General features: G+C 71.9%; 52 protein-coding genes, 1 tRNA gene and 2 pseudogenes. 36 read left to right on the forward strand and 19 right to left on the reverse strand.

The features are described 5' to 3' along the window. The 10 genes from J4709_RS49940 to J4709_RS49985 all read left to right on the forward strand — a co-directional run. Nucleotides 1-255 (forward strand): hypothetical protein (locus tag J4709_RS49940; protein WP_208252553.1); only part of this gene is annotated, 255 nt, incomplete at its 5' end. Then, nucleotides 252-1,625: a coiled-coil domain-containing protein gene (locus J4709_RS49945; RefSeq protein WP_208252554.1), complete on the forward strand. Its 1,374-nt coding sequence runs from the start codon at nucleotides 252-254 to the stop codon at nucleotides 1,623-1,625. The genes J4709_RS49940 and J4709_RS49945, both read left to right, overlap by 4 nt. Continuing rightward, entirely contained in the window at nucleotides 1,615-4,203 is a 2,589-nt protein-coding gene (locus J4709_RS49950; protein ID WP_208252555.1) for an AAA family ATPase, read from the forward strand. Before J4709_RS49945 ends, J4709_RS49950 begins: the two co-directional genes overlap by 11 nt. Beyond that, nucleotides 4,190-5,992: a hypothetical protein gene (locus J4709_RS49955; protein WP_208252556.1), complete on the forward strand. Its 1,803-nt coding sequence runs from the start codon at nucleotides 4,190-4,192 to the stop codon at nucleotides 5,990-5,992. Before J4709_RS49950 ends, J4709_RS49955 begins: the two co-directional genes overlap by 14 nt. A gap of 85 nt (nucleotides 5,993-6,077) precedes the next feature. Continuing rightward, nucleotides 6,078-7,214 carry a hypothetical protein gene (locus tag J4709_RS49960; protein ID WP_208252557.1) on the forward strand — a complete coding sequence of 379 codons (1,137 nt, stop codon included), beginning with the start codon at nucleotides 6,078-6,080 and terminating at the stop codon, nucleotides 7,212-7,214. Next, a complete protein-coding gene (locus J4709_RS49965; protein WP_208252558.1) occupies nucleotides 7,211-9,799 on the forward strand; it encodes a hypothetical protein in 2,589 nt (862 codons plus the stop codon). Before J4709_RS49960 ends, J4709_RS49965 begins: the two co-directional genes overlap by 4 nt. Beyond that, entirely contained in the window at nucleotides 9,796-10,920 is a 1,125-nt protein-coding gene (locus J4709_RS49970) for a hypothetical protein (RefSeq protein WP_208252559.1), read from the forward strand. The genes J4709_RS49965 and J4709_RS49970 overlap by 4 nt, the downstream gene beginning before the upstream one ends. After that, complete coding sequence (locus J4709_RS49975) at nucleotides 10,917-11,813, forward strand: hypothetical protein (protein WP_208252560.1); 897 nt, start codon at nucleotides 10,917-10,919, stop codon at nucleotides 11,811-11,813. Before J4709_RS49970 ends, J4709_RS49975 begins: the two co-directional genes overlap by 4 nt. A 41-nt stretch (nucleotides 11,814-11,854) precedes the next feature. Further along, nucleotides 11,855-12,739: an aminoglycoside phosphotransferase family protein gene (locus J4709_RS49980; protein WP_208252561.1), complete on the forward strand. Its 885-nt coding sequence runs from the start codon at nucleotides 11,855-11,857 to the stop codon at nucleotides 12,737-12,739. Nucleotides 12,740-12,773: 34 nt separating this feature from the next. Beyond that, nucleotides 12,774-13,886 (forward strand): alkene reductase, encoded by a 1,113-nt coding sequence (locus J4709_RS49985; RefSeq protein WP_208252562.1) that lies wholly within the window; start codon nucleotides 12,774-12,776, stop codon nucleotides 13,884-13,886. A gap of 22 nt (nucleotides 13,887-13,908) precedes the next feature. Here the strand turns inward: J4709_RS49985 and J4709_RS49990 are convergent, their stop codons facing one another. Beyond that, nucleotides 13,909-14,724, reverse strand: coding sequence for an SAM-dependent methyltransferase (locus J4709_RS49990; protein WP_208252563.1), 816 nt, complete (start codon nucleotides 14,722-14,724; stop codon nucleotides 13,909-13,911). Between the two features lie 196 nt (nucleotides 14,725-14,920). Between J4709_RS49990 and J4709_RS49995 the strand changes: the two genes are divergently transcribed. The 4 genes and pseudogenes from J4709_RS49995 (at nucleotide 14,921) to J4709_RS50005 (ending at nucleotide 19,369) form a co-directional block, all read left to right on the forward strand. Continuing rightward, nucleotides 14,921-16,018, forward strand: coding sequence for a cytochrome P450 (locus tag J4709_RS49995; RefSeq protein ID WP_307802151.1), 1,098 nt, complete (start codon nucleotides 14,921-14,923; stop codon nucleotides 16,016-16,018). A 1,176-nt stretch (nucleotides 16,019-17,194) separates the two neighbouring features. Next, nucleotides 17,195-17,344 (forward strand): annotated as a pseudogene (locus tag J4709_RS56330) (nuclease-related domain-containing protein); the annotation flags it as partial. Nucleotides 17,345-17,492: 148 nt separating this feature from the next. After that, complete coding sequence (locus J4709_RS54365; protein WP_232385289.1) at nucleotides 17,493-17,684, forward strand: hypothetical protein; 192 nt, start codon at nucleotides 17,493-17,495, stop codon at nucleotides 17,682-17,684. 395 nt (nucleotides 17,685-18,079) lie between these two features. Next, nucleotides 18,080-19,369, forward strand: coding sequence for an HNH endonuclease signature motif containing protein (locus J4709_RS50005; protein ID WP_208252566.1), 1,290 nt, complete (start codon nucleotides 18,080-18,082; stop codon nucleotides 19,367-19,369). A gap of 435 nt (nucleotides 19,370-19,804) precedes the next feature. Here the strand turns inward: J4709_RS50005 and J4709_RS50010 are convergent, their stop codons facing one another. From J4709_RS50010 to J4709_RS50025, 4 genes are all read right to left on the reverse strand, one after another. After that, nucleotides 19,805-20,509 carry a DUF8817 family protein gene (locus J4709_RS50010; protein WP_232385298.1) on the reverse strand — a complete coding sequence of 235 codons (705 nt, stop codon included), beginning with the start codon at nucleotides 20,507-20,509 and terminating at the stop codon, nucleotides 19,805-19,807. 297 nt (nucleotides 20,510-20,806) lie between these two features. Continuing rightward, on the reverse strand, nucleotides 20,807-21,382 hold the full coding sequence (locus tag J4709_RS50015; protein WP_208252568.1) for a dihydrofolate reductase family protein: 576 nt from the start codon (nucleotides 21,380-21,382) through the stop codon (nucleotides 20,807-20,809). 110 nt (nucleotides 21,383-21,492) lie between these two features. Then, the gene (locus tag J4709_RS50020; RefSeq protein WP_208252569.1) at nucleotides 21,493-22,236 is read right to left on the reverse strand and encodes a class I SAM-dependent methyltransferase; all 744 of its coding nucleotides are present in this window, start codon (nucleotides 22,234-22,236) and stop codon (nucleotides 21,493-21,495) included. A gap of 1,027 nt (nucleotides 22,237-23,263) precedes the next feature. Continuing rightward, nucleotides 23,264-23,824, reverse strand: coding sequence for a GrpB family protein (locus J4709_RS50025; RefSeq protein ID WP_208252570.1), 561 nt, complete (start codon nucleotides 23,822-23,824; stop codon nucleotides 23,264-23,266). Between the two features lie 1,445 nt (nucleotides 23,825-25,269). On the opposite strand from J4709_RS50025, the gene J4709_RS54370 reads away from it, so the two are divergent. Then, the gene (locus tag J4709_RS54370; protein ID WP_232385290.1) at nucleotides 25,270-25,407 is read left to right on the forward strand and encodes a hypothetical protein; all 138 of its coding nucleotides are present in this window, start codon (nucleotides 25,270-25,272) and stop codon (nucleotides 25,405-25,407) included. An 82-nt stretch (nucleotides 25,408-25,489) separates the two neighbouring features. Here the strand turns inward: J4709_RS54370 and J4709_RS50035 are convergent, their stop codons facing one another. Next, nucleotides 25,490-25,897, reverse strand: a complete 408-nt coding sequence (locus tag J4709_RS50035) for a hypothetical protein (RefSeq protein WP_208252571.1) — start codon at nucleotides 25,895-25,897, stop codon at nucleotides 25,490-25,492. A gap of 460 nt (nucleotides 25,898-26,357) precedes the next feature. Between J4709_RS50035 and J4709_RS55305 the strand changes: the two genes are divergently transcribed. From J4709_RS55305 to J4709_RS50045, 3 genes are all read left to right on the forward strand, one after another. Then, entirely contained in the window at nucleotides 26,358-26,480 is a 123-nt protein-coding gene (locus J4709_RS55305) for a hypothetical protein (RefSeq protein ID WP_269757690.1), read from the forward strand. Beyond that, nucleotides 26,477-27,016: a hypothetical protein gene (locus J4709_RS50040; protein ID WP_208252572.1), complete on the forward strand. Its 540-nt coding sequence runs from the start codon at nucleotides 26,477-26,479 to the stop codon at nucleotides 27,014-27,016. The genes J4709_RS55305 and J4709_RS50040 overlap by 4 nt, the downstream gene beginning before the upstream one ends. Before the next feature lie 80 nt (nucleotides 27,017-27,096). Further along, the gene (locus J4709_RS50045) at nucleotides 27,097-27,444 is read left to right on the forward strand and encodes a VOC family protein (protein WP_208252573.1); all 348 of its coding nucleotides are present in this window, start codon (nucleotides 27,097-27,099) and stop codon (nucleotides 27,442-27,444) included. Nucleotides 27,445-27,449: 5 nt separating this feature from the next. Here J4709_RS50045 and J4709_RS50050 read toward each other — a convergent pair whose 3' ends face one another. After that, a complete protein-coding gene (locus tag J4709_RS50050) occupies nucleotides 27,450-28,001 on the reverse strand; it encodes a CGNR zinc finger domain-containing protein (RefSeq protein ID WP_208252574.1) in 552 nt (183 codons plus the stop codon). Between the two features lie 85 nt (nucleotides 28,002-28,086). On the opposite strand from J4709_RS50050, the gene J4709_RS50055 reads away from it, so the two are divergent. Then, complete coding sequence (locus J4709_RS50055) at nucleotides 28,087-28,956, forward strand: alpha/beta fold hydrolase (protein WP_232385291.1); 870 nt, start codon at nucleotides 28,087-28,089, stop codon at nucleotides 28,954-28,956. Nucleotides 28,957-28,964: 8 nt separating this feature from the next. Here J4709_RS50055 and J4709_RS50060 read toward each other — a convergent pair whose 3' ends face one another. Then, nucleotides 28,965-29,795: an oxygenase MpaB family protein gene (locus J4709_RS50060; RefSeq protein ID WP_208252575.1), complete on the reverse strand. Its 831-nt coding sequence runs from the start codon at nucleotides 29,793-29,795 to the stop codon at nucleotides 28,965-28,967. Between the two features lie 103 nt (nucleotides 29,796-29,898). Beyond that, on the reverse strand, nucleotides 29,899-30,630 hold the full coding sequence (locus J4709_RS50065) for an isocitrate lyase/PEP mutase family protein (protein WP_208252576.1): 732 nt from the start codon (nucleotides 30,628-30,630) through the stop codon (nucleotides 29,899-29,901). A 173-nt stretch (nucleotides 30,631-30,803) separates the two neighbouring features. On the opposite strand from J4709_RS50065, the gene J4709_RS50070 reads away from it, so the two are divergent. Together J4709_RS50070 and J4709_RS50075 are read left to right on the forward strand one after the other, a co-directional pair. Then, complete coding sequence (locus J4709_RS50070) at nucleotides 30,804-31,832, forward strand: alpha/beta hydrolase-fold protein (protein WP_208252577.1); 1,029 nt, start codon at nucleotides 30,804-30,806, stop codon at nucleotides 31,830-31,832. Nucleotides 31,833-32,316: 484 nt separating this feature from the next. Then, nucleotides 32,317-32,535, forward strand: coding sequence for a DUF2277 domain-containing protein (locus tag J4709_RS50075; RefSeq protein ID WP_208252578.1), 219 nt, complete (start codon nucleotides 32,317-32,319; stop codon nucleotides 32,533-32,535). Between the two features lie 15 nt (nucleotides 32,536-32,550). On the opposite strand, the gene J4709_RS50080 is transcribed toward J4709_RS50075, so the two are convergent. Both J4709_RS50080 and J4709_RS50085 read right to left on the reverse strand, forming a co-directional pair. Further along, entirely contained in the window at nucleotides 32,551-33,159 is a 609-nt protein-coding gene (locus tag J4709_RS50080; RefSeq protein WP_208252579.1) for a hypothetical protein, read from the reverse strand. Nucleotides 33,160-33,261: 102 nt separating this feature from the next. Beyond that, on the reverse strand, nucleotides 33,262-34,281 hold the full coding sequence (locus tag J4709_RS50085; RefSeq protein ID WP_208252582.1) for an aspartate-semialdehyde dehydrogenase: 1,020 nt from the start codon (nucleotides 34,279-34,281) through the stop codon (nucleotides 33,262-33,264). 288 nt (nucleotides 34,282-34,569) lie between these two features. Between J4709_RS50085 and J4709_RS50090 the strand changes: the two genes are divergently transcribed. Next, nucleotides 34,570-34,887, forward strand: coding sequence for a PspC domain-containing protein (locus J4709_RS50090; RefSeq protein ID WP_208252583.1), 318 nt, complete (start codon nucleotides 34,570-34,572; stop codon nucleotides 34,885-34,887). A 56-nt stretch (nucleotides 34,888-34,943) separates the two neighbouring features. Here J4709_RS50090 and J4709_RS50095 read toward each other — a convergent pair whose 3' ends face one another. Both J4709_RS50095 and J4709_RS50100 read right to left on the reverse strand, forming a co-directional pair. Beyond that, complete coding sequence (locus tag J4709_RS50095) at nucleotides 34,944-36,278, reverse strand: MFS transporter (RefSeq protein ID WP_208252584.1); 1,335 nt, start codon at nucleotides 36,276-36,278, stop codon at nucleotides 34,944-34,946. A gap of 112 nt (nucleotides 36,279-36,390) precedes the next feature. Further along, on the reverse strand, nucleotides 36,391-36,732 hold the full coding sequence (locus J4709_RS50100; RefSeq protein ID WP_208252585.1) for a metallopeptidase family protein: 342 nt from the start codon (nucleotides 36,730-36,732) through the stop codon (nucleotides 36,391-36,393). A gap of 31 nt (nucleotides 36,733-36,763) precedes the next feature. Here J4709_RS50100 and J4709_RS50105 point away from each other — a divergent pair, with 31 nt between their 5' ends. Beyond that, a complete protein-coding gene (locus J4709_RS50105; protein ID WP_232385292.1) occupies nucleotides 36,764-38,443 on the forward strand; it encodes a metallophosphoesterase family protein in 1,680 nt (559 codons plus the stop codon). Between the two features lie 73 nt (nucleotides 38,444-38,516). Next, a tRNA-Glu gene (locus J4709_RS50110) sits at nucleotides 38,517-38,589 on the forward strand. Nucleotides 38,590-39,140: 551 nt separating this feature from the next. Here the strand turns inward: J4709_RS50110 and J4709_RS56335 are convergent. Then, a pseudogene (locus J4709_RS56335) lies at nucleotides 39,141-39,623 on the reverse strand (recombinase family protein); the annotation flags it as partial. Here J4709_RS56335 and J4709_RS54375 point away from each other — a divergent pair. After that, on the forward strand, nucleotides 39,546-40,349 hold the full coding sequence (locus J4709_RS54375; RefSeq protein WP_232385293.1) for a hypothetical protein: 804 nt from the start codon (nucleotides 39,546-39,548) through the stop codon (nucleotides 40,347-40,349). The pseudogene J4709_RS56335 and the gene J4709_RS54375 overlap by 78 nt on opposite strands. On the opposite strand, the gene J4709_RS50125 is transcribed toward J4709_RS54375, so the two are convergent. Genes J4709_RS50125 through J4709_RS50135 form a run of 3 tightly spaced genes read right to left on the reverse strand, consistent with a single transcriptional unit; the run spans nucleotide 40,337 to nucleotide 42,461 of the window. After that, entirely contained in the window at nucleotides 40,337-40,549 is a 213-nt protein-coding gene (locus J4709_RS50125; RefSeq protein WP_208252588.1) for a hypothetical protein, read from the reverse strand. The two genes, J4709_RS54375 and J4709_RS50125, sit on opposite strands and share 13 nt — an antisense overlap. Nucleotides 40,550-40,563: 14 nt before the next feature. Further along, a complete protein-coding gene (locus tag J4709_RS50130; RefSeq protein ID WP_208252589.1) occupies nucleotides 40,564-41,550 on the reverse strand; it encodes a TRM11 family SAM-dependent methyltransferase in 987 nt (328 codons plus the stop codon). Continuing rightward, nucleotides 41,547-42,461 carry a hypothetical protein gene (locus tag J4709_RS50135; RefSeq protein ID WP_208252590.1) on the reverse strand — a complete coding sequence of 305 codons (915 nt, stop codon included), beginning with the start codon at nucleotides 42,459-42,461 and terminating at the stop codon, nucleotides 41,547-41,549. Before J4709_RS50135 ends, J4709_RS50130 begins: the two co-directional genes overlap by 4 nt. Before the next feature lie 211 nt (nucleotides 42,462-42,672). Between J4709_RS50135 and J4709_RS50140 the strand changes: the two genes are divergently transcribed. The 11 genes from J4709_RS50140 to J4709_RS50190 all read left to right on the forward strand — a co-directional run bounded on the left by J4709_RS50140 (nucleotide 42,673) and on the right by J4709_RS50190 (nucleotide 55,297). Further along, a complete protein-coding gene (locus J4709_RS50140) occupies nucleotides 42,673-43,314 on the forward strand; it encodes an SMI1/KNR4 family protein (protein ID WP_208252592.1) in 642 nt (213 codons plus the stop codon). A 407-nt stretch (nucleotides 43,315-43,721) separates the two neighbouring features. Beyond that, nucleotides 43,722-44,573, forward strand: coding sequence for an RNA polymerase sigma factor (locus J4709_RS50145; RefSeq protein ID WP_208252593.1), 852 nt, complete (start codon nucleotides 43,722-43,724; stop codon nucleotides 44,571-44,573). Nucleotides 44,574-44,820: 247 nt separating this feature from the next. Beyond that, complete coding sequence (locus J4709_RS50150; RefSeq protein ID WP_208252594.1) at nucleotides 44,821-45,216, forward strand: pilin; 396 nt, start codon at nucleotides 44,821-44,823, stop codon at nucleotides 45,214-45,216. A 32-nt stretch (nucleotides 45,217-45,248) separates the two neighbouring features. Then, on the forward strand, nucleotides 45,249-46,919 hold the full coding sequence (locus tag J4709_RS50155; protein ID WP_208252595.1) for a TrbL/VirB6 family protein: 1,671 nt from the start codon (nucleotides 45,249-45,251) through the stop codon (nucleotides 46,917-46,919). Next, complete coding sequence (locus tag J4709_RS50160; RefSeq protein WP_208252596.1) at nucleotides 46,916-47,893, forward strand: PrgI family protein; 978 nt, start codon at nucleotides 46,916-46,918, stop codon at nucleotides 47,891-47,893. The genes J4709_RS50155 and J4709_RS50160 overlap by 4 nt, the downstream gene beginning before the upstream one ends. Beyond that, complete coding sequence (locus J4709_RS50165; RefSeq protein WP_208252597.1) at nucleotides 47,890-48,309, forward strand: hypothetical protein; 420 nt, start codon at nucleotides 47,890-47,892, stop codon at nucleotides 48,307-48,309. The genes J4709_RS50160 and J4709_RS50165 overlap by 4 nt, the downstream gene beginning before the upstream one ends. Further along, nucleotides 48,306-50,135 (forward strand): VirB4 family type IV secretion system protein, encoded by a 1,830-nt coding sequence (locus J4709_RS50170; RefSeq protein WP_232385295.1) that lies wholly within the window; start codon nucleotides 48,306-48,308, stop codon nucleotides 50,133-50,135. The genes J4709_RS50165 and J4709_RS50170 overlap by 4 nt, the downstream gene beginning before the upstream one ends. Nucleotides 50,136-50,137: 2 nt before the next feature. Continuing rightward, nucleotides 50,138-52,591: a type IV secretory system conjugative DNA transfer family protein gene (locus J4709_RS50175; RefSeq protein WP_232385302.1), complete on the forward strand. Its 2,454-nt coding sequence runs from the start codon at nucleotides 50,138-50,140 to the stop codon at nucleotides 52,589-52,591. A 95-nt stretch (nucleotides 52,592-52,686) separates the two neighbouring features. Then, nucleotides 52,687-53,511: a replication-relaxation family protein gene (locus J4709_RS50180; protein WP_208252599.1), complete on the forward strand. Its 825-nt coding sequence runs from the start codon at nucleotides 52,687-52,689 to the stop codon at nucleotides 53,509-53,511. Beyond that, complete coding sequence (locus tag J4709_RS50185; protein ID WP_232385296.1) at nucleotides 53,502-54,503, forward strand: NlpC/P60 family protein; 1,002 nt, start codon at nucleotides 53,502-53,504, stop codon at nucleotides 54,501-54,503. The genes J4709_RS50180 and J4709_RS50185 overlap by 10 nt, the downstream gene beginning before the upstream one ends. A gap of 299 nt (nucleotides 54,504-54,802) precedes the next feature. Beyond that, nucleotides 54,803-55,297, forward strand: a complete 495-nt coding sequence (locus J4709_RS50190) for a hypothetical protein (RefSeq protein WP_208252601.1) — start codon at nucleotides 54,803-54,805, stop codon at nucleotides 55,295-55,297. 299 nt (nucleotides 55,298-55,596) lie between these two features. On the opposite strand, the gene J4709_RS50195 is transcribed toward J4709_RS50190, so the two are convergent. Together J4709_RS50195 and J4709_RS50200 are read right to left on the reverse strand one after the other, a co-directional pair. Continuing rightward, the gene (locus J4709_RS50195; RefSeq protein WP_208252603.1) at nucleotides 55,597-55,797 is read right to left on the reverse strand and encodes a DUF397 domain-containing protein; all 201 of its coding nucleotides are present in this window, start codon (nucleotides 55,795-55,797) and stop codon (nucleotides 55,597-55,599) included. Further along, entirely contained in the window at nucleotides 55,794-56,687 is an 894-nt protein-coding gene (locus J4709_RS50200) for a helix-turn-helix domain-containing protein (RefSeq protein ID WP_208252604.1), read from the reverse strand. The genes J4709_RS50195 and J4709_RS50200 overlap by 4 nt, the downstream gene beginning before the upstream one ends. Between the last annotated feature and the right edge of the window lie 11 nt (nucleotides 56,688-56,698).

Consider the following 56,698-nt stretch of genomic DNA (forward strand, 5'->3'; position numbering starts at 1 on the left):
GACGACGACCGGGGGCTGCGCGGCAGCGCCAACCAGCGGATCCACCAGCTGACGGGGCGGCTCGCGGGCGCGGCGGGCGAACTGGCCGGCGGCCCGCGCCGCGCGGAGGTGCGGGTCCGCGGCGGGCAGGCGCTGCTGGTCGGCGTGCCGCCCCGGGCCCTGGCCGCGGGCTTCGGCCGCGGCGGACGCGGCGGCGGCACCGGCACCGGCACCGGCACGGCAGGCGAGGGCACGAGCGGCGAGGAGCCCCGATGAGCGGCGCGAAGGTGATCTCGGTGGACGCGGCGGCGTGGCGGGACGCGCAGGCGTCGGCGCGCGACCTGGCGAAGGTGCGGCGGGACATGCCGCGCCTGCTGCGGCAGGTGGAGCGGGCCGCGCGCGAGGACGTGGAGCGGGCGCGGCGCGAGGCGTCGGCCCGGCAGGACGGGACGGACCGCGCGCTCGCCGGGCTGAGCGAGCAGGCGAAGCGGCTGGAGGACGAGACCGGCCGGCGGCTGCGCGAGCACGGGAAGCGCCTGGCGGAGGGCCGTAAGGAGCTGGCGGAGCAGGGCGAGCGGCTCGCGGCCGAGATCGCCCGCGAGCGCGCGGAACGGCGCGCCGGGCTCGCGTCGGTGGACGCCCGGGTCGGCGAGCTGCGCGGCGAGAGCGACGCGGCGGCGGCCGCGGCGCGGCGGCTGTTCGAGGACGCGCGGACGATGCACGACGCGATCCGCGGCACGCTGCCGCACGACCGGTTCGCGCCGGGACGGCTGGACCGGCTGGCGTCCCGGCTCGACGTCGCGCGGGCCAACCTGGAGGCGCATGCCGCCGGGTACTCGCTGAGCCAGGTGCAGGACCTCTACCTCGACCTGAGCGAGCTGCGCGCCGACGTGGAGCGGCTCGCGCTGGAGTGGGAGGCGCTGCGGGCGGAGGCGCTCGCCGCGCTGCGGACCGTCGCGGCGACGATCGACGAGAACGCGGAGCGTCCGGTCGCGGAGGCCGATCCGGGCACCGTCCTGGACGTCGACCACTGGACGGACGGCGCGCTCGGCGCGCTGCGCGACGAGGTGGCGCGGCAGGTGGACCTGGTCGCCGGCCCGGCCTGCCCGCTGGACGCGGCGGAGCTGCGCGCGCTGATCGCCGAGGCGGCGCCGGAGTACGAGGGGCGGCTGGACGCGCTGGTCGAGCGGGCCGCGGAGCGGATCGTCGCGTCGCAGCTGCGGGTGAACGTCGCCGAGCAGGTGGTGGCGGTGCTGGAGGGGCAGGGGTTCGCCTGGTCCGGCAACACCTACGCGGCCGGGGACGAGCGGCGCGCGTTCTTCAGCCGGCTGCGGCACCGCGCGGACGGCGGCGAGGTCGTGGTGGAGGTGGCGCCGGACGGCGGCGACGGCGCCGGATTCACGCTGCGGATCCTGTCGTACGAGGACGATCCGGACGAGCCGGCGCGGCGGGAGCGGTCGGCGGCGGTGAGCCGGGCGCTGCGCGCGGAGGGCCTGGACGCGGGCGAGCCGGCGGAGGAGGGCGGCGAGCCCGATCCGGCGCTGCGCGACTTCGCGGCGCTGTCCCGTCCGGCGGCCCGCGGGCAGGACGGCCGGAACCCGCTGGTGCAGCCGAGCACGCGCGCCCGAGGGGCCGATGAGCGCTGACCGGCCCGGCCGTGCACCGGCCGCCCCCGCACCGGCCGCCTCCGAACCGATCGGCCTCGAACCGACCGACCTTGAACCAGCCGACCTTGAACCAGCCGACATGGTGCCCGAGCGGCTGCGGGCGCTGCGCGACGCGGCGCGCGAGGGCGAGTCGGTGCTGCCGCTGTACGGGCCGGGCGTCAAGGACGCGTTCGTGGACGGCCTGTACCGGCAGCACGATCTCGGCAGCGCGCTGTGGGAGGCGCTGCACGACGCCGGTTACGAGCGGATCGTGTTCTTCTCGCTGGACGCGACGCTGACCGTCCGGGACGCGGCGTCGCGGCGCCTGCCCGCCGACCCGGACGCGGAGGGCGAGCCTGAGGGCGACGCGTCGGTGATGCGGCCCGGGTTCAGCGGCCCGCTCGGCCGGCGCAGGCTGCGGCGGCCGCCCGCCGCCGCGGCGCGGGCGGAGAGCCGCGCGATGTCCGGGGCGTTCGCGGTGCGGATGCTGCGCAGCCTGATGCGCGACGAGTCGACGCCGACGGCCGTGGTGGTCGAGCAGCTGGAGGTGCTGGAGCGCTGGCAGGAGGCGCGGGCGCCGTTCGCGGCGGCGCTGGAGCGGTGGCTGGAGTTCCGTCCGGGGAGCCGCAACATCTGCGTGCTGGTGTTCGGCGGGGCGTCGCTCGCGGAGGTCCGTGCGTTCGCCGAAGGCAGCCGTGACCTGCCGGGACTCGTGCAGGTGGTGCAGGCGGAGGAGCGGCGTCCGGCGCGTCCGGGGCTGCTGCGGCCGCCCGGCGAGGCGGAGCTGGCCCGCCTCGTCCACCGGCTGAGGATCGAGCGGAACCTGCGGATCGAGGACTGGACCAGGCTTGAGGGCACGGTCCGCGCGATGGCGGCGCAGGACGTCCCGCTGGAGACGTGGGAGCGGCGGCTCGGCCGGCGGATGGCGGCGGAGGGGACGCCGCTCGGGCAGGAGCGGCTGCACCGGTACGGCTGGATCGCGGCGACGGTCGCGGACGGCGACGTGATGCGGCGACTGGACGAGCTGGTCGGCCTGGAGCCGGTGAAGCGGCACCTGGAGGGCCTGCGGTACCGGCCACCGGCGGGCGCGGAACCGGTGTCGCACCACCTGGTCTTCACCGGCAACCCGGGGACGGGCAAGACGACGGTCGCGCGGATCGTCGGCGACCTGTACCGGGAGCTGGGGATCCTGCGGCACGGCCGGGTCCGGTCGGTGCGGGCGGGCGACCTCGTGGCGGGGTTCGTCGGGCAGACGGCGATCAGGACCCGCGAGGTGATCGACGGGGCGCTCGGCGGGGTGCTGTTCATCGACGAGGCGTACGAGCTGAGCGACCAGGCGGACGGGTTCGGCCGGCAGGCGATCACCGAGCTGCTCGCCCGGATGGAGGACGACCGCGCCGAGCTGGTGGTGATCGTCGCCGGCTACCCGGAGGAGATGCAGGAGTTCCTCGACGCCAACCCGGGGCTGCGCAGCCGGTTCCCGCCGGAGAACGTGATCGCGTTCCCCGACTACGGGCCGCCGGAGCTGGCGGAGATCGCGGCGCGGCAGCTCGGGCCGATGGGCATGGCGTGGGGCGAGGGGTTCGAGACGGCGCTCGGCGAGGCGGTCGCGGAGCTGCACCGCACGCGCGCCCGCGGGTTCGGCAACGCGCGCGCCGTCCGGGACGTCACGCAGGAGACGGCGGCGCGGTGGGCGCGGCGCGTCAAGGACGCCCGCGACCTGCCGCTGGAGCCGCGCGACCTGCCGGAACGGCTGCGCCGCGACGCGCGCCCCGGCCCGGCGGACACCGCGGCGCTGCTCGGCGAGCTGGACGCGATGATCGGGCTCGCGCCGGTGAAGCGGAGCGCGGACGTGCTGGTGAAGCGGCTGCGGCTGCGGCGGCTGCGCGGGCACGGCGAGGTCGTCGCGCCGAACCTGCTGTTCGTCGGCCCGCCCGGCACCGGGAAGACGACCGTCGCGCGGCACTTCGGCCGGATCTTCAAGGAGCTGGGGCTGCTGGAGCGCGGCCACGTCGTGGAGACGGGACGGTCGCGGCTCGTCGCGTCCTACGTCGGGCAGACCGCGCCGCTGACCCGGCGGGCCGTGGAGCGCGCGCTCGGCGGGGTGCTGTTCATCGACGAGGCGTACGCGCTGGCGGCGGGCGGCGACAACGACTTCGGCCAGGAGGCGATCGACACGCTGGTGGAGGAGATGGAGCGGCACCGCGGCCGGCTCGCGGTGATCGCGGCCGGCTACCCCGAGCCGATGCGCCGGTTCGTGGCCGCCAACGACGGCCTCGGCTCCCGGTTCGGCGAGACGATCGCGTTCCCCGCCTACGAGGTGGACGACCTGCTGGCGATCCTGCGGTCGATGGCGGAGCGGCAGGCCTACGAGCTGGATCCGGCGACGCTGCCGGCGGCGCGGGCGTGGCTCGCGGACGCGGCGCGGCGGCCCGGGTTCGGCAACGGCCGGACCGTCCGCCGGCTGCTGGAGCGGATGGAGGCGCGGCTCGCCGACCGGGTGGTGGACCGCCCGGACGCCGACGCGCGGATGCTGAACCTGCTGCTCCCGGAGGACGTGCCCGATGAACTCGGCTGACCGCTGCCCGCTCTGCGCGGTGCCGATCGACGCCGCCGCCGTGGAGGCGGCGGCGACGCGGCGGGACGTGCGGTGCACGCTGTGCGGGTGGACGCTCGCCGGGCCGTGGCGTCCGGGCCGCGCCGACCGGGCCGCGGCGGAGGCGGCGCTGTCGGCGGCGCGGCTGGAGTTCGACCTGCGGGCCGCGGCGCGCGCCGGCGACGACTGGCTCCCGTACGCGCCGCACCTGCGGGGCAGGCCGGCGGAGGCGCAGTGGCAGGAGGCGCGGCGGGACGTCGCCGCGCTGCGCGAGGCGGCCCGCCCGCCGCTCGGCGCCGTGCTCGACGCGCTCGGCCCGCACCGCGCGCTCGTCGTCGTCGCCGTCGAGGACGCCGGGCTGCGGCTGTTCGTGACGGGCGGCGTCCCGGCGGCGGGCCCGCTCGGGTACCGGGAGCTGGCGGCGGTGCCGTGGTCGGCGCTGCTGCCGGGGCTGCCGCGGGACGCTACGCACCGCCGGTTCCAGCTCGCGGGCGGCCCGTCCGGCATCGACCCGGCGTGGGCGGACGCGACGATCGGCGGCGCGGTCGGCGACCTCGTGCGGCGGTACTGCACGTCCGTCGACACGGCGGTGATGTCGGGGCTGCCCGGCATGCCGTTCCCGGACGCGGTCGTGCGGGCGTTCACCGGCCTGCTGCCGGACGTCCGGATCGCGGCGGGCGCCCCGGACGCGGCGGCGCTGCTGGACCGGATCGCCGCGGAGCGGCCGATCGCCCGCCCGTACGGGCTGGCGGCGCTGCGCGCGCGGCCAGGCGACGGCGCCGCCGAGGTCGTGCGGCTGCCGCTGTTCCCGGCCGGGGCACGGGCCGGCGACGAGGCGCAGGTGCGGGTGCGCCGGGCGCCCGGCGGCGCCGGCCAGGAGACCGCGCTCGCCGTCGTCACCTGGGACGACCCGCCGGAACCGGTCCGGATCGTGACGGCGCGGATGCCGCGCGGCGCGGCCGGGCTCGTCCGGATCGCGCTGGACGGCCCGGGCCGGCTCCGGTTCCTCGAACCGGACACCGTGGACGACGCCGCGCCCGCCTGGCCGGACCTGCTGCGCCGCGTCCCGCGGCGGCTGCCGTCCGCCGCGTTCGCGACCGAGCTGGTGTGCGTGCTGGAGCTCGGCGGCCGGGCCGAGACCGCCCGCCGCCGCCGCGACCTGGTCGCCGACCTGCTCGAACTGCTCGGCGACGAGCTGGGCGGCACCGCCCGCGTCGCCGTCGTCGGCCACCTCGACCATCCGATCGAGCCGAAGCACAAGAACCGGGACGTGGTGTCCGGCGGGCCGCTGCAGGCGCCCGACGAGGCCGCCCGCACGCTCGCGGACCTGCCGGACGCGCCGTCCGGCCCGTTCGGCGCGCGCGCGGCGCCGCTGGAGGACTCGCTCGACCGGGCCGCCGCGCTGCTGCACGGCCCCCGTGACGGCCGCTCCCGGATCCTGCTGACCGTCGCGGGCCGCCCGCCGCATCCGGGCAGCGGCCACGGCGACGTCATCCGTCCCGTCGAGCCGTGCCCGCGCCGGCTGAACTGGCGGCACTCCGTCGCGCGGCTGGAGGCGGCCGGGGTGCGGCTCGTCGCGGTGACCGACGAGCCCGCCCCGAAGGACGTCCCCGGGCAGGACGCGCGGCGCCGCGACGACCCGGAATGGGACGTGCTGGGCGCCGCGCACCGCACCGGCCTCGACTCCGTCGACGCCGCCGGGCTCGCCAAGGTCCTCGGCGTCCTGCCCGACGACGAGGCGCCGCCACTGCCGTTCCCCCTGGTCCCATGACAACGCCGTCCCATGAGAACGCCGTCCCATGAGAACGCCGTCCCTTGAGCACACAGTCCCTTGAGCACCCCGTGAAAGGCCCGGCATGACCGAACCGACGCCACCCGACGAAGCACGGTCCGAGGAGCCCGCCGCCGGCGGCGCGCCGGCCGCGCCGCCGCCGCCCGCGCCCGAGCGGCCCCGCCGCATCGGGCTGTGGGGCGCGCCGACCTGCGGGAAGACCACGTTCCTCGCGGCGCTGCGGATCGCCGCCGAGGAGGGCGGGCACGACGTCCGGCTCGTCGGCTGCAACCGCGCGTCCACCGAGTTCCTCGCCGACACCACCCGGCAGCTGAAGATCGAGCGGCGGTTCGTCCCGGCGACCCGGGAGCTGCCGCCGAACCTCGCCTGGCAGCTGCACGGCACGCAGGTCAGGAAGGTGCGCCCGACCGAGGGGAGGCTGCGCTTCAAGCGGCGCCGGCCCGTCCCGTACACGGTGATGCTGGACATGATGGACGCGCCCGGCGGCATGTTCAGCAGCCGCCCGGAGGACCGGGCGACGTCCGAGCCGTCGTCCGGGCTGCGGTTCAGCAGCTCCGCCGGGGACGGCGACGGGGGGTCCGGCGACGGCGGCGGCGGGGGCGACGCCGAGGAGCGGCTCGTCCGGCACCTCGCGGGCTGCGACGGGCTGCTGTTCCTGTTCGACCCGACCCGCGAGCGGGAGATGAACGACGCCTACGCCTTCTTCCAGCGGACCGTCCTGCAGATCTCCGAGCTGGCCGGGACGAGCGGCGTCGACCACAAGCTCCCGCACCACCTCGCCGTCTGCATCACCAAGTTCGACCATCCGGAGGTGTACGAGCGGGCCGTGCGGCTCGGCTACGTGACGCCGCCGGCGAGCATCTTCGGGATGCCGAGCGTCGACGAGACGCGGGCGCTGGAGTTCTTCCAGGACCTGTACCGGGGGACGCACGCGCACGACCCGGTGAACTCGCTGCTCAGGGGCATCCGCTCGCACTTCGGGGAGTCCCGGACGCGGTACTTCGTGACGTCCGCGATCGGCTTCTACCGGGACCCGCTGGAGAACCGGTTCCAGCCGGAGGACTACCTGAACATCGCCGAGCAGTCCGACGGCGGCGACGGCCTGGCGGGCGAGGACCGGTTCCGGATCCGCGGGGACGTCGCGCCGATCAACGTGCTGGAGCCGGTGATGTGGCTCGCCGGGAACGTGGGCCGGCCGTGACGGAGCAGGCGCCCTCGCAGCGCGCGGCGGTCCTGCGGACCGGGTGGGCGGTCCGCGGCAAGCCGCCGGGCAGTTACGACGAGTACCGGGTGACCGGTTGCGGCGGCCCGGACTTCAGTGCCGCCGACTATGCGCACATCCTGCGGCATTTCGCGCTCGGTACGCCGTCGCCGGGACGGTCCGGACCGGCCGCGCTGCCGTGGATCACCATCAGCGAGGTGCGCGGCGCCGACGACGGCACCCGCATCGGCATCGCCCTGGAGGACTGGACGGGCGAGGCCGACGGCGCGGGCCGTCCAATTGCCGAAACCCGTTACCTCTGCGTCCCGTACGAAGCTTTGCGCGCGGCCCCGACCTCCTACACGGATCTGTGCGAAGCCCTCGCCGCCGCGGCGCCGCCGTTCCCCGCCGACGGCCTCGACCTGCGCGTTCCCGCCCTCGACCCGGCCGGTCCCGCCGCGGCGATCGAACGGTTCGGCGTCCAGCGCGTCGCCGCGGCGGCGGCGCTGCTGCTGGACGGCCCCGTCACCGTCACCGGCGCACCCGACCTCACCGCCCAGGACCGCCTCGCGTTCCTCGACGCCGTCGCCGCCCTCCTCCCCTACGGCTGGCGCACCCGGTTCAGCGCCGCCACCTGGGACCAGAGCGGCAACCGCAACGTGTCGCTCGCGTTCGCGCGGCAGGTCCGCGAACGCACCACCGAACTGGAGTGGCGGACACCGCGGCTCCCCGAGCACGACACCCCCGGGCGCGCGTACGCCGCGATGCTCGCCGACCTGTTCGGGGACCGGGGCCGCTCGCACGCCGAGGTCGTCGCGCACCTCGCCCGGTACCGGGAGCCGCTCACCGACGCCGACCCCGCCGCCGCGGTGCGGATCCTCGGCGCGCTCGACTGGCCGGTGACGGTCCTGCACGCCGTCGAGCGCGGCGACCACGACCCCGCCGACCTGCGGGAACTGCTGAGCGGCGGCCGGTACCGGGAGCTCGGCGACGCCGCCGCCCGCAAGATCCTCTACGCGCTGATCCAGGAGTGCGTGCCCGGCGACGTCCCGCTGCTGCGCGCATGCTGGACGGCCGTCGCGGGCACGGTCGACAAGCCGTTCCGGGAGCTGACCGCGCGGGTCCGCGGGCTCGTCTGGGGCGGCTCGGAGGGCACCACCGAGGAGCGCGCCGGGCAGGTCGTCCCGTACTTCGAGGTCGCGGACGCCATCGGCCGCGCCGACGAGCTGCTCGCCGCGCTCGCCGCCCCGGCCAGGCGCGGCGAGGACGACAGCGGCGCGGTCGTCGCCGCACGCGTCGTCCGGACGGTGGTCGGGCCGCGGTCGGTGACCCCGGACGGCCCGGAGTGGCCGCTGGCCCTGGACGCCCTCGCCGGCTCGCCGCGCGTCGTGTGCTCGCTGATGGGGGTGCTCGCGTTCGGCGAGAACCCGCCGCTCCAGGCGTGGTACGAGCGGCTGACGCATCACCTGCCGCCGTCGCTGCTCGGGCTGTTCCGCAACCTGCTGTTCGCCCCCCTCGCCCCGATCGGACCGGAGCAGATCGAAGCGCTCGCCGGGCACGACCCCGCCTGCGTCGGCGACCTCGTCGGCCTCGCGGCGAGCCTGCGGCGGCTCCGGTACGTCCTGCCGGGCTTCACCGGCTGGCTGACCGCGCTGGAGAAGACAACGCCCGGGGAGCGGACGCTGCTGACCGTCCGGCTGACGCAGGCGCAGGCGTCCGGGCCCGCCGACCGCGGCGCGCTGGACGGGCTGCTGCTGTGGCTCGGCGCCCCGCCGCACCACGTGACCGGCGGGTCCGCCGCGGACCACGGCGGCTACTGGGACGGATTCCACTCGGTATGGTCGCGGCCGATGCCGGCCGGGCGTCCCGACGGGCGCCGCCAGGCCCTCGCGAACTGGCTGAAGGCGGGCGGCTGGGCCGCGTCGCCGGGCGGCGCCGACGCCGTCGTGCTGCTCGTCCGCGAGCTCGCCGCCGGGCCCGCCGCCGACGGGCGGCCGCTGTCCAAGGCGCTGCTCGCCGCCCGCGCGCGTGTCCCGTACCTCGGTTCCCTCCCGCAGTACCAGGTGTGGTGGCAGGAGACCGCGCAACGCTTCCCGGAACTCGCGAAGGAGCCCCTCATGACGGTGCTGGACAACCTGCCGCAGGACGCCTCCCCCGCGCACGTCGGCCGGCTGTGCGCGGAGGAGATGGTCCGCGGCGTCCCGACCGCGCAGATCGCCCCGATGCTGCTGCGCGGCATGCCGGGGCTGACCGCCGGGACCCTCGTCCGGATCATCAGCGAGCTGCGGCCCGCGCTCGCCGGCCTCGACGTCCCCGACCCGGGCCGGCACGCGCTGGAGCTGGCCCGGGCCTTCGCGCGGTTGGACGGCGTCGCCTCGCCGCTGCGCGGGCAGGCCGCCGACACCGCCGTCGACGAGATCGGGTTCTGGCTGAAGCTGATCGACGCGACCGCCGCGCCCGACGAGGACAGCGACGTGCTGATCGGCGAGGACACCCGGGCCGGGCTGAAGCGGATCTCCGACTGGACGCAGCGGCTGCTCAAGGCGTCCAAGCCCGGCCGGTGGCCCATCGGCAGGCAGTCATGACGACCGCGCTCGACATCGGCACCGCCACCACCCGGATCCGTACCGCCGCCGGGCTCGCGGTGCTCGCGACGCCGCCGCCCGACGCGCTCGCCGGGGTGCTCGCCCGCGCCGCCGGGGCGGGCGGTCCGGTGACCTGCGCGGTGCCCGACCACTGGCGCGACCACGGCGCCGGCCTGGCGCGGCAGGAGCTGCTGCACGCGACCGTCCTGCCGGTGGGGCCCGCGACGCTGGTCGGCCGGTTCGCCGCCGTCGCCGCGCACGCCGCCGCGCGGACCGGTCCCGGCCGGTACCTGGTGTGCGACGCGGGCGCGTCGGGGACCGGGGTCGGGCTGTGCGAGGTGTCCGGTGAGTCGGTCCGGCTCGTCGACGGCGCCTTCGACGCCGCCGCGGGCGGCGACGCGTTCGCCGCGGCGGTCGCGCCCGGGCGGGGCCGGGAGTTCGCGGCGGCCGCCGCGCAGCACGCCGAGCGGCTCGCCGCCGTCCTCGCGACCGCGCGGGAGAAGGCGCTGTTCCGCAACGCGCTCGCGGTCCGCGCCGGCGACGTCGAGGTCACCGCGGGCGCGCTGCTGGAGGCGTTCGAGCCGGTCGGCGCGCGCATCGCCGCGCTCGCCGGACGCTGGTCCGCGGGGTCCGCGCGGCCGGTGCTGACCGGCGGGTTCGCCGGGTTCCCGCTGGTCGCCGAGGCCCTGCCGGGCGCGCTGCGGCCGGGCCCGCACGCGGCCGTGGAGGGCGCCGCGCTGTTCGCCGGCGGCGTGTTCCGGGAGGCGCCGCTGCCCGACGTCCGGCTGCCGATCCACCGGATCCGCGACGGGCTGCCCGCCGAGGCCGAGATCGGCGTGCCGGGACGGCCCGGCCGGTTCGCCGCCCTCAACGGCCGCGACCTGCTGCTGTGCCACCGCCGCGAGCCGGCGCTCGGCGTCCCGTCGCTGATGCTCGACGACGCCGGCACGCTGCCCGTCGAGGTCGACGGCCGGCCCGCGCCCTGCCGCGCCGCCGCGCTGCCGCCCGGCGCGTACCGGCTCGGGCTGCGCGCCGCGACGCGCGGGCCCGTCGTGGCGCTGTTCCCCCTCGCGCCGGACGCCGAACCGGTGCCCGTCCCGCTCGGAAGGCCCGCCCGATGACCGATGCGCTCGCCGCCCTGAAGTCAGCGCTGGCCGCCGCGCTGGCGGAGGCCCGCGCCGTCCCGCCGGGCGACGACCTCGCCGCGCTGCGGTTCGTGTCCGGCCTGGACGAGGCGCTGCACGACCTGCCCGAGCTGCTGGAGGCGCTGCCCGCCCTCGCCCGCGGCGGCGACCTCGGCCGCGACCTCGTCGCGCACTTCGAGGAGACGACCGCCGAGCTGGCCCGGATGCGCGCGGACCTCGCCGCCGACCGCCGCCGGCTCGCCGAGCTGCGGCCCGTCGCCGACGCGATGAAGGCGACCGCCGGCGAGCACGCCGCCGTCCGCGCCGAGCTGGCCGAGCTGCACCGGCTGGACGCGCTGCGCGCCGACCTGGACGCGCTGCGCGCCCAGCGCGACGCCTTCGAGGCCCGGCTGCCGGAGCTGAACGCCGCCCGCGATGCCGAGGACGGGCTCGACGCGTCCGCCACCGCCCTGCTCCGCCTCACCGGCGCGCAGCTCGACCGGCTGAACGGGCAGGTCAGGGAGGCCGTCGAGCAGGCGGCCCGCGCCGAGGCCGACCTCACCACCACGCGCCGCCGCCTCGCCGAGGAACGCGCCGCGGTCGAGGCCGGGACCGCCGAGCTGGCGGCCGCCGCCGACGGGTTCACCGCCCTCAAGGCCGACGCCGACCGGCTGATGCCCGCGCTCGCCCTCTACCGCGACGCCGACCGCGCGCTGCTGGACGGCCTGGCCCGCGGCTCCCTGGTCGAGTCGTCGGGCCTGGAGCGTGCCCGCGATGCCCTTGACCTGGTCGAACGCACCCTTGAAGACCTGGACGCGGCGCTCGCCTCCGCCCTGGAGATCCACGACCACGCCCACGCCGAGGCCCGCCGCGTCCTGCCCCTCACCTAATCCGATTGACGGCCCGGACCGGCGTCGGGTCTGCTGGGCCGATGGCGAAGATGCACGCCGACGAGGTGGAGACGGACGCCGCCCTCGTCCGCCGGCTGGTGCGCGGCCGGTTCCCCGAGTGGGCGGGGCTGCCCGTCGAGCGGTTCGCGTCGGGCGGGACCGTCAACGCCGTCTACCGGCTCGGGTCCGCGCTGTCCGTGCGGCTGCCGCTGACGGCGGGCGGGGTGCGGGCGCTGGAGCACGAGACGCGGTGGCTGCCGGAGCTGGCGCCCGGCCTGCCCGTCGCGATCCCGGCCGTCGTGGGGACGGGCGGTCCCGCCGAGGGCTTCCCGTGGCGGTGGGCGGTGCACCAGTGGCTCGACGGCGAGCCGCCCGCCGAAGGGGACGCCACCGTCGATCTTGCCTGTGACCTGGGCGGATTCGTCCGCGCACTCCGCAAGACGCGCATCCCCGACGGGCCCGCCGCCTACCGGGGCGGCCCGCTGTCGGGCGTCGACGCGGGGGTGCGCTCGGCGGTCGACGACCTGCGCCGCACCGACGAGCCGTTCGACGCGGACGCGATCCTCGCGGCGTGGGACGAGTCGCTCCGCGCCCGCGCCTGGACCGGCCCGCCCTGCTGGCTGCACTCCGACCTCATGCCGAGCAACCTGCTGGTGGACGCCGCCGGGCGCCTGTCGGGCGTCCTCGACTTCGCCACCGCCGGCGTCGGCGACCCCGCCTGCGACCTGATCCCCGCGTGGAACCTGCTGCCGCCCGGCGCGCGGCCGGCGTTCCGGGACGCGGTGGACGCCGACGACCCGACCTGGCTGCGCGGGCGCGGCTGGGCGCTGTCGATGGCCGTGATCCAGCTGCCGTACTACCGTGCGACGAACCCGGTCATCTCGGCCAACGCCCGGTACGCGATCCGATCCGTCCTCGGGGGTTGATTCTGACACCGATGTGAGGTTCTACCGTGGCGGCATGACGAACACAGCAGTGGACTCCCCGCTCCTCCAGCCGTTCCGCTCCGGCGCCCTCGACCTGCCGAACCGCCTGGTCATGGCCCCGATGACCCGCAACCGCGCCGCGTCCGACGGCGTCCCCCTGCCGCTCATGGCGACCTACTACGCGCAACGGGCGTCCGCCGGGCTGATCATCGCGGAGGCCGCCACCCCGAACGCGGTCGGGCAGACCTACCCGAACATCACCGCGATCCACGGCGCCGCGCACGTCGCCGGCTGGCGGCGCGTCACCGGCGCCGTCCGCGACGCCGGCGGGCGCATGTTCCTGCAGATCCAGCACGGCGGACGCGTCGGGCACCCCGCGACCAGCGGCCTCACCCCCCTCGCGCCCTCATCCGTCCCGCTCCCCGGCACGATCTTCACGCCGGGCGGCCACCGGCCCGCCGCCGTCCCGCGCGCGATGACGCCCGCCGAGATCCGCGCGACCGTCGCCGACTTCGCCGACGCCGCCCGCAACGCGATCGCGGCGGGCTTCGCCGGCGTTGAGGTGCACGCCGCGAACGGCTACCTGCTGCACCAGTTCCTCGGGCAGGACACCAACCGGCGGACCGACGCCTACGGCGGCTCCGTCGCCGGACGCATCAGGTTCGTCGTCGAGGTCGTCCAAGCGGTCGCCGCCGCCATCGGACCCGAACGGGTCGGGCTGCGCGTCTCGCCCGGAGGCACCGCCAACGGCATGGACGAGGGCGACACCGACGCGATCTACCCCGCGCTCGTCGACGCGCTCGACAGCGAGGGCCTCGCCTACCTGCACGTCGTCCACGCCGACCCCGGCACGGCGGTCTTCCAGGAGATCCGGCGGCGCTGGCGCGGCGTCCTCATCGGCAACCCGGTGCTCGGCGACACGGTGCCCGACGACGGCGGCCGGCGCGCCGGCGAACGGCTCCTCGCCGCCGGCGCCGACCTCGTCGCGCTCGGCCGCCCGTTCCTCGCCAACCCCGACCTCGTCGACCGGATCCGCCTCGGCGCCCCGCTCAACCCCGTCCGCGACCGGTACCTGATGTACGTCGGCGGCCCCACCGGCTACACCGACTACCCCGCCCTCGCCGAGACCCTCGTCCCGGCGCCGTGACCCGGCCCTTCCGCCACGGCGGTCAGGGGACGCGGGCGACCGCGCACAGCATCGACACGTCCTCGACCGCCGGACGGTCCGCCGCCGGCTCCTCCGGACGCCACTCCACCACCGACCCGACGCCCGGAGGCAGCAGGTCCAGCCCATCGAAGAAGCGCGCGAACTCCTCGTGGCTGCGCAGCCGGAACGGCACCCCGCTCCGCTCGTTCGCCTCCACGTTCACCGCGTACTCCTCCGGCGTCAGGTAGTCGCCGGTCGCGTGCGTCATCACCAGGAAGCTGCCGGACGGCAGCGCGCCGAGCAGCCGCCGGACGATCCCGTACGGGTCGTGGTCGTCGGTGATGAAATGCATCGTCGCGACCAGCATCAGCGCGACCGGACGGGACAGGTCCAGGGTGGCGCGCAGCTCCGGATCCGCGAGGATCTTCTCCGGATCGCGCAGGTCCGCGTCGATGTAGGCCGTCCGGCCCTCCGGCTCGCTCGTCAGCAGCGCCCGCGCGTGCACCAGCACGATCGGATCGTTGTCCACGTACACGATCCGCGCCGACGGGTCGATCGCCTGTGCGATCTCGTGCACGTTCCCCGCCGACGGCAACCCGGTCCCGATGTCCAGGAACTGCCCGATCCCCGCCTCGCCCGCCAGATGGCGCACGACCCGGCGCATGAACGCGCGGTTCTCCCGGGCCGACAGGCTGACCGTGGGAAACGCCGACGCGACCATCTCCGCCGATTCCCGGTCGACCGCGAAATTGTCCTTGCCGCCGAGCCAGTAGTTGTACCTGCGCGAGGGATGCGCCTTCGTCGGGTCGATGCCCGGCGGAACCCGCTCAGCGTCCACGCGGCCTCGCTTCGTCGCCCGCCGCGAAACCGCGACGGAAGTGAAATGGCAGGACACCATTATGCGTGGCAGGATCGGTCCAGCGCGCATCGCCTACCCGGGAAGGCACACCGTGGATCCCTTCTACAGCCCCTTCGACTTCGCGATTCAGGAAAACCCTTACCCGGTGTACGCGGAAATGCGCGAGAAGTCACCGGTGTATCACAGCGAAACGGACGGCTTCTGGGCACTGTCCCGGCACGATGACGTTCTGTCCGCACTGCGCGACTCCGCGCGTTTCTCCAGCCGGAACGGCCTGCGCATCGAACCCGCGTTCTGGGGCCCGGACGCGGAGAAGTTCTTCTCCTTCGTCGCGATGGACCCGCCGAAGCACACCCGGATGCGCGGCCTCGTCTCGCGCGCCTTCACCCAGCGCCGCGTCCAGGAGCTCGAACCCCGCATCCGCGAGATCGCCCGCGAGTGCCTGCGCCAGCACCTCGACGGCGACTCCTTCGACCTGATGACCGACTTCGCCGGCCGCTTCCCCACGGACGTCATCTCCGAGCTCGTCGGCGTCCCGGAGGCCGACCGCGGCCTCGTCCGCGACCTCGGCATGGCGATCATGTACCGCGGCGAGGAGGGCGACGACCTGCCGCCCGAGGCGCTCCAGGCGATCGGCGCGCTCGTCGGCTACTACACCGAGCTGACGATCGAGCGGTCGAAGGAGCGCAGCGGCGACCTGCTGTCCGGCCTCCTCGACGCCGCCGACGGCGACGACCGGCTCACGCCGGAGGAGGTCGTCGGGGTGCTGATCCTGCTCGTCGGCGCCGGCATCGAGACCACCATGCTGACGCTCGGCAACGCCTGGCACGCCGCCTGGCTGCACCCCGCCGAGCGCGCCCGCGCCCTCGGCGGCCGCATCGACGACTGGATCGAGGAGACGCTCCGCTGGGAGCCGACCTCGCAGGTCCTCGCGCGCACCGCCACCGGGGACATCGAGCTGCACGGCGTCACGATCCCCGCCGACGCGAAGGTGCTGCTGCTCACCGGCGCCGCGAACCGCGACCCGTCCGTCTTCCCGGACCCGGACCGCTTCGACCTCGACCGCGACACCAGCGCGTCCCTCGCCTTCGGCAACGGCCGCCACCACTGCCTCGGCGCGAACCTCGGCCGCCTCGAGGCGCGGATCGCGTTGCAGGAGGTCACCGCAGTCGTCGCCGACTACGAGATCGACGAGGCGGGCGCGCAGCGCATCCATTCCTCCAACGACCGCGGCTTCGCCACGCTCCCCACCCGCATCACCGCGCGCCGCTGACCCGCGCGTCCGGGGCGCCGCCGCCTTTCCGGCGCCCCGGAAGCCCTTCACCGCGACACCGCCGCGACATAAGGTGCCAGAGTCGGTCAATGATCGAGTAAGGGGCGCCTGTGGACGGTCTCGAAACAAAGGTCTGGCGCCGCTACGGTCACCTGCGCATCTACGTCTCCCTTGGCGACGCGAAACTCGGCTGGTACGACGTCCGGACGGGCCGCCACGAACTCACCGCCCCCGCCCTGGCGGCGCCATTCTGGGACGCCGTCCGCACCAAATGCCAAACCCTAGGCGAACCACCCCCACAACCCGCCGAGCCCACTCCACCTCCCGCAGACACCACCCACCCACCGACCACCGGCACCAGCCGACCACCAGCCACAACCGCTCCACCATCAGCCACAAGCGCTCCACGACCACCGGCGGCAGGCCGCGGCCGACCACCAACCGCAGGCGCCGCACAACCACCGGCCACGAACGCTCCACGAGCACCAACAGCGCGCACTGGCCAACCACGCACCACAAGCGCCACACAACCACCAGACGCAAGCGCTGCACCACCACCAACCGCAGGTGCTGGACGGCCACCAGCCACAAGCGCTCCACGACCACCGGCGGCAGGCGGCGGCCGACCACCAACCGCAGGCGCCGCAACAACCACCGGCCACGAACGCTCCGCGAACACCAGCAGCGCGCGATGGTCGCCCACCAGCCGCAGGCGCCGCACAACCACCAGACGCAAGCGCTCCACGACCACCGACGACGAGCGGCGGACGGCCACCAGTTGCAGGCCCCGCACAGGCGCCTGCCACGGGCGGTGGCCGTCCCCCCGCCACACACGCTGCACAGCCACCGGCCCCAGGCGCCGCACAAACAGCGGCCGCGGGCGGTGGGCGTCCGCAAACTGCAAACACTGCACGACCACCAGCCGCGGGCGGCGGCCATCCACCAACCACTGACGCCGCACAGCCACCAGACGCAGGCAATGGGCGTCCACTAGCCGAAGGTGCACGGCCACCAGCGGCACGCAGTGGTCGGCCGCCAACCGCGAACGAACCGGACATCGACCTCGCCTTCAACCGGCCAGGCGCCGCCGCACAGGCCCGCGCCGACGAACTTCGCGACTGGCGCACCCGGCTCGCCGCACTCTTCGGCTTTCGCACCGAGGCCCGTGACTTCGCAGTGGGCGCGAAGGCCGAACGCGTCATCGGCGGCAGGCTCGACAAATGGGCGCGCAAGCACGGCTGGCACGTCCTGCACGCCGTCCCCGTCGGACGCCGCGGTGCCGACATCGACCACGTCCTGATCGGCCCGTTCGGTGTTGTCACCATCAACACCAAGAGCACGCGCGGCAAGGTCTGGGTCGCCGAGAACGGCATGATGGTCGGCGGCACAAAGGTCGACTACCTCCGCAACTCCCGGCCACGAAGCCAAGCGCGCCCGAAAGCTCCTCGCCGACGCCGTCGGACGCCACGTCCCGGTGCAACCGGTCGTCGTCTTCGTCGGCGCGAAGGGCTTCACCGTCCGCAATGGCGGTCCGCAGGACGTCGCCGTCCTCCGAGACGTGCGTGCCTTCCGCCGCTGGCTGCGGCGCCGCGGCCGCGTCCTCACCCCTGAGCAGGTCGCCGACGTGCACACGGCCGCTCGCCGTCCGACCACTTGGCAGCGCTGAGCGCCCAAAAGTGCTCTCTTCACGGCGGTCGGGTGTGCGGGTCTTGGGGCGAGATGGTGTTCGGGTGGTGGGGTGGCGCTGGCGTACGGGGCCGCCCCTCCAAAGTCAAGGGCGCCTTCGGCGTCGCTGCGCGATGGACTTCGTCCACCCTTGACTTTGGAGCCTCTGCGGCCCCTGAGGCAGCGTTAGGGGCAGGCTCCGCCTGCCCCGCCCCGGGTCGCGCCACCCCACCACCCCCTTCCGTAAGGGACGAAGGGAGCCGCCAGTCAAGGGACGAAATAGATAAATGGCCGGAGGCGGGCAAATTGCCGAGGCGGAGTCGGTTCGGAAATCCAACCCCAGGAAAATGCCCGCTCACAGGTTCGATTGTCCGTCACGCATGGTATTCTTTACGTATGCAATCAGTGACGGTCGGGTTGAGGGCCGCGTCCACCATGGAACTGGTGAACGCGCTCTCAACCATCGCCACTGAACTCGCCACCCGACAAGCCCCCGAATCAGCCGCCGCGTCCCTGGAATTGGCCGAGACACTCGCAGCCGCCACCGATCTTCAAGAAAGCGCCCTCGCGACTCTCATCGGCCGAGTGGACGCCGCCGGAGAACAGCAGCGGTGGGGATACCCCTCCACCCGCGCATGGCTGCGCTCCAAGCTCGGCATGCGAGAAAGCCGCGCCAAGGAGCGGCTGACCCTCGCGCGCCAGCGGCACCGGATCCCGCAGGTCGCCAAGCGCCTGGCGGCCGGAGACCTTTCCTACGGGTACGCCACCACGATCGCCGACTCGGTCGCACGCCTGGACGACACCGACTGCACCCAGGCAGAGACCACACTCCTGGACATGGCCGATCAAGGCTTCTCGGCCGGGAAGGTCGCCTCGTTCGGGCAGCGGATCCGCGACATCATCGCCGAACGCGACAGCACAGAGGACGCCCCCGACGCAGACACCAAGCACGGCTACGACAAGTCGTGGATCACGACGACACGCTCCCTGGACGGCGGCCGGTACATCAAGGGCTGGCTGAACCCCGAAGACGCCGCGATCTGGGACGGCACCCTCGCCCCACTCGCCAAGCCGGCCGGACCCGACGACCACCGAGACGTCGCGGAGCGGACAGCAGCAGCCTTGTCGAGCGTGCTCTCGGGCGGCCACAAGGCCACCAAGGTCACGGTGATCTGCGACCTTGAGACGCTGACCGGTGGGAACGCTCCGGCCCGCCTCACCGACGGGACACCGATCCCCGCCGCCCAAGCCCGCCGCATCGCTCTCGCGGCCGGAGTGTCACCCCTGCTCCTCGGACGAGGCAACACCCCGCTCTACCTGGGCCACCGCGAACGGTTCGCCTCCGCAGCCCAACGCCAGGTGTTGGAAACCCTCTATCCGACCTGTGCGGTACGCGAATGCGAGACGCCGGGGACGCTGTGCGAAGTGGACCACGTGGGCGGATGGGCACTCGGCAAGTCACCCACCGACATCGATCAACTCGCCCTCACCTGCGGATGGCACAACCGGTTCAAACACACCACCCCCGACCAGATCCACATCACCAAAGACCCAGACGGGCGCTACGTCTACCGGCTACTCCCACCACGGGACGCCCGACCCCGAACCGGAAACGAGCCACCCGGAAGCATCGGCCCACCCGACGGGACCGGACCACCCGGCACCACCTTTAACTGGGCCGCATAACCACCCCACACCCTTCGCGTGACCGCCCGGCAGCAACACAGCCGGGCGGCCAGCATGCGTGCCCGCCACAAGGCCCCACGTTCGAGCACCGCCTCATCGACACCACGCTCGCCGTCACCCTCATCGCGACCGCACCGCGCTCGGGGCGCCGTCCCGCCGCACTCATGAAGGGCACATCAGCGACGGCCTGTCATTGGCGGGACCGGGGCGCTGCCCCATCAAGAGCGGCCCCGACGCTTCCGCCCGACACTCCAGCGGCGGCTCAGCATCCAACCACCCCGCCCCACGCACCAGGGCCCACCGCGCAGCACCCACCACCCGTCGCGCACATAGTCCTGGCGCTCCCCGAACGTCTGGCTCCCCTTGCCGTGATCCGGAGCCTTGGCCACGAGCGACTTCTGGCCCCACAGGTTGCTGGAAAGAGAGCTGCGCTCATCACTGTGAGGGGAGCCATTCCTGGAGTCCGGTGAGATGCCCGAGTTCCGACTCGATGCGCTTCCTCTCGTCAGGGGTGAGTTCCAGACCACGCAGATCGGCGAGCCAGGGACTGGCGGGTTCACCGAGGACCGTGGCCAGGGCGATGAGGTGGCACAGGGCGATGGCCCGCTCGGCCACCGTGGCGTCTGCGCCGTGTCTGCGGACCGCGGACTTGAGCGCACGGAACGCCTGCAGGTCATCGTTCTTGAACTCGCGCAGAATCCGGGCGTTGTCGAGCGCCCTGGCCAGGCCCGCCAGCTTCTTGGAGCCCCCGTACTCCAGCTCGGCCGGCTCGTCGCGCTGGATGAAGATGATCGAGTTTCCGGACGGATCGATCAGCGTGAACCGGGACGCGCCGGGCCGGTAGCGGGTGATTCGCGGTAGGCCGGACCTCAGCACCTTCCCGTACGCCCGGCGCATCGCCGCGACGAACTCCGCGTGATAAGGCGCCACGGCGTCGACCATGACCAGGCACCCGCCAGACTCCTCCCGGGCCGGATGCAGCCCCTTGGGCGCCGGGCCGAAGTGCAGTTGGAACCCGCTCCACTGCAGGGCCAGGTACACGTAGGGCCTGCTCTGCTTGTAGGTCGCTTCAAACCCCAGCGCCTCGTAGAACGCCAAGGTCTCCTCCACTGACGCGCACGGCATCAACGGCACCGTCATCTCGTTCGGCCGAACTGCGGGCTCACTCAAGTCGTTCCCCTTCCAGGTCGCCCGGAGATGCTGGCACTTTTCCGCGAAACTCGCCTATGGACCGATCGTTCGCCGGAGCCATCAGGCGGGTAGGCCAACTCTCACGCGAACGTCGATTCGCTTCGCGGTGGTGGGGGGCACATCTCGTTGGAAGGTGGGGCCGAGACTCACGCGTACTTCGCCGCACTGGGAAGGAAAGGAGCTACCGCGAGGCCGGGAACGTGGCCACGCAGCAGATAGGAGAGCGCAAGGTTCTCGCTGATCAGCTCAGGTATGCAGGGTGGGACGGTAGATGAGCTCCTGAATGTGGCCGTCGAGGGTCCGGTGCTCGATCAGTTCCAGGTCGAAGTCGGCCGCGTCCTGGAAGATGGGGTTCAGCCCGGTCTGGCCGGTGATCACGGGATAGATCGTCACCTGGACGCGGTCGACCAGGCCGGCGGCCATCAGCGCCCGGTTCATCGACAGGCTGCCGTGCGAGCGCAGCGGCACCTCGGACTCCTCCTTGAGCCGGGCGACGACGTCGAGGGCGTCACTGCTCACGACGGTCGCGTCCGGCCAGTCGAGGGGGCCTTGCAACGTGGTCGACACCACCGTCGCCGGCAGGTTCCTCATGCGCGTGACCCACGGGTCGCGCACGGACTCCTCGGTACCCGCGGCCAAGATCTCCGCAAACGCCCGATACGTGTTGGCTCCGAAGACCATCCGCTGCTCCTCGCTGTACTGGGCGAGACGGTGGTCGAGGAGTTCAGGTCCCTGCTTGCCCCAGTAGCCGCCCCAGTCGCCCCTAGCAGTGCCGAAGCCGTCGAGGCTGGAAAAGACGTCGAAGGTGTAGGTAGCGGTCATGATGTTCCCCCGTGTGCGGCCCATTGCGTCCTGAAGATTCCGACTAGCAGTCGCGCCGAAACTCATCGCCATCGCACGGACGCGCTCCCAGGGGACCGTTTTGCCTCGGGTCAGGTGATTGCTTCCAAGCGGAAGGTCACGTCAGTGGCGTCGTCTGTGGCAGGGGCACCGTGAACGTCGGTGATCGCGGTGACGGCCAAGCCGGCGGTCTTGGCCAACGACCGGAACCCTGATCTGGAGTACCAGTGCAGGACCCAAGGGCGCTCGACGACGGACCGGTCCGCGCCATGGCGGCGCTCGTAGCGCAGCAACGTCGTCTGCCTGCGTGCGGCCTCGTCGCGTTCCTCGCCGACGACCGACACCCGTAGTTCGGCGCCATCTGGAGCCGTCGCCATACGGGCACGGCCGATGCCCTCGGACGGGGCCGGGACGAACAGCGGCACCAGAGCCGCGCCGTCCTCGGCCAGGTGGGCACGGATGCCGCACAGTGCCGCCAGGGCGGCCGCGTCGTCCGGCAGCAGGGTGAACGTCGGACCGGCCAGAAAGATCGTCCGGTAGCGGCGCGGAAGGTTCAGCGCCTCCATTCGCTGGTGGAAAACGGTGACCGCGATGCCCTGCTCGTTCGCCCTGCGGCGGAGACGCTCCAGCATGTCAGCGGACGAGTCGACGCCGTCGACCTGCAGCCCGCGCCGCCGCAATTCCAGCAGCGGATCACCGTCCCCGCAGCCCAGCTCCAGCGCCGGCCCGCCGACCTCCTCGACGAACGCCGCATACGGTCCGGGATCAGGCGAGTACGACTTCAACGGCCCATAGATCTCGGCAACAATGCCCGTGTAGAACTCAGCAGGCTCCATGCACGCCACGCTAGGCGGGCCCCACGCCTCGGTCATTTCCTTTTCGGCCAGGGCATGCCCCCGGAGTGCAGTCGCCAGTCGCGCTCCAAAGCGTGCTCGCACAGCGAATTAGCCGCACCATGCAGGCAACGTGCCTCAACTCCGCCAGCACAGGTACGAACAACCACGCTGATTCGCATGCTCAAGGGCCCAGGAGGGCAACGGCCTCCGTCGGCTTCGGACGGGCTCCAACCCGACTCTGCGGGAGGCCCTGTACGGCAGCCGCCAGTTGCTAGCCGATCAAGCGGTTTGTTCGATTGAAGCGAGTTCGCTGGTGGAATCAGCGGGAGCGTGCCTAGCGGCGAGGTCGGCAGTTCAGCCGCTAGGCGACGTGGTCGGGCGGGTTGAAGGGCGGCTGCACCGGTCCACGCCGAGGTGCACCACCGCTCGCCCTTAGAACCGCCACCGACCGAGCGGACCTCCCGACACCGTTTGCCGGTCGTCAACTGATTCGCTGCATGCGCGCAGGTCGGTTTCATCCCGATGGTGAACGTGAGCGTGAAGTTGGGGGCGACCCGCAGCGCGTAAGGCTGACCACCTCCTTCGACGAAGCTGGTCAGTTGGGTTCAGGCGCCCTAGACCGGCCTGCGCACCCCAGGTACCGGCGTTCCACTCAGGCCGTGGCCCGGCTCCGTTTCCCCTGACTGGCCTCGTCATGCGGCCCGATCATCAGGCAAAGGCGCGCAGCCGCGTCCAACCTTCGACCGCGAACCGCCGATCTGGCTCATCGCCGCAGACTCACCCCAGGCCGCCGGGTTCACAGTCGCTGCGTCCGGTCCGGGGCCCTGTCTCCGACATGCTGGGCGATCGTCCACCCGTTCCCCTTCGGCAGCCCGCTGGCGAGGGCCGACAGGTGCCAGGCGGCCCCAATCCCGGCAGCAGCCGCATCCAATTCCCCTGTCTTCACGAACGCGTGATCGTCAGGCGGCTGCGACCACGGACCTCCCACTGCGGTCACCAGGTCAAACCGACAATGGCGGCCACCGTACTAGCGGGGAAGCTCCTTGTGCGACGGCACGTCGTTGGCATCGATCGACGCCCGCTCAGCTTCGCCCATGCCGCCTGCCTCGAGAATCCTCTGAAGCACTGCGTTCTTGCCGCGCCCATACTCATCGATGTCCGCCGCCGTCGCACCGACGCGCTTTTTCACCGCGGCGTACTCCTCGCGCAGCGCGGCGTTGGAGCGCAATGTGTCGCGCACGCACAGGTGATTACGCAGCGACAGCGCCCCCTCTACGATCACGTAGGTGCTGGTGCCCGTCAGCCGGGCTGGCTCCTTGAACGCCCATCGCTGCGGGATCCCCAGTTCTCCCAGCGGCCTGAAACCGAGCCCTACCAGCACCGCCGCGGCGGCCTCGACATCCGCCGGCGCGACGATGATGTCGCAGTCGATGATTGGCTTGGCGGCCAGGCCGGGCACTGACGTACTGCCGACATGCTCGATCGCCACGACTGGCACAGCAGCAGCCGCCATCGCCTGCGCGTACTCCTGCCGCAGAGCCTCAAACCGCTGCGGCCAGGCAGGGTCGTAGTCGATGACTGTGATCATCCGCAAGAGCCTACAGGCGCGGTGATCGGGCCTCAGCCGGTCACCGGCATTGGCCGCGTAAGGATTTCCGAACCCAAACCGCAGGTCACAAGACGAACGGTGGTTGCCGTACTAGCGCCGAGCTATGCGGCGATGGCCACGGCCGTATCCACTGCCCGATCTGCTCCCACGATGACCTCTCCCCACAAAGGAAAGAAACGCAGCCGCTCCGTCGCCCTGCAGCCGATCTCCAGCGGCGCCCTGCGGGTACGACTTCAGGGGCCTGTAGACGTCCGCCACAATGCCCCTGGAGGGCTCATGCGCGGCATGCTGGGCATTGCCTCCTTGCCGGGGCATTCGTTTATTAGCTCACGCCGAGCTTCGCGGCGATGGCAACGGCCGCGTCCACGACCTGGCTTGCTACGACCATGCGCCCTCGAATGGATGAATCACGGCCGTCGGCTTATCAACGCGCCGAACCAGGGGGGACACTTGCCGCCGAGTACCGGGGTGGCCTATCTGTCGGTTCGGCGGGCGGGTAGGGAACTGCGGGCAAATGCTCTGCAAGTCATCGATGAACAGGGCGCACTGTTGCGACCAGATGACACATATCGCGAGTGGCGGCCGGGGACACGGTTTGCCGAGGAGCGGACCCTCGCCGTGGAGCACCGGCTGCCGTTGGAGTCAGGTTGGGCTCCGGGCAGACTGGCTCGACCGGTTGCACTGCCTCCAGCTCACCAGCTGCACGCGGCCGATGAGCTGGATTGGTCTCGGGCCTACGTGGAGGCCTCCCACATCCGCGCGAAAAAAGGGGGCGCCGGGGCCGGTCCGGCACCGGTCGACTGAGGAAGACGGGCAGTGAGCACCATCTGATCTGCGACGGCACGGCACTCCGTTCAAGGTCATCACCATCGCGGCCAACGTCAACGACGTGGGCCAGCCCCTGGGCCCTGGTCGACGGCATCCCGTCCATGGCCGACAGGCTCGGCCGACCACGCCGACGGCCCGAGGCGCTGCTGGGCGACAAGGGCTACGACAGCAGCCCAATCGCCGTGAGCTGCGCGGGCGCCGAATCCTGCCGGTGATCTCCGGCATGGGCGCCCCCGACATCAAGGGCCTAGGCAAGCTCCGCTACGTCGTCGAGCAGATCTTCTCGCTCCTGCACCGGTTCAAGTGCCTGGCCGTCCGCTGGGAACGACGCCTTGACCTGCACGACGCCCTCGTCTCACAAGACGCGGTCGTGATCTGGCACTTCCCCCCGAAGCCTTCGACACAGCGGACGCGACCAGCCTGCGTTGCGGCTACTACGACGAGGTCGCCAGCCGCTACTGGAAGCGACCCGCGACCTGTGAGGAGATCGACCAAGCCCTGGCCGACGACGGTGCCGAACTGCTCACGCCACCCACGGGCCAGTCCGTCGTGGGTCGTTTTGATGGCGAGGCTGGAGAGCGAGGCACACCTGCCGGGTGGTCCTCAACACCCGCCTCGATCTGGTCGAGGCCCGCTCGCTGTACGTCCGCCACGGCTATCGCGAGATCCCGGCGTACTGCACGGGCCTGTACGTCGAGATCTGCTACGGCAAGGATCTAGACCCGGCCGACTGACCAGCTCACGCCCTCCAGGACGTATCGCTCCCGCCCCAAGGCCAAGGCGACGCGGTGGCCTATTTGTTGGCTTGGCGAGCGTTCAGGTGCTCGGCGGCGCCGGCTGGTGAGTGGTGGTGAGGGCTCGGCGGAGCGGCGGCATCGTGGCGAGCACGAACAGTCCGAACAGGGTGATCGGCAGTAGGCCGACGGGGCGCCATAGCCAGCCCGGGTCGTCGTGCAGGATCGGCCAGTCGGCGATCCAGTTGGCGGTGACGTCCGCCGCCATCACCGCGCCCGCCAGCGTGATGCCTGCCGGGCGCGCGCGGGCGACGAGCACGACCACAAGGGGGTCCAGGACGACCAGTGCCACGAAGAACACCTGAAGCGCGACCGGGGCGAACGCGTAGGCGTGGATTCCGCCGCGCGCGAGGTCCCAGGCATGGGCGCACGTCCCTTCGGCGAACCCGATCAGGTAGACGCCGAGGGCGCATCGCACCCTCCACCGCATGGCCCGCACCGGCGGCGACCACGACGATCAGGGGGTGGACGGCGACGACGGTGGTGGTCGCGGTGGCATGGATCGCGGTTGCGGTGGCGGAATCTGCCGAGCCGGGCCGGCGGCCTCAGAGGGCGCCGGGGCCCTGGCCGTCGCGGTGGTGCTCGGATGCCTGGCCGGCGCGGTGTGGTCGTTCGTCTGCAGGCAGGTGGAGGGGCTGGCGGTGGCCTTGGGCTCCGCCGTCGTCCTGAGTTCTGGAAAGAGGCAGGGCGCCGGGCATCGAGCTGTTCTTCATCGTTTTCGTGCTGGGGCTTCGATGTCGGAAGGGCCGCCTTGCTGCAGGCGAGGCGGTCGCGCTGCTGACCGCGGGTGTGGAACCCGTCCTGCGGGGGACGGGGATGGCTCGCTCGGGGGAGGCCGGGGCGGGGGCGCGGGCGGGAGTGTTGGGGCATCGCGAGGTCAGGAGGAAGCGGTGTCCAGGAAGTTGAGGATCAAGGCCGTGGTGGTCGCGGCGCTCGTGGCGCTGATCGCCGGGGCGATGCTGGCGACCGGGTCCGGTGAGCCGGCCGCGCATGCGCTCGGGGCCGTCCGATGAGCGCCGTCGGGACGCGCGCGGCGACCGGCCCGGGCGTGGCGATGCGGGGGCCGGTGCCGCGTTGGGCGGACTGGGCGGCGCAGGCGACGATGTGGTGCGCGCTTCCGTCCGGTATCTGGCGGATCCTTTTCGCGCTGGGTCTCCCGGCGGGGTTCACGGGCTCGCAGGATCCGGAGAACGGGCCCTGGTTCGTCCTGCCGTATGTGATCGCGTTGACGGCGTTCTCGGAGGCTGTCGCGTTCCTCGGCCTCGGGCTCGTCCGGCCGTGGGGGGAGGTCTGGCCGCGCTGGGTGCCGGTCCTGCGGGGCCGCAGGGTCCGGCCGCTTGCGGCGATCATCCCGGCGTCGCTGGGGTCGGTCGCGCTGGTGTGCCTGTGGACGCCGCTGGTGTTCGGGTTCTCGAACAGCGATCCGGAGATGCCGCACGGCGCGAAGGCCGCCATCCTGTACGCCTGCTACCTGCCGCTGGTCGCGTGGGGACCGCTGCTGGCGGCGGTGACGGCGGCCTACGCCGTCCGGCGGCGGCGCCACGGCTGACCGGGTTCCCATTCGTCCAAGAGCCGCGCGCCGCCGGCGCGTAGCGTGCTGGAAAACCCCTCTTCACCTGGAGTCTCATCGTGACCGTTCGCCGCGTCATGCCCGTCTTCCGTTCCGAGGCCGCTGGGGAGAACAGCGAGTTCTACGGCGTGCTCGGGTTCGAGGAGGTGATGGACCACGGGTGGATCATGACCCTCGCGTCTCCCGAGGTGCCGGCGGCGCAGGTCAGTTTCATGTCCGCGGACAGGACGGCGCCGGTCAATCCGGACATCAGCGTGGAGGTGGACGACGTCGACGCGGCGTACGCGGCCATGCGCGAGCGCGGTGCGGAGATCGTCCATCCGCTGCAGGACGAGGAGTGGGGCGTGCGGCGGTTCTTCGTCCGGGACCCGGACGGCCGGGTGGTCAACGTCCTGTCCCACCGCTGACCCCGTCAGGCGGGCTTGTGGCGCTGGTAGTGGCGGGCGACGCGGACGCGGTTGCCGCAGCGGGCGGCCGAGCACCAGCGGCGGCGCGGGTGGTTGGGCAGGAACAGCAGGACGCAGTCGTCGGCCTCGCACTGCCGGATCCGGGTGACGGACGGGTCGGCGAGCAGGTCGGCGGCGGCCTCGGCGAGCCACCCGGCGAGCCGCGCGCCGGCCGGGCCGGTGCGGCGGCGGGACGCGGTGACGGCCGAGCCGTCCCAGGTCAGTTCGGTGATGGCGGGCGCGGCGCGCTGCGCGTCGTTGAGCGCGGCCAGGTCGTCGCCGGCGGGACGCTCGCCGCGCCGGGCTCGTTCGATGGCGCCGGCTGCATGCTCCCGTACGGCATGCACGGCACGTACATCGTGTATGTCCAGGTCGGCGATGTCCGGGAGCCGGCCGGATTGGAGGCGCAGCCAGGCGCGCAACTCGTCGGAGGTGGCGAGCAGGTCGCCGTCGGCGGTGCGGGTGTTGACCAGGTCGAGCGCGAGGGGCTCGCCGGTCAGCGGGACGACGTCGCTCATGCGGCTAATGCTACATCCGACGGTTGACGCATTAGATCATTCCCGGCTACAACTAACGCATCTTCACCTGAGAGAGGCGTTAGCCATGGCGATGGTCGCGCGGACGGTTCACCGGTACCTGGACGTCGACGGCGTTCGCGTCTTCTACCGGGAGTCGGTTCCCGAGCGCTCCGGCGCGCCCGTGCTGCTGCTCCTGCACGGGTTCCCGTCCGCGTCGCACCAGTTCCGGCGGCTGATCGACGTCCTGGGCGCCCGGTACCGGCTCATCGCCCCCGACTACCCCGGCTTCGGCCACACACAGGCCCCGGACGGTTTCACCTACGCGTTCGACCGGCTCGCCGACATCGTCGAGGGCTTCGTCCAACGCCTCGGCCTGTCCCGGTTCGCGATGTACGTGTTCGACTTCGGCGCGCCGGTCGGCTTCCGGCTCGCCGAGCGGCACCCCGAGTGGATCGCGGGCCTGGTCGTCCAGAACGGCAACGCCTACGCCGAGGGCCTGTCGGACGCGGCGCGCGACTTCATCGCGCTGCGTCCCGGCCAGGACGGCGCCGAGGAGACCGTCCGCGGCCTGCTCACCCTCGACGGGACGCGCGGCCAGTACGAGACGGGCGTCGCCGGCGTCGAGGCGATCGCGCCGGACGGCTGGACGCTCGACCAGCACTTCCTCGACCTGCCCGGACGCAAGGAGGCCCAGGTCGCGCTGGCGTTCGACTACCACTCCAACGTCGAGCGGTACGGCGCGTGGCAGGCGTGGCTGCGGGCCCACACGCCGCCGACGCTGATCGTCTGGGGCCGCGGCGACCCGTTCTTCCCCGAGCCCGGCGCCCGCGCCTACCTGCGTGACCTCCCGGACGCCGAACTCCACGTCCTCGACACCGGGCACTTCGCCTTGGAGGACCGCCTCCCGGAGATCGCCCCCCTCATCGCCGCCTTCCTCGACCGCCTCCAGCCCTGACGCAGGAGTCAGACGATGGGGCGGTTCTTCTTGATGCGTTTGCGGACGTCCCAGAGGTAGGCGTTGAAGGGGAAGGCGCGGAGGGGGCGGGGCAGGGCGCGGTTGGTGCGGGCCATCAGCCGGACGATGCGATCGAAGCGGGCCTGGTCGCGGGGCGTCCACGGGTAGCCGAGCTCGTCGCGGAAGGGGGCGGGCAGGAAGCCGAGGGTGAGGAAGCGGTGCAGCCGGCCGAGGGTCCAGTGCACGGGCGCGGGCAGGAAGCGCAGGTCGGTGAGGTCGCGGAGGTAGCCGCGGGTGACGTCGTCCATCTCGATCTTCTTGAGGGACTCGGTCCAGTACTCCTCGAACGCGGCGCGGTCGGCGGGCCACATGTCCGCGGTCATCTGCAGGGTGGTGCCGAAGCGGGCGCCGTGCCGGTAGAGGGCATCGAGCTGCTCGGGGGTCGGCTCGCCGTAGAGCATCGTGTAGATCATCTCGGTGCCCCAGTAGAGGCACGCGGCGACCCAGAGCTGGAGGTCGCGGTCGAAGGCGTTGTAGGGGACGGGCTCCTTCGCGCGGACGTGCTTGTGGGCGCGGTTGACCTCGCGGCGCATGGCGAGGCGCTCGTCCTCGTCGCCGAGCATCGCGACGGCGATGTAGCTGAGGGTGGTGCGGCCCCGCTTGATGGGATGCTTGTCGACGCGGCCGCTCTCCACGGTGCTCTCGGCGACGCCGTGCCCGACGGGCAGCCGGGCGAGCTGCATGACGACGTTCGCGGCGGCGGCGGACAGGGCCATGCCGGAGATCGCGTCGACGACTATCGTCGGGGGACGCTCCGTGGACGTGGCGGTCGCGGTCATCCGGTCCTCACTCCTGGTACAGAGAAGCGATTTCCGTATCACTGTGCCAGGTGTAAGCAAGCACTTGCAAGGGCGCCCGGGCGGCCGGGCGCCCCCGCCGGCGTCAGGCGTACGGGTCCTCGCGGCGCAGCACCCGTCCCGCGAAGTCCTTGAGCGAGTCCAGCGCGCGCATGTACGGCACCGGCCCGAACGACACCCGCGCCGCACCCGCGTCGGCGATGTCCGACAGCGACGAGCCCGGGAAGCCGTTCACGTTCACCGGCCCCGGAATGCCCTTGACCAGCGTCGCGACCGTCTCCGGCGGCGCCGTGATCGGGTAGACGCAGTCCGCGCCGGCCTCGATGTACAGCCGGCCGCGGGCGATCGCCGCCTCCACCGGGTCCGCGACCTTGGCGATGAACGTGTCGGCCCGCGCGTTGATCACCAGCGCGTCGCCCGCCGCGGCGCGGACCGCGGCCAGGTACTCGGCCTGCTTCTCCGGCTCGGCCAGCGTCCCCGCGTAGGTGTCCTCCAGGTTGCAGCCCGCCGCGCCGATCGCCAGCAGCCGCTCCACCAGCTCGTCCGCGGGCAGCCCGTACCCCGCCTCGGCGTCCACCGTCACCGGGACGGACGCGGCGCGGATCACCCGGCCCGCGGCGGCGAACATCTCCTCCACCGGCGCACCCTCGTGGTCGGGGTAGCCGAGCATCGCGGCGATCGACGCGCTGGCCGTGGCGAGCGCGGGGAACCCGGCGTCCTGGACGATCTCGGCGCTCGCGGCGTCCCACACGTTCGGCAGCAGCAGCGGGTCGCCGGGACGGTGCAGATCGCGCAGCCGGGCGGCGTTCTCGGTCATCTCGTGTCTCCTTCGTCGCCTGTTCCGTCACCAAGGGGACCGGTTGGGGACGCTCTTTGTGACACATGCCCCGTCCGCTCCGTCCGGCACATGGCGGGATGCGGTCACCCGGGACCGGCGGTGCCGGGTTAGCGTCGAGGTGTTCGAGTGGCCAGTGACACGAGGGAGTGCGCATGCTGCCATGGTCCGCCGACTTCGCCGGGCGCCTGGAGGAGCACGCCGTCAGCAGCGAGCTGCTGCGCGGCAACCCGCTGAAGGACCCGCACGAACGCCCGCTGCTGGTGTACGTCCCGCCCGGCTACGACGACGAGCCGGACCGCCGCTACCCGTCCGTCTACGTGATCACCGGGTTCACCGGGCACGTCGGGATCTGGCGGAACCGGATGCCGTACCGGCAGCCGTTCCCCGAGACCGCCGACGCCGTGTTCGCCTCCGGTGAGGCGCCGCCCGCGATCGTGGTGTTCGTCGACGCCTGGACGGCGCACGGCGGCAGCCAGTACGTCGACTCGCCCGGCACCGGCAAGTACCACTCCTACATCTGCGACGAGGTCGTCCCGTGGGTGGACGCCCGCTACCGCACGCTCGACGCGCCGGAGCACCGGGCGATCAGCGGCAAGTCCAGCGGCGGCTACGGCGCGATGATCACGCCGATGCTCCGCCCCGACCTGTTCGGCGCGCTCGCCACGCACGCCGGCGACGCGCTGTTCGAGTACTGCTACCTGACCGAGTTCCCGAAATGCGTCCGCCACCTGCGCAGGTACGGCGGCGACATCATGCGCTGGTGGGACGACTTCAACGGGCGCGTCTCGTTCACCAAGCCCGAGGACATGGAGCTGCTGAACATCCTCGGCATGGCCGTCTGCTACTCGGCCCGGGAGGACGGCACGCCTGAACTGCCGTTCGACCCGGTCACGGGCGTCCTGCGCCCGGAGGTCTGGGACCGCTGGCTCGCCTGGGACCCCGTCCGGATGGTGCCGGAGCGCGCCGAGGCGATGCGCTCGCAGCGCGCCATCTGGATCGACGGCGGCACCCGCGACGAGTGGTTCCTGGACATCGGTGCCCAGGCGTTCCACCGCGCGCTGCTGGACAACGGCGTGCCCGAGGACGTGATCCACTTCGAGCTGTTCGAGGCGGGCCACGGCGGCATCGACTACCGGTACCCGCTCGCGCTCTCCTGGCTCTGCAAGCGCATCGCCCCCTGACCGCCCGCACCCGCGCGGGCGGCGTGCCCGCCCCTCCGGCGGGCACGCCGTTCGCACTGGTCGGGCGGCCTTTTCAGAGTTTTCAGAAGGGCCGTTCACAGGGATTGAAAATCCAGTGGCCCATGGATTCGTTGACATCGCCCCCGGCTGACACGAACCTTTGGGCAGTCCGCCGAGAACGTCCGCACCACCCCCCTCGCGACGCCTTCGGCGACGGACGCTCGCGGATGCGGCCGTCCCCCGCTCGGCCGTATCCGCGCCGTCCGCATCCGGCGGCCGGCCCGCCGCGCCGGGCCGGCCGCCGGCGGGCCGCGCGGGACGGGATCTCGGCCCGTCCCGCGCGGCCCCCGACCCCGGGGACCCGCCCCCCGCCGGGCCCCGGCGCCCCCCACCTCTGCTGGGCGCCGGGGCCCCACACTCCCCTGACCAGCGGGTTCGGTCGCGGGGCTGCGGTTGTGTCGGTGGCGCGAGCAACAATGGACGCATGTGCCGCAGCATCAAGACGCTCCGCCCGCCGTTCGCCGAGGACGTGACCGACCAGGACGTCCGGGCCGCCGCGCTCCAGTACGTCCGCAAGATCTCCGGGTTCCGCGCCCCCGCGGCCCACAACGCCGAGGCGTTCGACCGCGCCGTCGAGGAGATCGCCCGCTCCACCGCGGCGCTCCTGGACTCGCTGGAGGTCAAGGGCCGCCGCGCCGGCTAGCCGGGCCAGGGCCGGTCAGTTGTGGCAGTCCTGCTTGGCGAGGTCCAGCGCGAGGGAGCTGACGCGCCCGCCGGCCAGCATGAGGCTGTAGACGGCCTTCGGGTTGCCGGGGACGGGGGCCGACGAGCCGTTCACGCCGTTCACCATCTTCGGGTAGACGTGCTTGACCTGCGCCAGCGTGGACCCGACGCCGATGCCCTGCGGGGTCCGCATGCCGCCGACGGCGAAGATCGTCGCGATGCCGAGGTGCCGGGAGTAGTAGACCCCGACGGAGCCCTTAGGCGTCGGATGGGCACGCAGGTCGTAGCCGGCGCAGCCGGTCGCGCCGCCGCGCACCTTGCCGACGAGCAGGTCGCTGCCGGTCAGCTGACGTGCGGTCATGCCGAGCTTGAGCGGGCCGTAGCCGAGCGGGCCGAGCGCCGCGGCACGGTTCGGCGCGATGGGCCGGTGCGCCGGCCGCTGTCCGCCGCCCCCGAGCCGCGGTGTGCTGGTCGCGCCGATCGCCGGCGCCGACACCGCGCCCGTCTTCGCGGCCTTGCCGTCCCCGCCGCCACCGCCCCCGCAGCCGGCCAGCAGCAGCGCCCCCGCCGCCGTTCCCGCCGCCACGATCACCGAACGCCTCATCCGGACTCCCCCAGAAACGATCACGTGCCGGCCCGTAAGACGGAGCCGGCACGCGATCGGTTCAGTTCGCCCGGAATGCGGGATATGCGGTCGAGCGGGCGGTCACTCGGCGGCGACCAGCTCCGCGATCTGCACGGCGTTCAGCGCCGCGCCCTTGCGCAGGTTGTCGCCCGCGCAGAACAGCGCGAGCCCGTTCTCCCCGGTCTCGTCGCGGCGGATCCGGCCGACGTACGTCGGGTCCTGGCCGGCGGCCTGCAGCGGCGTCGGGACGTCCGCCAGCACCACGCCGGGCGCGCCCGCCAGCAGCTCGCTCGCCCGCTCCGGCCCGATCGGGCGCTCGAACCGGGCGTTGATCTGCAGCGAGTGCCCGGTGAACACCGGCACCCGCACGCAGGTCCCCGACACCTTCAGCCCCGGAATCTCCAGGATCTTGCGGCTCTCGTTGCGGAGCTTCTGCTCCTCGTCGGTCTCGGCGAGCCCGTCGTCCACGATCGACCCGGCCATCGGCAGCACGTTGAACGCGATCGGCCGCACGTACACCTGCGGGTCGGGGAACTCGACGGCCGCGCCGTCATGGGTGAGCCGGTCGGCGTTCTCGACGACCTTGCGCGCCTGCTCGTGCAGCTCCGACACGCCCGCGAGGCCGCTGCCCGACACCGCCTGGTACGTCGACACGACCAGCGCGGACAGCCCCGCCTCCGCGTGCAGCGGCCGCAGCACCGGCATCGCCGCCATCGTCGTGCAGTTCGGGTTGGCGATGATCCCCTTCGGGCGGTCCGTCGCCGCGTGCGGGTTGACCTCCGCCACCACCAGCGGGACGTCCGGGTCCATCCGCCAGGCCGACGAGTTGTCGATCACGACCGCGCCCGCCGCGGCGACCTGCGGCGCCAGCTCCTTCGACGAGCCCTTCCCCGCGGAGAACAGCACGATGTCCAGGCCCGCGAAGTCCGCGGACGCCGCGTCCTCGACGGTGATCTCGGTGTCGCCCCAGGGCAGCTTTCGCCCGGCCGAACGGGCCGAGGCGAACAGCCGCAGCTCGTCCACCGGGAATCCGCGTTCCGCCAGGATGTGGCGCATCACGCCTCCGACCTGGCCGGTGGCCCCGACGATCCCGATCCTCATGCCGCTCCCTCTGCTCGTCCTGCACTGCTCGTGCCGCTGCCCGGTCTGCGCTGCCCGTCCCGCTGCCGGGGCCGACGAGTCTGCCGAGGCCCGGCCGGGGACGTCCAGTCATTAACCCTTCACACCGACTTTAAGCGGCGCTCAACGGACGCGCACACGCGGCCGCCTGCGCGAACGGCGACCCTGAGACCCGCGGCCCCCGCCCAGGACGGCCTCAGGGACGGCATAGGGGGCGAATCAGGGCGGTTCCGGATGTCGTGCCGCGGCCCGGATGGGCATCATCGAGGCATGGACATGAACAAGGGCACCACCGAACGGCGGCTCCGCCGCACCCGCGACGGCCGCATGCTCGCGGGCGTCTGCTCCGGCGCCGCCGAGTTCCTCGGCGTCGAGGCCAACGTCATCAGGCTCGTCCTGGCCGTCTTCACCATCTTCGGCGGCGCGGGCGTGGCGCTGTACGCGATCGCCTGGCTGCTGGTCCCGGAGGAGGGCGCCGCGACGTCCATCGCCGAGGACCTGTTCAAGAAGGCCCAGGACAACCCGAACGTGCAGGACGCCGTCCAGCGCACCAAGGACGCGGTCAACAAGAACCGCACGCACGCCTGAGCGCCCCCGGAGCGGAGCGCCAGCGGAGCGGAGCGCCGGCGGAGCGTAGGGGGCGCTCAGGGGGCGGGGGCGGAGCGGCGGATGCCGGGGAGGTCGTCGTCGCGGGACGCGGAGACCTCCACGGGGTCGGCCCGGTCCGTCATCGTGGAGATGACGCCGCCGCGGACCTGGTTCCAGGACAGCGACAGCATCGCCGCGACCGACAGGCCGAGCACGCCCGCGAGCGCCACGACCGTCTCCGGGCCGAGGACCTGCGTCGCCGCCCCGGCCGCCAGGATGCCGAGGCCCTGCCCGGCGAGGATGCCGGACTGGGCGAGGCCGAACGCCTGGCCGCGGCCCGCCGGCGGCACCGCCGCGACGAACGCCGCGTTCGCCGCGAGCTGGTACGCGCTGCCCATCCCGGACAGCGCCCACAGCGCCACCACCCCCCACAGCGGCGGGTGGACGCCGGCGCCGACCAGCGGCAGGCACGCGGCCATCGACATCCACCCCATCAGCCGCAGCCGGTTCATCGGACGAACGAACCGGCTGAACAGGAACGCTCCGACGACCATGCCCGTCGGCATCGCCGACATCAGCAGCCCCACCGTCACCGCGCTGCCGTCGAACGTCGCCGCGTACGGCGCCGCCAGCCCCTCCGGGACGACGTAGAACGCGCACAGCCACGCGAACGACACCAGCGACCGCAGCACCGGGTCGCCGAACACCAGCCGCGCCCCGTCCCGCGTCCCGCGCCACAGCCCGAGCGACTCGCGCTCCCGGCGCCGCGGCGCGGCCCGCGGCCGCAGCCCGCCGACCAGGATCACCGCGGACATGCCGAACGTCAGCGCGTCGATGGCCAGCGCCTCGTACGGCCCGACCGCCGCGACGATCGCGCCGCCGGCCAGGAAGCCGAGCATCTGCGTGCCCTGGTGCGTCATGTTGTTGATCGCCGACCCGGCCACGTACCGGTCGCCCTCCAGGACGTCCGGCAGCACGGCGGCGCGCGCGGCGGTGAACGGGGCGCCGAGCAGCACCGTCGCGAACACCAGCAGGCACAGCCCCGCGAACGGCATCTGGACCAGCGCCAGCACCGCCACCAGGCAGGCCCGCAGCACATCGCAGACGATCATCACGGTGCGGCGCGGGAACAGGTCGGCGAGCCCCGACAGCACCGGCCCGCCGACGATCGGCGGCAGGTACGTCAGCGCGTAGGTGACGGCGGTCTGCAGCGCGGAGCCGGTGTGCTGGTACACCAGCACGGCCAGCGCGACCTGCGCCAGCTGGTCCCCGACGAACGACAGCGCCTGTGCCAGCCAGAGGGCACGGAACTCACCCACCGCGAACACCTCGCGGTAGGTGGCCTGCTCCTCCGCCGGACGCCGATGCCGGCCGGTCTGCCTTCCCGCCACGCACGCTCCAGTTCGGCCCGCCCAGGGTTGGACGACCCTCCTATTAACTCACGCTGCGTGGCAGTTATGTGACCTACCGTGCCCAAATATTGAAACCGGTTGCCGCCGGTGCTCAATACCCCAGGTCGTGGAGCCGACGGTCATCGATCCCGAAATGGTGCGCGATCTCATGAATCACCGTGATCCGCACCTCTTCCACGACCTCCTCCTCGGTGTCGCAGATCCGGAGGATCTCCCGGCGGTAGATCGAAATGTGATCGGGCAGGACGGCCCCGTACCAGTCACCGCGTTCGGTGAGGGGGACACCTTGGTAAAGCCCGAGCAGGCCGGGCTCCGGTGCGTCATCCTCGACCACGACGACGACGTTGCGCATCTGCGCGGCCAGCCCGGCCGGGATGGTGTCGAGGGCCTCCCCGACCAGGTCCTCGAACGCCTCCCGCGACATCTCGATCACAGTGCCATTCTGCTCGACAGAAGGAGGATCGTTGCCGTTCCGGCCGACCGCCCTCGCCGCCCGGATCACCGCCCTCGCCCACCGGCTCCCCCGAGCCGCGTCCGCGCGGGCCGACGCCCTCGCCGCCCGGTTCCCCCGCGCGGCCTCCGCCGCCCGCCGCGGCGGCGCCGCGGGGACGCGCGCCGCCCGCAGCCGCTGGACCCGCGTCGCCCTCACCGTCGTCATCGGCCTCGCCGGCGGCTACGTCGGCCTCCTCGTCGGCGGCCGCACCGTCACCCCCGTCGGGCCCGCGAACGTCCAGCTCGTCCTGCACCCGTCCCTGCACGGCGGCACCACCCTCGAACTGCCGCCGCTCGGCGCCGTCCACCTCGACACCCACTCCGGGCCCGTCTCCGTCGAGGCGCACCTCACCGACGTCCGCCCCGACCAGGCGCAGCGGCTCATCGAGGACGACTCGGCGCTCGACCGCGTCACCGACCAGATCGCCGACCAGATCCGGCACGGCGTGACCGTCATGCTGATCCGCGCCACCGTCCTCGCGCTGGCCTTCGCGTTCCTCGCCGCCCTGGTCCTGTTCCGGTCCTGGCGGCGCGCCTTCGTCGCGCTCGGCTCGTCGGCCGCGGGCCTCGTCGCCGTCGCCCTGATCGCCTGGACGACCTTCAACCCCGACTCCATCGCCGAGCCCCGCTACACCGGCCTGCTCGCCAACGCGCCCCAGGTCGTCGGCGACGCCGAGAGCGTGTTCACCCGCTTCTCCACCTACCGCGCCAACCTCGCCCGCCTCGTCGGCAACGCCTCCAAGCTCTACGCCGCGACCTCGACGCTCCCGACCTACGAGCCGGACCCGTCCACCATCCGCGTCCTGCACGTCTCCGACATCCACCTGAACCCCACCGCGTGGAACGTCATCAAGTCCGTCAGCACCCAGTTCCACGCCACCTTCATCATCGACACCGGCGACCTCATGGACCACGGCAGCAAGCCGGAGGACAAGTTCGCCGACTCGATCTCCGGCCTGAAGATCCCGTACGTCTACATCCGCGGGAACCACGACTCCAAGAACACCCAGAAGGCCGTCGCCCGGCAGAAGAACGCCATCGTGCTGGACGACCAGACCCGCGAGGTCGGCGGCCTGCGCATCTACGGCGTCGGCGACCCCCGCTACACCCCCGACAAGAGCACCCGCGACGACTTCGTCGGCTCCGACCAGATCCGCGCCGAGGGCGACGTCCTCGCCGACAGGCTCCGCAGGTCCGGCACGACGCCCGACGTCGTCCTCACCCACGACCCGGCCGAGGGCGAGGCGTTCTCCGGCCTGACGCCGCTGATCCTATCCGGCCACCTGCACGCCCGCCAGACCAGGCTCCTGCCCACCGGCACCCGCCTGTTCGTCCAGGGCTCCACCGGCGGCGCCGGCCTGCGCGGCCTCGAACACGAGCAGCCGACCCCCATCGAGCTGTCCGTCCTGTACTTCAACCGCGCCTCGCACCGCCTCCAGGGCTGGGACGACCTGCAGCTCGGCGGCCTCGGCCTCACCTCCGCCAAGATCGAGCGGCACCTCGAACCCGACCCGGACCGCGCGATCAAGCCGCAGCCCCCGGCCACCGCCCCGCCCGCGTCCCCGACCTCCCCGTTCCCGTCCAAGTTCCCGTCCGACTGGCCGTCCCGCACCCCGACCCCCGCGGAAAGCCCGACCCGCTCGCGCGGGTAACCGTTTGCGCGCCGCCCCACCGCGTCCTCTACACTTGACCGGGTCGAGTGGCAACCATCTCTGCCACCTCCGGGCCCCCTTCGTCTAGCGGCCTAGGACGCCGCCCTTTCAAGGCGGTAGCGCCGGTTCGAATCCGGTAGGGGGTACTTTGGGAACCGGCTCGACCGGTCCCGATCACCACATTCGCGACATCGCGCTGCATATCGACGATCTCAGACGTGATCGTCACCTCGCACTCGACGACGTTCCTCTCCCGGTCATGGCGCATCGCCAGCCCGAAGACGTCCAGCAGCTTCCGCAGAGTCACCTCAGGAAGCAGCCCTAGGTCCACGGCTCCGGTCGGCAGTAGATCCAGCAACTCGGGCGCCGCATGAACGGGCGCCGTCTCGTGGAGTTCCCGAAGCCTGTCCTGTGCCGCCTTGAGTTCGGTCGCGATCTCGGCGGCGCGCTCGTTGACGCGCTGGACGAGCGCCGGGGTCGGCTCGTCTAGATTCTCCAGCGGATCGAGCACACGCGCTTGCCGCCGGACCAAATCCTTGATCTTGGCCTTGGCCATCGCGACCTGCTCCTGATGCTCGTCCAAATGCTGGTCGCTCATCCGGGCGAGAAGCGCTTGCAGTCGTTGGTGACGCTGGGCGCCGAAGATCTCGCGGTTGAAGAACTCGTTCAGCCCCGCCATCAGCGGCTCCTCACGCACCCGGATCACGGCCGGATGCCCGTCGGGCAGGTAGGAGCGCTTCGGGCTGCATACGTAGTAGGTGTTGCCGGAGTCCTGCTTGCCGAACATCCTCCGCCCGCACAGCCCGCACGTCATGTAGGACCTCAGCACGAACACCCGCCGAGGCTTCTTGGGCTTGCTCGGGCCACCTGAGCAGCCGCGGGCTCGGGCCTTGTCGCGGGCGACCCGTTGCGCCTCGGTGAACACCTCGATCGACACCAGGCCGGGATGAGTGGGCTCGCTGGACCACACCCACGCCTCCGGCGGATTGTTCCTGCCGGTCCCCGATGACGTGGCCTTGCGGTTCCACACCATGTAGCCGGTGTACTTGGGGTTGGACAGGACGTTGCGCACCGAGGAGTAGTTCCACCTGCCGATGGTCCGATGCTTGGCCGTGGCCACCGGAGCCGGGTTCCGCTCCAGATCGGTGTTCAGACGGTCGGCGATCTCCTGATATCCCACACGCTCGCCGATCCGGATCTCGAAGATGGTCTTGACGACCGGTCCCCGTACCTCGTCGGGGATCAGGACATGCTTGGTGGCTCCCTGTTCTCGGCGCGCGGCCACCGGGTGCGGAACCTTCTTGGCCACGTACCCGTACGGCGGCCGCCCGACATTGAAGCCCTGCCGAGTGTGGACCTCGAACCCACCCCAGGACTTCTCCAACATCTCCAGGACGTACCACTCGGCAACGCCCTGCTTGACGCGCCGGGTCAGCACCTGCGACGAGCGCTTGCCGCTGAGGCTGATCGGCTCATCGGCCGCCCACAGCGGGACGCCGACCTGCTCCAGCCGGTTCTCGATCTGGGTACCGACATAAGTGCGACGCGCGATCCGGTCGACGGACTCGCAGATCACCGCGTCGAACCGCCGATCGGGCTGGGACGCCTCGGCCAGCAGGTCCTGGATACCGCCATCACGCGGCACGGGGATGTTGAAGCGCTCATGCCCACGCCCGAAGCCGCGCGCCTCGAGGTCCTTGCGCCCCGACTCGATGTCGTAGAAGTGCGCGACGATCACTGCCTGACCCGGGAGCGCGGTGTGCAGCGCACTCTGGCTGTTGGCGAGTTGGCGCGGGAGCGACAGGGTCGGGTCCTGCTTGTCCTCGGTCGAGGTCCGTCCCGCGAACGCCACCCGGAGAGGCCCGGACAGCCGGAATCCGCCACCGGGCCCGGTCAGGCCTCTTGATCGGCTGCTTCGCGATCCTGCTGCGAAGACTTCGAGGGGAACTGGGCTGCCTGTTCCGTCCACCATGTGAGTACCTCCTTGATCGCGCGTGCCTGAACTCGGGTGAGCTGCTCCTTGACGGACGGGTCCGCCGGAATCAGCCGCCAGGTGAGCGTCAACTGCTCGCCATCACTCCGGGTTGCCTCGTCCGGCTCGGTCACCGCGTGTCCGCCCATCAGGCGGCGGCGCCGGTGGGCCCGGTGTCGGGCCGGTCCGCGGATGACGGCACACCTCCACCGTGAAGATCAAGCCCGGTGGGCTCGTCGACCGTGCGGCCGGTCTCGCGGTCCCGTCCGAGCACGAGGAGGTCTTCGTGGGCCGTGGCCAGTGCTGGGACGCCCTGCGCGCGGAGGCGGCGGGCTTCGAGCATCTGGAAGAACGAGGCGCGGGTGACGATACGTCCGTCGCGAAGTCCGCACAGCAGGGCGGCGAACCGGTCGACCAGGACCAGGCCCTGTTCTTCGGCGGCGGCGATGACCTGGCCTGGGAGGTCGATGAGTTCGCCAGCCACACGGAACGGACGGACGGTGACGGCGATGACTCCGCCGCGGCAAAGCAGGGCCGCGCTGCCGCTGAGGATCTGCCCGAACCCAGCGACGAGTTCGGCGGTAGGTCGGTGGGCGAGGTTGCGGCGGTCGGTGGAGTACCTGCCGTTGAACTTGTCGATCTTGCCGCCGCCGTTGTCTCGGCTGGTGCGTACCTGCCCGTGGGTGGTCGCGCCATAGGGAGGCGAGGTCAGCACCAGCGCGGCGGTACCGGCCTGTTCGGCGAGCGCGGCGGCGATGTTGCGGGCGTCGCCGTGGACGACCTGTCCGATGCCGGTGGCGCCTTGAGAATGGGCGTGGCGAAGGTTGCCGGCGGCCATCTTGGCGAAGCGCGCCTCGTACTCTATCCCGATGGCGCGGCGTCCCTGGTGGACGGCTTCGACCAGGGTGGTTCCGATGCCGCACATCGGGTCGATGACCAGGTCGCCGGGCTCGGTGTAGGCCGCGATGACTTGGGCGGCGATCGTGGGAAGCATCTTGGCCGGATGCGCCATCGACTCGGGCGTGTAGCGGCCCTTGCGTTGGATGCGGGACGGCTGCTGGCCGGTGAGCAGTACCGACGCGATCTCGCGGGCAACCGGTTCGGCCCCGGAAGGTCGGTGGGTGGCCTGGGTCATCGCGCGCCTCCCTCGTTGATGCGGGCGGGCTTGGTCAGGACGCAGACGTCGGCATGGACCCGTGCGGCCGGTGGCAGGGCACGAGAACGGATGTCGCGGAGTTGGCCGAGGCTGGTGGGCCCGGCTTGGACCAGGAGGGTGTCTCCCTCGATGGGGACACGAATGGCGATGACGTGTTGGGTGTAGCGGAACCCTGCCGTACGCGCGTGCTGGATGATGCCGGGCGCTGGGTCGACCAGGCGTCCGCCGTGGTGTCTGGCCGTGGTCACGACCGCGAGATGTCCGCCCGGACGCAGCAGGCGGAACGCGGCGGGCATGAACGAGCGGGCCTGGAAGGCACTGTTGGCCAGGACGTCGGACAAGCAGGCCGGGCACCCGCCGCGAACTCGGCTCGGCTTCGGCTCCGGGACGGCCGTCGTTCTGCTGGACGTCGGTGGTGCCGCGATCACAAGCGCGACCTGGCCGAGGTGGTCGGCGATGCCGCGGTGCATCTGGTCGGCGCGGCACGGCCGCATCTGCACGCGGGTGAGGCGATCGTCCGGCAGGGCGCGGCGGAGTTGGGCGCCGATGTGCCGGGCGAGCGGGAAGTGCGGGACGCATGCGATGGCGTGCCGGTCGAGTTGGGCGGCGGTGCGCAGGGTGGCGGAGTTGGTGGTGAATGCTTCGGCGATCACGTCGCCGTCGCGGGTGGCGGTGGTGATGAGGTGGCGTGCCAGGCCGGTGCTGATGCTCGCCAGGTGCCGGTCGCACGTCCGCGCGGGCGCGCCTCGATGGTCAGGCCCTCGGCCGGGCCGCCGATCGTACGGGGTGGGCGGGTCGGTGGTGTCGTCGGGGCAGAGCCAGACGGTCAGCGGCAAGAACTGCCGCGCACTCGTGGCCGGTGTCGGCTTGGGCTGGTCGGTGCCGGTCATGGTGGGTGACCCGTGATGGTCGCCCGGTCCCCTGTCTCATTAAGTAACCGACACGCTCCACCCCGATTTTGGACATCTCCAGCGCGAATTTCCTGGCCCGGCGCCCCACCGACATCTCGGGTCCGTTCGTGGTCGTGACGGCGGCCGGAGGCGCGTCGCGGAGATTGGAGGGCCAGCGTGTTTGTCTGATCCGCGCCGTAAGGTCATCTCTGTGACCGAGAATGATCTTGCTGGCTTCCGGCGCGCATGGGGACGGTTCGAGACCTGGCTCGCCACGCACTCGCCCGCCGATCACGTTGCACTGCTGCCGCCGGCAACCGCGGAAGAGATCGCCGCTGTCGAGGACGCCTATGGGTTCTCTCTGCACCCTCAGGTCAGGGCGCTGCTGCAACTGCACGACGGAACGCCGGGCCCAAGGGCTTCCTTCGACCCCGGCCAGTTCGTGCCGGGGCGGCATCACCTGGCCGGCTGCGCAGAGATCATGGGTTACTGCCAGGTCTTGGCCGACCTGAGCGAGGACTGGGCCGAAGCCTTCGCCGGCGAGGACTCGGACGACACGGACGTGGACGAGCCGGTTGAGGCGCATCTGGACTACTGGGTCCCGTTCGCCTCCACCAACGACGGCGGTATGGCGATCGTCGACCACTACCCCGGCGCGACCTACGGGCAGGTTTACGAGGCCGGGCTCGGCTCCGGTGGGCTGCCGGAGTTCTGGGCGGCCGACCTGGCCGACTTGTTCGATCGGATCGCCACCGCCGTGGAGACCGACACCTCCTTTCTCCACTACACGCCGACCATGTGCGAGTGGCCCTCCGAGGACGGCGGCCAGACCACCCGGTCCCTGGAATGGTGACCCGCACGCTTCCGCAGTGACACGACCGGGGACATGCAGCCGGCACCCTCGTCGGCTCCGTGACGGCGCGGGCGGTGCCGCAAGCGCTCGCGCCGCAGCTCGCAAGGGGGCCGGCGGGAGAGTTTGATCTTCCTTTGCGCGCTCATCCGCTGTCAGCGTGTCCATGCAGGTCAGCGCCATTTTGAACACATGGTCGCTCTTGACCCGCCGGGTCCATCGCAGGGTGCAGACCGTGTGCACACCGCGTTCCCGCAGGTCACAGCGATTTTGAGCAGATGATCAGCAGATCGCGGTGACAGCACGGTCGTGTTCACGAGCACGGCCTGCACACCAAGTGCTCATGATCCGCTCATGGCCTCTGAGGAGATGTCGGCATCCGATTCGGAACCGATCTCTCGGGGGTTCACATGCACGCCACCTCAACCCGTTCCGCAGCCGTCACGGCCGCCCGCGGGGACGAGTACGCCGACCGGTCCGCGCGCGGCGAGAAGAACGACGCCCCGCACGTGCTGGACGTCGCGGAGACGACGTTCGACCTGCTGACGCGGGGACCGGCTCCCCTCGCGCTGGACGGCGCCGCGCTGGGGCACGGACTGCCCGCTCGCCGGATTCCGCTCGGCGAGCTGCGCGCGATCCTGCTGCACCCGTCCACCAACCACACGGCGCGCGACATCGTGTGGAAGGAGCTCATCGTCCGTGCCAGGCAGAAGGGCGCCTCGTGGGTCATGGGCTGCGTCGGCATCGCGCTGCCGGGTCTAAAGGCGGTCGTGCGTGACCGGCTTCGCAGGCTCGACACCGAGCCCAACGCCGGGACCGCGAACGTGGCGGGTGAGCTGCTGTCGGCGTTCTACGACGCCCTTCTGCACATCGACGTGGAGCGTCCGAAGATCGCCCAGCGGCTGCTGGCGCAGTCCACCAAGACCGTGGAACGGCGGTACCGGGCGCAGGTCCGGGTGGTGCTGGTCGACCCGAGCACGCTCGCGCGGTTGGTGACGACTGCGGTGCCGTCCAGCGGTGATGTGGACCAGGTTTTGGAGGCCGCGGTTCGGCAGGGCGCCATCACCGCCGACGAGGCCGAGATCATCGCCGCGACGCGTCTGGACGGCGTCGCGCCCGCCGAGCTGGCCGAGCGGCTCGGAACGTCCTACAGCGCACTGATGAAGCGCCGCCGCCGCGCCGAGATGCGGCTGGTCGAGGCCATGCGCGACAACGGCCTGCGCGACGACTTCGGCTACCTGATGTCCAAAAACGGGATCTGAGCTGTCGGTTACTTAGTGAGAGGAACCCCGGGGCGAAGACGGGGCTCGGGCCGGATGCTCACCCGGTCCCCACCGTCCGACCATCCGCCGAGTGCCTTCGAAGGAGGACACCCGCAAGGCCCGGCCCCGTCTTCACCCCGCGGTCCTCTCTCCACCACAGCCGTTCGCCGTTTCCCGCGCTGTCCGCGCTTCTTCGTTCGCCGCATCGTGCTCGTGCTTGGAGGGCTCCCAGTTGAGCGTCCGCCCGTTGTCCGATCTTCTCTCGTTCCGTCGGCCGCGCGTGAGCAAGCTCCGCCTGGCCGCCGCCGTACTCGTCGGCAGCATCGGCCTCGTGCTGTCGGGCTCGGTGGTCGTCGTCACGGTCGCCTCGGTCGCGCAGGCCAGCGCCGAACCGGCCGTGCTGGCCGCCAATGCGCAGCTCGAGCAGGTGATCGACAATCTCCGTAATGTCATCGTCGGGCTGCTGGTCGCGCTGGCCACGCTGTTCGCCACCATCGGCGGTGTCCGCTATCTGCTGGCCGGGGGCGACCCCAGCGAGGCGGAGGCGGGTAAGCGCACCTTGCGCAATGCCGCGATCGGGTACGGGATCGCGGCTCTGGCGCCGGTACTGGTGCAGATCCTCCAGTACATCGTCGGGTCCTGAGCGTGCGTGCCTTCCCAGGGAAGGGCTCGCGCTTGCTGGTCCTGCTCGGTGCGATGGCGCTCGCCGGGGTCTGCGTGCTGAGCGTGGCTCCGCACGCCGATGCGGCTGCCCCTTTACTGAGCCCGTCGCCATCACCGGCGCCGAGCACCGCCCCGTCCTCGACGCCTTCCGTGGTCCCGAGCGAGATGCCGTCCATCGCCCCGAGCGGTACCGACACCGGCGATGGAGCGTCGACCGGAGACGGCAAGGACGAGTGCGGCTGGATCGATGTCGGCTGCAAGGCCAAGCAGGCCATCACGGGCTGGTTCCAGGCTCTGGCCAGCGGCGCGCTCAAACCGGTGATGGGCACCCTGGCGGCGACACAGTTCGCTACGCCCGAGATCGGGTCGGGGCCGATGAAGCGGGCCGAGCAGATCTGGGGCACGTCGCTGGCGATCGCCGACACCTGCTTCGTGCTGCTGGTGACGCTCGCCGGCGTGCTGCTGATGGCCGGTCAGACCTTCGCGGGCGAGACCTCGCCCGGCCAGGTCATCCGGCGCATGGCGCTCGCCTTCCTCGCGATGAACACCAGCCTGATCTGGATCGGCTACGGCATCCAGTTCGCCAACGGCCTCGCCTCGGCGATCTTGATGAACGGAACCGACAAGATCGATCCCGACCAGGCCGGACGAGTGCTGGCCGAGGGCATCGAGGCGTCCATCAACACCGGCGGTGCCTTCTACACGATCGTCTCCCTGATCACGGTGGTCCTGGCGGCGATCCTGCTGTTCGGGTACGTGATGCGCCTGGCGATCATCATGGTCCTGGTCGGCCTGGCACCGGTCGCGCTGATGTTTCACGCGCTGGCGCTCACGGACGGCTTGGCGCGGTTGTGGTGGCGAGGGATCTCCGGCGCGCTGGCGATCCAGGTCTGCCAGTCGTTCGTGTTCATCACCGCCGTGCAGCTGCTCTTGTCTCAGCACAGCGACAACAACCACTTCTTCGTCGGTGTCCCGACCGAGCAGGCCGAACTGATCGACCTCCTGCTGGTCATCGCGCTGCTGTACATGCTGATCCGCATTCCCCGCTGGGTCGCGCGGACGGTCTGGCAGTCCGCGCAGCCGCGGACGCTCCAGCGACTCGTCAGAACCCTGCTCGTCTACAAGGTGTTCGGTGCCGTCAACAACGCGGCCGGACGAGTGCTGCGGGGCACGAAGACCCCGCATGCCGCTGCGGGCGGCACGAGGGCCGGCCGCCCCGGCCCCGGTGGTGGAGGGCATCGGAATCGTGGTCCCCACGGCGGCCCGCACGGGGGTCCCCACGGCGACGGCTCCAATGGTCCGAGCGGCGGGCCCGGCCCGCAACCCGATCGCGGTAGCGCGCACGGCGCCCGGTCCCACGAACGACGCGGTCCCGACCGCAGGCACCGTCCCCGCCCCATACCCGACCCCACGCCACGCACCGGGCCCCGCAACGCGCCGTTCCCGGCCGGACGCACGCACACCGGTAGGTCGCCGCGTCCTGACCACAGCGCGGCCCCACAGGCCCGGACAGCACGCCGCCCGGCCCCGCAGGACGGCCCCGCCCGGCCACACCCGCGCATCCCGGCACCGTCGCACACCCGGCCCTATCGGCGCGCTGAGAACCCGCGCCGTCCGGCGCCGCGCCGTTTCGTGCGGCTCGATCCACCGCGCCAAAGCCGCTACGGCAGGAGGAACCGTTGAACGACGACTACGAGCCGCTGTCGGCGCGCATCCCCGCCGACATCGAGCAACCCGACAAGATCATGTATGGGCTCACCGGCCGCCAACTCCTGATCCTCGGCACCACCGCCCTGGTGACGGTGTCGATCTTCATGGCGGCAGCGCCGACCCTGCCGGTCCCGATCGTCGCGGGATTGTGCTTCCCGCTGGTGGCCGCCGGGTGTTCGATGGCGCTCGGCCGCCGAGACGGGATGGGGCTGGACCGCTTCGCCCTGGCCGCCCTCGACCACGTGCGCCGCCGTCGAACGCTGGCCGCCGCACCCGAGGGAGTGTCGGCGCCTCCGGCGTGGTGCCGGGTACGCGCCACGCTTCCGGGACCATTGCGGTTCCCCATACGCGCCATCCGCCAAGACGGCGTCATGGACCTGGGGGGTGGCGCGGCCGCCGCGATGGTCCGGGCAGGAACCATCTCCCTAGGGCTGCGCACGGCCGCCGAGCAGGCCGCACTCGTGGGCTTCTTCGGGCGGTGGCTCAACTCACTGGAATCCCCGGTACAGATCGTCGTCCAGGCACGTCCTGTTGACCTGTCCGAGCTCACCAACCGGGTGACCGAGGCCGCTGCCGATCTTCCGCATCCGGCGTTGCGGCGAGCCGCCGAAGGCCACGCCGCCTACCTCGACGAGCTGGGCGCGTCTCGGAACCTGCTCATGCGCGAGGTGCTGATCGTCCTGCGCGACCAGCCGGTTCCCGGCTCGCCCGGCGGGCGACGGCGAGGGCGCGTCCGCGAGGCCAGCGCGGCGATCGTCGCGCGCCGCGCCATCGACACCGTCCGCACCCTGACCGGGTTCGGAATCAGCGCCGAAGCGCTCGACGCCGACGAGTGCGTTCGCGTCCTGTCCGAGGCGTTCTCGCCCGGCGAAGCGAGGCCCATCCCGTCCGCCGACCTCGACCAGCCCATCACCAGCCGCTACTCCGCCGAGGAGGCCCTGGCGTGACTCGATCTTTTCGGCAGCCACAGCGCTATGACCTGTCGGGCCTGGCCACCGGGCTCCGCGCGCACGCACAGGGCCTGTGCGCCGAACTCGCGGCGGTCGAGCTACTGATTGCGCACCGGTTCTGGCTCTCCCGGGCCGACTTCCGCGACCGGTTCATCAGCACCGATCGGGAGAACCCGGACGAGGCCGCTTCGGCATGGGTCGACTGGATCGGTGCCGCAGCTGCCATGAGCTCGGGACGGCTTGTGTGCTCGTCCGGCGAGGCCGCCGTCCTGCACATCGCCATTGCACTGGCGACCGGCGGGCCGTTCTCCACGTCCGTTCTGACCTGCCTCGACCGCGCCAACTTCGCGCTCGTCATCACGGCGACCGTCCGCGCGAGTGGCCGCACCGACACTCAGGTGGAGATCAGATGAGAACGACCACAAGCCCCTCGCTGGTCCGCGCGGTCTTCTCGCGGATGGCCGGCGCCACCGCGCCTCCTTCCGAGGACACCAGCGAAGCAGGAGCCGCGAACCTGGGCGATCTACTCGCGCCGTCCGCGCTGCGAATCAACGTGTCATCTTTGGATCTGCCCGAGGGCTGTTGCGCGTCGTTCGCGATCGCCGGATATCCGCGCGAGGTCGGCGCGGGCTGGCTGGAGCCGTTGCTCACCTATCCCGGCCGCCTCGATGTATCGCTGCACGTCGAGCCGATCCCGCCGATAGCGGCCGCGCAACGGCTGCGTCGGCAGTTGGCGCGGTTGGAGTCCAGCGCACGCGCGAACGCCGAGGCCGGCCGGTTGGCCGACTTCAACGTCGAGGCCGCCGCCGATGACGCCGCCGAGCTGGCCTCCTCGCTGGCCCGCGGTCACGGCCGCCTCTTCCGAGTCGGCCTCTACCTCACCGTCCACGCCCTCGACGCCGAGGAGCTGGATGCTGAGGTCCAACAGGTGCGGGGCCTGGCCGGATCGCTGCTGTTGGACGCTCAGCCCACCACCTTCCGCGCCCTGCAAGGGTGGACCACCACCCTGCCGCTCGGGACGGACGCCATCAGACAGCGCCGGACCTTCGACACCCAGGCGTTGGCCGCCTCGTTCCCGTTCGCCTCACCCGACCTCAACGCCCCGGCCGGGTCGACCGGTGTGCTGTACGGGGTGAACGTCGCCAGCTCCGGAGTGGTGGTGTGGGACCGGTTCGCCCAGGACAACCACAACTCCGTCGTCCTGGCCCGCTCTGGCGCCGGCAAAAGCTACTTCACCAAGCTCGAAGCCCTACGCCTGCTGTACCAGGGCGTCGAAGTGTCGGTGATCGACCCTGAAGACGAGTACCGGGCCCTGGCCGAGACCACCGGCGGCACCCATCTCGCACTCGGCGCGAAGGGGGTCGCGTTCAACCCGTTCGACCTGCCCACCGACCAGGGCGACGACACTCTGATCCGGCGCGCCCTGTTCACCCAGACACTCGTCGCCGCCATGCTCGGCGAGCCGCTCAAGCCGTCCGCGCGGCCCGTCCTCGACCGCGCGATCTTGGCCGCCTACGCCGCCAAGGGCATCAACATCGACCCCGCCACCTGGACGCGCCCCGCGCCTCTGCTGGCCGACCTGGTCGAACAGCTCGCCATCAGTTCCCACCCCGACGGCGTGGAGATCGCCGACCGCCTCGCCCCCTACGTCTCCGGGTCCTACAAGGAGCTGTTCGCGCAGGCGACGACGACCCGGCCCGACGGGCATCTGGTGGTGTTCTCACTTCGGGATCTACCCGAAGAGGTCAAGTCGGTCGGGGTACTCCTCGCGCTGGACGCGATCTGGCGCAAGGTCGCCAACCCCGCCGACCGGCGGCCCCGCCTCGTCATCGTCGACGAAGCGTGGATGCTGATGAAGGAAGCCGAAGGCGCCCGCTTCCTCTACCGGCTCGCCAAGTCAGCACGTAAGCACTGGGCCGGCCTGACGGTCGTCACCCAGGACGCCGCCGACCTCCTTGCCTCCGACCTCGGCCGCGCCGTCGTCGCCAACTCCGCAACCCAGATCCTGCTTCGCCAAGCGCCCCAAGCCATCACCGCCGTCGGTGAGGCGTTCGGGCTCTCTGAGGGCGAATGCGCGTTCCTGCTATCAGCCGAGCGTGGGGAGGGCCTCTTGTGCGGCGGGAACGCCAGCGACCGCGCGGCCTTCGCCGCCATCTCCTCACCTGAAGAACACCAGGTCATCACAACGAACCCCGCCGAGCTGCTCGACCACCACGACGGAGAGGGCGACCCGCTGTGACCATGCTCAACGACGTCCCGCACTGGACGCGCATCTTCGACCAGGCCCAGCAAATTCCCGTGCTCGTCACCCACTATGGCGCGGTCACCGCTGCCACCGCAGGAGCCGCCACGCTCGCCTATCGGACGATGTCCGCGCTGGTGCGACGCTGGCAGCACCGGCGACTCAGCCAGGACGCACGCCTGATCACAGTGTCGGTGCCGCCGCAGGTCGACCCGGCCAGCGCGCCCGCCTGGTGGGCCCACCAGGCGGGCCTGCTCGCCCCCGCGTGGAAGCGTTGGCTCTTCGGCCAGCCGCATCTGGTGTTCGAATACGTCGCCGACGCCGCCGGAGTCCGCTTCCAGATCTGGGTCCCCGGGGCGGTGCCGCCCGGCATGGTCGAGGAGACGATCCGGGCCGCCTGGCCGGGCGCCACCACCACAACGACTCGCCCAGCCGCCTTTCCCATCCCGACGAGGGCGGTGACCGTCGGAGGGCGTCTGGTGCTGTCCCGCGACGATTCCCATCCGTTGAAGACCGATCACCAGACCGACCCGATCCGCTCGCTCCTCGGCGCGATGTCGGGACTCGAAAAGGAGCACTACGCCGCCGTCCAGATCCTCGCCCGCCCCGTCACCGGCCGCCGCCTGGCCCGCGCCCACCGCGTCGCCTCCAGACTGAAAGGCGGGAACCCGGCATCGTCCCGAGGCTTCTTCTTCGACCTCCTCACACCCGGCACGCGCACAACAACCTCCGGGCATCAGTCAGGTTCCGCCCAGGCAAGCGCGCACCCCGAACGCGCCGAGCAGGTCCGCGCGATTCTGGCCAAGGCGACACAGCCCCGTTTCGAGGTCGACATCCGCTACGCCGTCGGCGCGCCCGATTCCGACCATGCAACGAAATGGCTGCGCGGACGCGCTCACGCCATCGCCTCAATCGCCGCGCTCTACGCCTCCGGCCATCAGCACCTTCGCCGCCGCAAACTCCCAGAACCGACCAGCGCGCTGGCCGACCGCCGGCTCGGACGCGGCTACCTGCTCGGCGCCGCCGAGCTGGCCGCGCTCGCGCACCTGCCCCTGGACGCCGACGCGCCCGCCATCACCCGCGCGGGCGCCCGCCCGGTCGCACCGTCACCCGACGTCCCCACCGGCCCGGACACCGGACACGGGCCCGGCCGCGTGCTGGGCGATGCCGACGCGGGCCACCGGCGCCCCGTCGCGCTGCCCGTCATCGGGGCCCGCCAACACGTCCACGTCCTGGGACAGACCGGCGTCGGTAAATCAACCCTGCTCGCCTCGCTGGTCCTGGCCGACGCCCACGACGGACGAGGCGCCCTGGTCATCGACCCCAAAGGCGACCTCATCGCCGACGTCCTGGACCGGCTCCCCGCCCGCATGGCGGGCCGAACGGTGGTGTTCGACCCCTCCGACCCGGCGCCACCACCCTCGGTCGGCATCCTGTCCGGCCCCGACCCGGCATTCGCCGTCGACTCCGTCGTCTCGATCTTCCACCGCTGCTTCCGGTCCTCCTGGGGCCCACGGCTGGACGACCTGCTGCGCTCGGCCTGCCTGAGCCTCATGCACGCCCACGGCCCCCGCGCCACCCTCGCGCAAGTCCCGCAGCTCCTCACTGACACCGCCTTCCGTGCACGCGTAGTCGGCCGCTTGTCAGACGATCTTCTACGGGGCTTCTGGGCCGGCTATGACGAGCTGTCACCGGCCGGACGGGCGGCCGCGATCGGGCCCGTGATGAACAAGCTCCGCGCCGTCCTGCTGCGCCCGTTCGTCCACCAAGCCCTCTCAGCGACCGGCTCGACCGTTGACCTGGCCCGCCACCTCGGCCATGGCGGCCTCGTCTTGGCTCGGCTGCCCAAGGGCGTGCTCGGGGAGGACGCGGCCCGCTTGATGGGCTCGCTGCTGCTCGCGCACACCTGGCAGGGCATCACCCGCCGCGCCGACCTGCCCGAGCACGAACGCCCGGACTCGGCCGCCTACATCGACGAGTGCCACAACTTCCTCAACCTGCCCGGCTCGGTGTCCGACATCCTCGCCGAGGCCCGCGGCTACCGGCTCTCCCTCGTCCTGGCCCACCAGCACCTGTCCCAACTGCCCAAGGACCTGCGCGACGCCGTCTCTGCCGACGCACGCAACAAGATCTACTTCGCCGCCTCACCCGAAGACGCAGGCGACCTCGCCCGCCACGCCGGCCCCGTCCTGTCCGCACACGACCTCGCCCACCTCGGCGCTTACCAAGCCGCCGCGCGTCTCGTCACCGCCGGCCAACCCACCGGCGCCTTCACCTTCCGCACCCGCCCACTCCGCGACCCGATTCCCGGCCGCGCCGACCACATCCGAGCCGCCTCCCGCGCCCGCTTCACACCCCGCGTGACCACGACCAAGGCCACCAGCGGCAAGAGCAGCCCACTTACTGCCGACCCGCGTGCCGAGCAGCCCGCTGAGGAGGAACGCCCGCAGTGAAGAAGGTCATTCGCCATCGCCGGGCACCGAGCCCCATCACACGGGCAACACCTGAACTCTTCCTCGACCTCCGCGGGCGTCTCACCGACCGTGACATGGCCATCCTCGAACTGGTCTGGGAACACCGCGTCCTGACCACCCACCAGATAGCCGCGATCTTCTTCACCACACCCGGCAAGGCCCGCGACCGCCTCCTACAACTGTTCCGCCTCAAAGCCCTCGAACGCTTCCAACCCTGGGTCCCCGTCGGCGCCGCGCCCTACCACTGGCTCCTCGGACCGCTCGGCGCCCAATGCCTGGCCGCGCACCGCAACATCACCCTGGCCGAGTTCGGCTACCGCCGCACCACCGCACTCCAGATCAGCCACTCCCGCCACCTCGCCCACCAGGTCGGCGTCAACGAGTTCTTCACCCAGCTCCACGCCCACGCCCGCCACACACCCGGCGCCCGCCTCGACAAGTGGTGGCCCGAACGCCGCTGCGTCCATCTCTGGGGAGACCTCGCCCGCCCCGACGCCTACGGCCGCTGGACCGACATCACCGCCAACGGCCGAGGGCCGGCAACGGTCGACTTCTTCCTCGAACACGACACTGGCAGCGTCACCCTCGCTAAGGTCGCCGCCAAAATCAACGGCTACGACGCCCTCGCCGAGGCCACCGGCATAACCACACCCGTCCTGTTCTGGCTCCCCAGCACCCGCCGCGAGACCAACCTCCGCGCCCTGCTGGGAACACCACCGGTCCCCCTCGCCACCGCCGTCCACACGCCCGCCAACGACCCCGACGGCGGCCCCGCCGGGCCCGTGTGGCTACCGGCAGGACACGACGGCCCCCGCCGCCGCTTGGCCGACCTGACATCCTCGCCACCACACGCGTCCGAGCCCCGTACCGAGAGCGGGGAGGACGCCGGTTGCCGATAGTCGCGCTCCTGGTCGCCCTCGTCGTCCTGGTGGTCGTCCTCATCGGTGCCGTCACCGGCTCGACGCCCCAACCCGACGCCTGCGAGTCACAGGTCGACGGCCCGCCGGTCGCCGGCATCCCCGCCACCTACCTCGCCCTCTACCGCAAAGCCGCAGCCGACTACGGCATCCCCTGGGAGATCCTCGCCGCCGTCGGTTCCGTCGAGTCCGACCACGGACGCTCCACAGCACCCGGCATCCACTCCGGCGAGAACCACGCGGGCGCCGGAGGTCCCATGCAGTTCCTATCCGCCACCTGGGCGGGCTACGGCGTCGACGGCGACCACGACGGCAAGAAGAACCGCTACGACCCGGCCGACTCCATCCCCGCAGCCGCCAACTACCTCCGCCACAACGGCGCCCCGCCCAAAATGCGCGCCGCCCTGTTCGCCTACAACCACAGCAACACCTACGTCGACAACGTCCTCAACCGCGCCCACAAGTACAAGATCACACTCACCACAGGCACCACCCCGGCGAACGCCTCTCCACCAGCCGAGTGCGCCGAGGCCGCCGCCATCAGTGCACCCAATGCCACCATCGCAAAGATCATCGCCTTCGCCATGGCCCAACGCGGCAAGCCCTACGTCTTCGGCGCCACCGGCCCCAACGCCTGGGACTGCTCCAGCCTCGTCCAAGCCGCCTACGCAGCCGCCGGCCTCACCATCCCACGCACCACCTTCGCCCAATGGCCCTTCGGCATCCGGATCCCCAACGACCACGCCCAGCCCGGCGACCTCGTCTTCTTCAACTCCGGCCCCGGCACCTCCACCACCACACCAGGCCACGTCGGACTGGTCATCGGCAACGGCCAAATGATCGCCGCCCGCTGCTCCACCTGCCACCCAGCCATCGGTGTCGAGACCTACCACCGCCCGGACTGGATCGGCACCACCCGCCCCCTCTTCCGCCTAACGAGCACGTCCAACCCAGACCAGCCCCTCCGGGGATGACCACAAGCCCTGAAACATCCACGTCATCGGGCAACCGGTTCGAGAGAGCCCGAGTCCGGGCGGGACGGCCGCCACCTTCCCAGCCGGCCTCCTCGTGCGCCCGACCGTCGCCCCTGACGACCTCGCCGCCGCGCCGAGAAGGTTCACCCGCCGGGGGACGCAGCGGCGAGTTCACGCCGCCCTTGCCCTTGACGCACGAGGTGGCGGTCAATGACGCCCCGGTTCCGCCCGGGACCGGACCACCGGCACGCAGGGACACTCCGTCCCCGCACCGCCCAAGCGGAAGGAGCACGAAACCCATGGCGCACACCGACCGCCTTCACGACACCCAGAAGTCACCAACCGCGCCCGACCACCTCGCCCGGGAGGTCGCGCGGCTGGTCGACCCGCTGGCCCAGGCCAGCCTGATCAGCCCCGAGGACGCTGAGGTCACCCTCGACCTGCACCTCGGACAGGTCGGCGTCCTGCCTTTCCGCCCCGGCCTGACGCCCGACTACCGGGCCTGGTCCGGAAGTCTCGCCTGGGCCGCACTCATCCTCTACCCCCGCACTCCACCCCCCGTGCAGTTCCCGATTGCCGAGGAGCAACTCGCCCGCGACGCCGCCAACGCCAAGGCGTACGCCTTCCACGCGTCGCTCTTCACCACCCGGGCATGGCATGACCGCAGCACGTTCCAGCTCGTCGACCATCTCGGTCCAGACGACCCGGGGGTCTTCTGGATCAACCTCGCTGACGCATCCGAACACGGAGACCTCGAGCCCTACCGCATCCCTCTTGCCGACATGACCAGCTGAACCAGAAGCGAACAGCACTCGGAACACGGGGCGGGGACCTACGAGGTCCCCGCCCCGTTACTCGTCGCGCCGCCTGCCAGCGCTCTACGCCTTTCCAGACGCCCCAACCGTCCACGCCGTGCCCGGACGCCGACCGAGCGCCCAGAAGCGCGAGTCTTCCGAACGGCGCAAGGGTCCGCGCCAAGACGACCAGCGCACCCGAGCCGACACCACCCACCGAGGCGGCCTCCTATCCGCCACCCTTGAGCAACCTGCAGCGGCCTCGGCGATTGAACTCGCCGAGGCCACCGATCAGTTGATCAGAGGTCTAGAGCGCCAGCCTTCACGTGCTTGAGGAGGTCAGTGAATGCGGCGCGGTCGAGGGCGATGTGGCCGCCGTTGGGATTCTTGCTGTCTCGGACACCGATGGCGGTTGATGCCCGCGCAACCTCCACGCACGCCTGCTCGGTGTTGCTGCGGCTGCTCTTGCGCCACTTGGCTCGGGCGAAGTCGGCACTCATGGTCCGTTCATCTCCTTAGCGATCTGCCGGAACAGCGCTGAGCTGTCCTCTTGCGACAGGGCGTCGTCCCAGATGACCGTAAACGCCTCGGCGTAGCGGTCGATCTCACGGGGTTTGTCCAGGTACAGGGCTCCGGTGAAGCCTTGCACATACACAGTCGGCGGTTCGTGGTTGCGTCCGTCTCCTGTGGTCAGGAACCGGAGGATGATGAAGGGCCCGGTGTCGAGGCCCCGATGCGCGCCGGCCGAGTAGGGCACGACGCGGACGCAGACGTTGAGGCGTTCGTTGAGTTCCGCGAGCCGATCGAGTTGGGCTGCCATGACCGCCGGCCCGCCCACGATGCGGCGGATGGCGGCTTCGCTCAGGGTTGCCCGGAGCGTAGGGGGCGCTGTCACACGTGTGACCAGGGCCTGCCGCTGGACTCGCAACTGAACCCGTCGTTCAACCTCCTCGTCCTGGAGATCGGGCCGGTTCTTCTTGAAGAGCGCACGATGGTAGTCGGCGGTCTGGAACAGGCCCGGGATCAGTTCGGGCGAGTATTCCTCCAGGCTGTTCGCGGCTTCCTCGAGGCCGATGAACAGGTCGAAGCCGTCGGGGATGACGTCGCCGTAGGCGTGCCACCAGCCCTTGCCCTTGGTCTCCTTGGCGAGGCCCATCAGGGCCGTCTTCATGTCGTCGGGCGCCCCGTACACGCGGCACATGGTCTCGACGTCGTGGGATCGCAGGGACGTCTGCCCGGTCTCGATCCTCCACATCTTCGCCTCGGACCATTCGAGTGCCGTTGCGGCCGCTTGCACCGTAAAGCGCGCGTTTGTCCGAAGTTCGCGGAGGTACCGGCCGAGCTGCCTTCGGGGGACGGTCGACCCCGTCGCGGCTTCCGTCACCCGCATCACCTCCATCC

This window comes from Actinomadura violacea, from assembly GCF_017573465.1.
GTDB classification, from domain to species: domain Bacteria; phylum Actinomycetota; class Actinomycetes; order Streptosporangiales; family Streptosporangiaceae; genus Spirillospora; species Spirillospora violacea.

Excerpts from the sequence above, each read along its gene's own strand:
- J4709_RS50035 (WP_208252571.1), bottom strand. The coding sequence starts at position 25,897 with ATGCGGTGGAGGGTGCGATGCGCCCTCGGCGTCTACCTGATCGGGTTC.
- J4709_RS50020 (WP_208252569.1), bottom strand. The coding sequence starts at position 22,236 with ATGGAGCCTGCTGAGTTCTACACGGGCATTGTTGCCGAGATCTATGGG.
- J4709_RS50090 (WP_208252583.1), top strand. The coding sequence starts at position 34,570 with ATGGACATGAACAAGGGCACCACCGAACGGCGGCTCCGCCGCACCCGC.
- J4709_RS50180 (WP_208252599.1), top strand. The coding sequence starts at position 52,687 with ATGGCCATCCTCGAACTGGTCTGGGAACACCGCGTCCTGACCACCCAC.
- J4709_RS50190 (WP_208252601.1), top strand. The coding sequence starts at position 54,803 with ATGGCGCACACCGACCGCCTTCACGACACCCAGAAGTCACCAACCGCG.
- J4709_RS50070 (WP_208252577.1), top strand. The coding sequence starts at position 30,804 with ATGCTGCCATGGTCCGCCGACTTCGCCGGGCGCCTGGAGGAGCACGCC.
- J4709_RS50085 (WP_208252582.1), bottom strand. The coding sequence starts at position 34,281 with ATGAGGATCGGGATCGTCGGGGCCACCGGCCAGGTCGGAGGCGTGATG.
- J4709_RS50135 (WP_208252590.1), bottom strand. The coding sequence starts at position 42,461 with ATGACCGGCACCGACCAGCCCAAGCCGACACCGGCCACGAGTGCGCGG.
- J4709_RS49985 (WP_208252562.1), top strand. The coding sequence starts at position 12,774 with ATGACGAACACAGCAGTGGACTCCCCGCTCCTCCAGCCGTTCCGCTCC.
- J4709_RS49950 (WP_208252555.1), top strand. The coding sequence starts at position 1,615 with ATGAGCGCTGACCGGCCCGGCCGTGCACCGGCCGCCCCCGCACCGGCC.
- J4709_RS50175 (WP_232385302.1), top strand. The coding sequence starts at position 50,138 with ATGCTCAACGACGTCCCGCACTGGACGCGCATCTTCGACCAGGCCCAG.
- J4709_RS50010 (WP_232385298.1), bottom strand. The coding sequence starts at position 20,509 with ATGACGGTGCCGTTGATGCCGTGCGCGTCAGTGGAGGAGACCTTGGCG.
- J4709_RS50170 (WP_232385295.1), top strand. The coding sequence starts at position 48,306 with ATGAGAACGACCACAAGCCCCTCGCTGGTCCGCGCGGTCTTCTCGCGG.
- J4709_RS50040 (WP_208252572.1), top strand. The coding sequence starts at position 26,477 with ATGAGCGCCGTCGGGACGCGCGCGGCGACCGGCCCGGGCGTGGCGATG.
- J4709_RS49980 (WP_208252561.1), top strand. The coding sequence starts at position 11,855 with ATGGCGAAGATGCACGCCGACGAGGTGGAGACGGACGCCGCCCTCGTC.
- J4709_RS50065 (WP_208252576.1), bottom strand. The coding sequence starts at position 30,630 with ATGACCGAGAACGCCGCCCGGCTGCGCGATCTGCACCGTCCCGGCGAC.
- J4709_RS50025 (WP_208252570.1), bottom strand. The coding sequence starts at position 23,824 with ATGATCACAGTCATCGACTACGACCCTGCCTGGCCGCAGCGGTTTGAG.
- J4709_RS50050 (WP_208252574.1), bottom strand. The coding sequence starts at position 28,001 with ATGAGCGACGTCGTCCCGCTGACCGGCGAGCCCCTCGCGCTCGACCTG.
- J4709_RS50195 (WP_208252603.1), bottom strand. The coding sequence starts at position 55,797 with ATGAGTGCCGACTTCGCCCGAGCCAAGTGGCGCAAGAGCAGCCGCAGC.
- J4709_RS49955 (WP_208252556.1), top strand. The coding sequence starts at position 4,190 with ATGAACTCGGCTGACCGCTGCCCGCTCTGCGCGGTGCCGATCGACGCC.
- J4709_RS50060 (WP_208252575.1), bottom strand. The coding sequence starts at position 29,795 with ATGACCGCGACCGCCACGTCCACGGAGCGTCCCCCGACGATAGTCGTC.
- J4709_RS49945 (WP_208252554.1), top strand. The coding sequence starts at position 252 with ATGAGCGGCGCGAAGGTGATCTCGGTGGACGCGGCGGCGTGGCGGGAC.
- J4709_RS50075 (WP_208252578.1), top strand. The coding sequence starts at position 32,317 with ATGTGCCGCAGCATCAAGACGCTCCGCCCGCCGTTCGCCGAGGACGTG.
- J4709_RS50080 (WP_208252579.1), bottom strand. The coding sequence starts at position 33,159 with ATGAGGCGTTCGGTGATCGTGGCGGCGGGAACGGCGGCGGGGGCGCTG.
- J4709_RS49970 (WP_208252559.1), top strand. The coding sequence starts at position 9,796 with ATGACGACCGCGCTCGACATCGGCACCGCCACCACCCGGATCCGTACC.
- J4709_RS54375 (WP_232385293.1), top strand. The coding sequence starts at position 39,546 with ATGCTTGGCCGTGGCCACCGGAGCCGGGTTCCGCTCCAGATCGGTGTT.
- J4709_RS50200 (WP_208252604.1), bottom strand. The coding sequence starts at position 56,687 with ATGCGGGTGACGGAAGCCGCGACGGGGTCGACCGTCCCCCGAAGGCAG.
- J4709_RS50055 (WP_232385291.1), top strand. The coding sequence starts at position 28,087 with ATGGCGATGGTCGCGCGGACGGTTCACCGGTACCTGGACGTCGACGGC.
- J4709_RS50005 (WP_208252566.1), top strand. The coding sequence starts at position 18,080 with ATGCAATCAGTGACGGTCGGGTTGAGGGCCGCGTCCACCATGGAACTG.
- J4709_RS49975 (WP_208252560.1), top strand. The coding sequence starts at position 10,917 with ATGACCGATGCGCTCGCCGCCCTGAAGTCAGCGCTGGCCGCCGCGCTG.
- J4709_RS50015 (WP_208252568.1), bottom strand. The coding sequence starts at position 21,382 with ATGACCGCTACCTACACCTTCGACGTCTTTTCCAGCCTCGACGGCTTC.
- J4709_RS50145 (WP_208252593.1), top strand. The coding sequence starts at position 43,722 with ATGCACGCCACCTCAACCCGTTCCGCAGCCGTCACGGCCGCCCGCGGG.
- J4709_RS49960 (WP_208252557.1), top strand. The coding sequence starts at position 6,078 with ATGACCGAACCGACGCCACCCGACGAAGCACGGTCCGAGGAGCCCGCC.
- J4709_RS50130 (WP_208252589.1), bottom strand. The coding sequence starts at position 41,550 with ATGACCCAGGCCACCCACCGACCTTCCGGGGCCGAACCGGTTGCCCGC.